Annotated in this window: 52 protein-coding genes and 1 pseudogene (2 of these 53 running past the window's edge); 27 read left to right on the top strand and 26 right to left on the bottom strand. The window is 71.9% G+C overall.

The features are described 5' to 3' along the window. Positions 1–1,511 carry the 5' portion of an ATP-binding protein gene (locus HD593_RS26860; protein WP_312903726.1) on the bottom strand. Its footprint begins 262 nt before the window's first position, so 1,511 of the gene's 1,773 nt are visible here — the first part of the coding sequence; its start codon is at positions 1,509–1,511; its stop codon lies beyond the left edge, outside the window. A 180-nt stretch (positions 1,512–1,691) separates the two neighbouring features. On the opposite strand from HD593_RS26860, the gene HD593_RS26855 reads away from it, so the two are divergent. Continuing rightward, the gene (locus tag HD593_RS26855; RefSeq protein ID WP_185104846.1) at positions 1,692–2,894 is read left to right on the top strand and encodes a cytochrome P450; all 1,203 of its coding nucleotides are present in this window, start codon (positions 1,692–1,694) and stop codon (positions 2,892–2,894) included. Between the two features lie 42 nt (positions 2,895–2,936). Next, positions 2,937–3,599, top strand: coding sequence for a TetR/AcrR family transcriptional regulator (locus HD593_RS26850; protein WP_312903724.1), 663 nt, complete (start codon positions 2,937–2,939; stop codon positions 3,597–3,599). Here HD593_RS26850 and HD593_RS26845 read toward each other — a convergent pair. Next, on the bottom strand, positions 3,590–4,774 hold the full coding sequence (locus HD593_RS26845) for a TetR/AcrR family transcriptional regulator (RefSeq protein WP_185104845.1): 1,185 nt from the start codon (positions 4,772–4,774) through the stop codon (positions 3,590–3,592). The genes HD593_RS26850 and HD593_RS26845 overlap by 10 nt on opposite strands. 174 nt (positions 4,775–4,948) lie before the next feature. Between HD593_RS26845 and HD593_RS26840 the strand changes: the two genes are divergently transcribed. Both HD593_RS26840 and HD593_RS26835 read left to right on the top strand, forming a co-directional pair. Further along, a complete protein-coding gene (locus HD593_RS26840; RefSeq protein ID WP_185104844.1) occupies positions 4,949–6,742 on the top strand; it encodes an AMP-dependent synthetase/ligase in 1,794 nt (597 codons plus the stop codon). Continuing rightward, complete coding sequence (locus HD593_RS26835; protein WP_312903722.1) at positions 6,739–7,887, top strand: acyl-CoA dehydrogenase family protein; 1,149 nt, start codon at positions 6,739–6,741, stop codon at positions 7,885–7,887. Before HD593_RS26840 ends, HD593_RS26835 begins: the two co-directional genes overlap by 4 nt. A 56-nt stretch (positions 7,888–7,943) precedes the next feature. Here the strand turns inward: HD593_RS26835 and HD593_RS64520 are convergent, their stop codons facing one another. Genes HD593_RS64520 through HD593_RS26815 form a run of 4 tightly spaced genes read right to left on the bottom strand, consistent with a single transcriptional unit; the run spans position 7,944 to position 13,178 of the window. Continuing rightward, on the bottom strand, positions 7,944–8,414 hold the full coding sequence (locus HD593_RS64520) for a (2Fe-2S)-binding protein (protein WP_185104843.1): 471 nt from the start codon (positions 8,412–8,414) through the stop codon (positions 7,944–7,946). Next, a complete protein-coding gene (locus HD593_RS26825; protein ID WP_185104842.1) occupies positions 8,407–10,722 on the bottom strand; it encodes a molybdopterin cofactor-binding domain-containing protein in 2,316 nt (771 codons plus the stop codon). Before HD593_RS26825 ends, HD593_RS64520 begins: the two co-directional genes overlap by 8 nt. Then, on the bottom strand, positions 10,719–11,927 hold the full coding sequence (locus HD593_RS26820) for an oxygenase MpaB family protein (RefSeq protein ID WP_185104841.1): 1,209 nt from the start codon (positions 11,925–11,927) through the stop codon (positions 10,719–10,721). The genes HD593_RS26825 and HD593_RS26820 overlap by 4 nt, the downstream gene beginning before the upstream one ends. 36 nt (positions 11,928–11,963) lie before the next feature. Beyond that, a complete protein-coding gene (locus HD593_RS26815; protein WP_185104840.1) occupies positions 11,964–13,178 on the bottom strand; it encodes an oxygenase MpaB family protein in 1,215 nt (404 codons plus the stop codon). Positions 13,179–13,358: 180 nt separating this feature from the next. Between HD593_RS26815 and HD593_RS26810 the strand changes: the two genes are divergently transcribed. Both HD593_RS26810 and HD593_RS26805 read left to right on the top strand, forming a co-directional pair. After that, entirely contained in the window at positions 13,359–14,006 is a 648-nt protein-coding gene (locus tag HD593_RS26810) for a TetR/AcrR family transcriptional regulator (protein ID WP_185112140.1), read from the top strand. A 40-nt stretch (positions 14,007–14,046) separates the two neighbouring features. Beyond that, on the top strand, positions 14,047–15,312 hold the full coding sequence (locus HD593_RS26805) for an MFS transporter (RefSeq protein WP_185104839.1): 1,266 nt from the start codon (positions 14,047–14,049) through the stop codon (positions 15,310–15,312). Positions 15,313–15,318: 6 nt separating this feature from the next. On the opposite strand, the gene HD593_RS26800 is transcribed toward HD593_RS26805, so the two are convergent. The 4 genes from HD593_RS26800 to HD593_RS26785 form a co-directional block, all read right to left on the bottom strand. Beyond that, positions 15,319–16,386 carry a Zn-dependent alcohol dehydrogenase gene (locus HD593_RS26800; RefSeq protein ID WP_185104838.1) on the bottom strand — a complete coding sequence of 356 codons (1,068 nt, stop codon included), beginning with the start codon at positions 16,384–16,386 and terminating at the stop codon, positions 15,319–15,321. A 19-nt stretch (positions 16,387–16,405) separates the two neighbouring features. Further along, positions 16,406–17,827: an aldehyde dehydrogenase family protein gene (locus HD593_RS26795; protein ID WP_185104837.1), complete on the bottom strand. Its 1,422-nt coding sequence runs from the start codon at positions 17,825–17,827 to the stop codon at positions 16,406–16,408. 115 nt (positions 17,828–17,942) lie between these two features. Further along, positions 17,943–19,214 (bottom strand): cytochrome P450, encoded by a 1,272-nt coding sequence (locus tag HD593_RS26790; RefSeq protein WP_185104836.1) that lies wholly within the window; start codon positions 19,212–19,214, stop codon positions 17,943–17,945. Beyond that, the gene (locus HD593_RS26785) at positions 19,211–19,417 is read right to left on the bottom strand and encodes a ferredoxin (protein ID WP_185104835.1); all 207 of its coding nucleotides are present in this window, start codon (positions 19,415–19,417) and stop codon (positions 19,211–19,213) included. The genes HD593_RS26790 and HD593_RS26785 overlap by 4 nt, the downstream gene beginning before the upstream one ends. Before the next feature lie 190 nt (positions 19,418–19,607). On the opposite strand from HD593_RS26785, the gene HD593_RS26780 reads away from it, so the two are divergent. Together HD593_RS26780 and HD593_RS26775 are read left to right on the top strand one after the other, a co-directional pair. Next, positions 19,608–19,871, top strand: a complete 264-nt coding sequence (locus HD593_RS26780) for a hypothetical protein (protein ID WP_185104834.1) — start codon at positions 19,608–19,610, stop codon at positions 19,869–19,871. Positions 19,872–19,940: 69 nt separating this feature from the next. Further along, positions 19,941–20,576 carry a hypothetical protein gene (locus tag HD593_RS26775; RefSeq protein WP_221524979.1) on the top strand — a complete coding sequence of 212 codons (636 nt, stop codon included), beginning with the start codon at positions 19,941–19,943 and terminating at the stop codon, positions 20,574–20,576. Here the strand turns inward: HD593_RS26775 and HD593_RS26770 are convergent, their stop codons facing one another. From HD593_RS26770 to HD593_RS26760, 3 genes are read right to left on the bottom strand one after another with little or no spacing between them, the layout of a single operon-like run. Then, complete coding sequence (locus HD593_RS26770) at positions 20,577–21,077, bottom strand: hypothetical protein (RefSeq protein WP_221524978.1); 501 nt, start codon at positions 21,075–21,077, stop codon at positions 20,577–20,579. Next, positions 21,074–22,495, bottom strand: a complete 1,422-nt coding sequence (locus tag HD593_RS26765; RefSeq protein ID WP_312903720.1) for a HAMP domain-containing sensor histidine kinase — start codon at positions 22,493–22,495, stop codon at positions 21,074–21,076. Before HD593_RS26765 ends, HD593_RS26770 begins: the two co-directional genes overlap by 4 nt. Positions 22,496–22,502: 7 nt before the next feature. Further along, positions 22,503–23,177: a response regulator transcription factor gene (locus HD593_RS26760; protein WP_185104833.1), complete on the bottom strand. Its 675-nt coding sequence runs from the start codon at positions 23,175–23,177 to the stop codon at positions 22,503–22,505. A 188-nt stretch (positions 23,178–23,365) separates the two neighbouring features. Here HD593_RS26760 and vanY-N point away from each other — a divergent pair, with 188 nt between their 5' ends. The 4 genes from vanY-N to HD593_RS26740 are packed head-to-tail and all read left to right on the top strand — an operon-like array spanning position 23,366 to position 26,846. Next, complete coding sequence (gene vanY-N, locus HD593_RS26755; protein WP_185104832.1) at positions 23,366–23,914, top strand: D,D-peptidase/D,D-carboxypeptidase VanY-N; 549 nt, start codon at positions 23,366–23,368, stop codon at positions 23,912–23,914. A gap of 21 nt (positions 23,915–23,935) precedes the next feature. Next, positions 23,936–25,417 carry an MFS transporter gene (locus tag HD593_RS26750; protein WP_185104831.1) on the top strand — a complete coding sequence of 494 codons (1,482 nt, stop codon included), beginning with the start codon at positions 23,936–23,938 and terminating at the stop codon, positions 25,415–25,417. After that, on the top strand, positions 25,414–25,845 hold the full coding sequence (locus HD593_RS26745; RefSeq protein ID WP_185104830.1) for a MarR family winged helix-turn-helix transcriptional regulator: 432 nt from the start codon (positions 25,414–25,416) through the stop codon (positions 25,843–25,845). The genes HD593_RS26750 and HD593_RS26745 overlap by 4 nt, the downstream gene beginning before the upstream one ends. 44 nt (positions 25,846–25,889) lie before the next feature. Next, positions 25,890–26,846, top strand: a complete 957-nt coding sequence (locus tag HD593_RS26740; protein WP_185104829.1) for a squalene cyclase — start codon at positions 25,890–25,892, stop codon at positions 26,844–26,846. A 10-nt stretch (positions 26,847–26,856) separates the two neighbouring features. On the opposite strand, the gene bla is transcribed toward HD593_RS26740, so the two are convergent. The 3 genes from bla to HD593_RS26725 all read right to left on the bottom strand — a co-directional run bounded on the left by bla (position 26,857) and on the right by HD593_RS26725 (position 28,807). Further along, positions 26,857–27,798, bottom strand: a complete 942-nt coding sequence (gene bla, locus HD593_RS26735; RefSeq protein WP_185104828.1) for a class A beta-lactamase — start codon at positions 27,796–27,798, stop codon at positions 26,857–26,859. Positions 27,799–27,911: 113 nt separating this feature from the next. After that, positions 27,912–28,322: a hypothetical protein gene (locus tag HD593_RS26730; protein ID WP_185104827.1), complete on the bottom strand. Its 411-nt coding sequence runs from the start codon at positions 28,320–28,322 to the stop codon at positions 27,912–27,914. Positions 28,323–28,351: 29 nt separating this feature from the next. Next, positions 28,352–28,807, bottom strand: coding sequence for a MarR family winged helix-turn-helix transcriptional regulator (locus HD593_RS26725; RefSeq protein ID WP_185104826.1), 456 nt, complete (start codon positions 28,805–28,807; stop codon positions 28,352–28,354). 126 nt (positions 28,808–28,933) lie between these two features. On the opposite strand from HD593_RS26725, the gene HD593_RS26720 reads away from it, so the two are divergent. Next, complete coding sequence (locus HD593_RS26720) at positions 28,934–30,376, top strand: MFS transporter (RefSeq protein ID WP_312903718.1); 1,443 nt, start codon at positions 28,934–28,936, stop codon at positions 30,374–30,376. Here the strand turns inward: HD593_RS26720 and HD593_RS64515 are convergent. From HD593_RS64515 to HD593_RS26705, 3 genes are all read right to left on the bottom strand, one after another. Next, a complete protein-coding gene (locus HD593_RS64515; protein ID WP_185104824.1) occupies positions 30,360–32,075 on the bottom strand; it encodes a heparinase II/III family protein in 1,716 nt (571 codons plus the stop codon). The two genes, HD593_RS26720 and HD593_RS64515, sit on opposite strands and share 17 nt — an antisense overlap. Before the next feature lie 219 nt (positions 32,076–32,294). Then, on the bottom strand, positions 32,295–33,374 hold the full coding sequence (locus tag HD593_RS26710) for a hydroxyacid dehydrogenase (RefSeq protein WP_246546739.1): 1,080 nt from the start codon (positions 33,372–33,374) through the stop codon (positions 32,295–32,297). Further along, on the bottom strand, positions 33,371–34,405 hold the full coding sequence (locus HD593_RS26705) for a LacI family DNA-binding transcriptional regulator (RefSeq protein WP_185104823.1): 1,035 nt from the start codon (positions 34,403–34,405) through the stop codon (positions 33,371–33,373). Before HD593_RS26705 ends, HD593_RS26710 begins: the two co-directional genes overlap by 4 nt. A gap of 232 nt (positions 34,406–34,637) precedes the next feature. Here HD593_RS26705 and HD593_RS26700 point away from each other — a divergent pair, with 232 nt between their 5' ends. The 7 genes from HD593_RS26700 to HD593_RS61810 all read left to right on the top strand — a co-directional run bounded on the left by HD593_RS26700 (position 34,638) and on the right by HD593_RS61810 (position 44,220). Further along, positions 34,638–35,924 (top strand): ABC transporter substrate-binding protein, encoded by a 1,287-nt coding sequence (locus HD593_RS26700; protein WP_185104822.1) that lies wholly within the window; start codon positions 34,638–34,640, stop codon positions 35,922–35,924. Beyond that, entirely contained in the window at positions 35,921–36,898 is a 978-nt protein-coding gene (locus HD593_RS26695; protein WP_221524977.1) for a carbohydrate ABC transporter permease, read from the top strand. Before HD593_RS26700 ends, HD593_RS26695 begins: the two co-directional genes overlap by 4 nt. Next, positions 36,898–37,719 carry a carbohydrate ABC transporter permease gene (locus HD593_RS26690; protein WP_185104821.1) on the top strand — a complete coding sequence of 274 codons (822 nt, stop codon included), beginning with the start codon at positions 36,898–36,900 and terminating at the stop codon, positions 37,717–37,719. The genes HD593_RS26695 and HD593_RS26690 overlap by 1 nt, the downstream gene beginning before the upstream one ends. Before the next feature lie 13 nt (positions 37,720–37,732). Further along, a complete protein-coding gene (locus tag HD593_RS26685) occupies positions 37,733–39,154 on the top strand; it encodes an RICIN domain-containing protein (RefSeq protein WP_185104820.1) in 1,422 nt (473 codons plus the stop codon). 496 nt (positions 39,155–39,650) lie between these two features. After that, positions 39,651–42,413, top strand: a complete 2,763-nt coding sequence (locus tag HD593_RS26680; RefSeq protein WP_185104819.1) for a helix-turn-helix transcriptional regulator — start codon at positions 39,651–39,653, stop codon at positions 42,411–42,413. Between the two features lie 40 nt (positions 42,414–42,453). Then, positions 42,454–43,794 carry a spinster family MFS transporter gene (locus HD593_RS26675; RefSeq protein WP_185104818.1) on the top strand — a complete coding sequence of 447 codons (1,341 nt, stop codon included), beginning with the start codon at positions 42,454–42,456 and terminating at the stop codon, positions 43,792–43,794. A gap of 123 nt (positions 43,795–43,917) precedes the next feature. Further along, a complete protein-coding gene (locus tag HD593_RS61810) occupies positions 43,918–44,220 on the top strand; it encodes a hypothetical protein (protein ID WP_246546738.1) in 303 nt (100 codons plus the stop codon). A gap of 133 nt (positions 44,221–44,353) precedes the next feature. On the opposite strand, the gene HD593_RS61805 is transcribed toward HD593_RS61810, so the two are convergent. Continuing rightward, on the bottom strand, positions 44,354–44,554 hold the full coding sequence (locus tag HD593_RS61805) for a hypothetical protein (RefSeq protein ID WP_246546737.1): 201 nt from the start codon (positions 44,552–44,554) through the stop codon (positions 44,354–44,356). 45 nt (positions 44,555–44,599) lie between these two features. On the opposite strand from HD593_RS61805, the gene HD593_RS26665 reads away from it, so the two are divergent. Then, a complete protein-coding gene (locus tag HD593_RS26665) occupies positions 44,600–44,782 on the top strand; it encodes a tyrosine-type recombinase/integrase (protein ID WP_185104817.1) in 183 nt (60 codons plus the stop codon). Positions 44,783–44,955: 173 nt separating this feature from the next. On the opposite strand, the gene HD593_RS26660 is transcribed toward HD593_RS26665, so the two are convergent. Together HD593_RS26660 and HD593_RS26655 are read right to left on the bottom strand one after the other, a co-directional pair. Further along, positions 44,956–45,627 (bottom strand): response regulator, encoded by a 672-nt coding sequence (locus HD593_RS26660; RefSeq protein ID WP_185104816.1) that lies wholly within the window; start codon positions 45,625–45,627, stop codon positions 44,956–44,958. Further along, a complete protein-coding gene (locus HD593_RS26655) occupies positions 45,624–46,799 on the bottom strand; it encodes a sensor histidine kinase (protein ID WP_185104815.1) in 1,176 nt (391 codons plus the stop codon). The genes HD593_RS26660 and HD593_RS26655 overlap by 4 nt, the downstream gene beginning before the upstream one ends. Positions 46,800–46,988: 189 nt before the next feature. On the opposite strand from HD593_RS26655, the gene HD593_RS26650 reads away from it, so the two are divergent. From HD593_RS26650 to HD593_RS63590, 4 genes and pseudogenes are all read left to right on the top strand, one after another. Next, complete coding sequence (locus HD593_RS26650; protein WP_185104814.1) at positions 46,989–48,545, top strand: alpha/beta hydrolase; 1,557 nt, start codon at positions 46,989–46,991, stop codon at positions 48,543–48,545. 347 nt (positions 48,546–48,892) lie between these two features. Next, positions 48,893–49,786: a TIGR03564 family F420-dependent LLM class oxidoreductase gene (locus HD593_RS26645; protein WP_185104813.1), complete on the top strand. Its 894-nt coding sequence runs from the start codon at positions 48,893–48,895 to the stop codon at positions 49,784–49,786. Between the two features lie 321 nt (positions 49,787–50,107). Next, a complete protein-coding gene (locus tag HD593_RS26640) occupies positions 50,108–51,004 on the top strand; it encodes a CPBP family intramembrane glutamic endopeptidase (protein ID WP_312903715.1) in 897 nt (298 codons plus the stop codon). Between the two features lie 33 nt (positions 51,005–51,037). Continuing rightward, positions 51,038–51,259 (top strand): annotated as a pseudogene (locus HD593_RS63590) (transposase); the annotation flags it as partial. Between the two features lie 412 nt (positions 51,260–51,671). Here the strand turns inward: HD593_RS63590 and HD593_RS60415 are convergent. From HD593_RS60415 to HD593_RS26615, 4 genes are read right to left on the bottom strand one after another with little or no spacing between them, the layout of a single operon-like run. Beyond that, entirely contained in the window at positions 51,672–52,328 is a 657-nt protein-coding gene (locus tag HD593_RS60415) for a molybdopterin-dependent oxidoreductase (protein WP_221524976.1), read from the bottom strand. Positions 52,329–52,377: 49 nt separating this feature from the next. Then, positions 52,378–52,848: a ribonuclease E activity regulator RraA gene (rraA, locus tag HD593_RS26625; RefSeq protein ID WP_185104811.1), complete on the bottom strand. Its 471-nt coding sequence runs from the start codon at positions 52,846–52,848 to the stop codon at positions 52,378–52,380. An 18-nt stretch (positions 52,849–52,866) separates the two neighbouring features. Continuing rightward, entirely contained in the window at positions 52,867–54,021 is a 1,155-nt protein-coding gene (locus tag HD593_RS26620; RefSeq protein ID WP_185104810.1) for an MFS transporter, read from the bottom strand. Then, complete coding sequence (locus tag HD593_RS26615; protein ID WP_185104809.1) at positions 54,014–54,727, bottom strand: GntR family transcriptional regulator; 714 nt, start codon at positions 54,725–54,727, stop codon at positions 54,014–54,016. Before HD593_RS26615 ends, HD593_RS26620 begins: the two co-directional genes overlap by 8 nt. Positions 54,728–54,963: 236 nt before the next feature. Between HD593_RS26615 and HD593_RS26610 the strand changes: the two genes are divergently transcribed. Beyond that, positions 54,964–56,109: an ABC transporter substrate-binding protein gene (locus HD593_RS26610; RefSeq protein ID WP_185104808.1), complete on the top strand. Its 1,146-nt coding sequence runs from the start codon at positions 54,964–54,966 to the stop codon at positions 56,107–56,109. A 10-nt stretch (positions 56,110–56,119) separates the two neighbouring features. Next, positions 56,120–56,312: the beginning of an ABC transporter permease gene (locus HD593_RS26605; protein WP_185104807.1), read on the top strand. 1,559 nt of this gene lie beyond the right edge of the window; 193 of the gene's 1,752 nt are visible here — the first part of the coding sequence; its start codon is at positions 56,120–56,122; its stop codon lies off the right edge, out of view.

Here is a 56,312-nt window from a genome sequence, read left to right as displayed (position 1 = left end):
GCGACGCGGACCGCGCAGTTGGCCACGATGCGCCGCTCGACCTCGGAGGCCGTCTGCTGGGCGCCGATGAGGATCACGCCCAGGGAGCGGCCGCGCTCGGCCACGTCGAGCAGGATCTCCTTGATGGGCGACTCGCCCTCGCGGGGCGCGTACTTGTTCAGCTCGTCCAGCACCACGAACAGCAGCGGCCTGGCCGTGCCGGCGCTCTCCTTGCGGGAGAACTCGCCGCGCAGCGTGACGCCGACGACGAACCGCTGGGCCCGCTCGGGCAGGTTGTGCAGGTCCACGATGGACACCTGGGCGTCGGAGGTGCCGATCGAGTGCGGCCGGCCGCGGGGCAGGTCGCCGCGAATGATCGGCGACAGCGGCCGCACGGCGCTGCGCAGCCGCCGCAGGAACGCGTTCACGGTGCCGAGCGGGGTCGGCGCGCCCGTCCAGGCGGCGCGGGTGCCCTCGTCGGACAGCTGCCCGGCAACGAAGTCGACCAGGTCGCCGAACGTGCGGCAGACCGGGCCCGCCTCGCCGTCGGGGCGGCGCACGCGGACCGCGCCCCCGTCGCCGGCCGGCTCGGCCCAGGACTGCAGGCGGGCCGCCACCTGGCCGACGAGCAGGGAGTACTGTGCCCGCTCGTCGTCGGCGTCGGTGAAGACGAAGCGCAGCAGCTCCTCGGCGCAGAACTCCGCCAGCGTCCAGTAGTAGGCGCTGACCGCCCGGGTCCTGGCCTGGACGTTCGGCACGCCGTTGGGGTCGCCGGGGCGGGGCGGGGCGAACACGTGGACGCTGCCGAAGGGCGCCGCGGGCAGGCCGAGGCGGTCGTACCGGGCGCGGGCGGCGGCGTCGAGGCGGGTGTTGGCGTGGTCGAGGAAAAGCAGGTCCTCGCCTTTCACCGAGAAGATCAGCGCCTTGGTGTTGGCGGCCTCCGCGCCGAGCACTCCCGAGGTGAAAATGGAATACAGCAGGAATGTGGCGAACGAGGTCTTCGTCGCCACTCCGGAAACGCCGGAGATCGACACGTGCGCGCCGCGGGTGCCGTCGAGGAAATCGAAATTCACGTACATCGGCCGGCCGTCGCGGCCCAGCCCCATGGGAATGCGCCGGTCCATGACGTCGAAGTAGAGCGCCTGGTCGCGGTCGCCTGCCTGCGCGCGGTAGGCGAGCGCGCCGGGCAGCGGCGGGACGAACACCTCGGGCTCGACCCTGGTGACGCGCACCTCCGCGCATTCGACGACGGCGGCGGGCAGCGCGCCGTCGGCGATGAGGAACACGTCGGAGTCGAACGCGGCCCCCTCGTGCCTGGCCTCGACGGCCGACACCACCCCCGCGACCAGCACCGGCCCGAAGCCGGGCGTGTCGCGCCTGGTCACCACCACGTCGTCGAGCTGGACGACGCGGCCGGGCTCGAGGCCGACCCAGAACGACAGAGGCGAGGCGGCCTGGGTGCCGAGGACCCGGCCGATCGCGTCTCCCGACGCGGCGGCCCCGTCAGCCACCACCTCCGCCTTTTCGATCACAAGTGCGCTCCCGCCCCAGGGGTGTCTTTTCGTCCTTCCGCTGAATCCTAGCTATCGGGGAAAAGTTCCTCGGCCGGTTCGACTGATCGTTTTCGCCCGCCGGGAACAGCCGATCAAGGGCGGTTGACTCGATTAAGCGGGCTGGCTTAGATGTGATCGATCTACTTCTCTGGAGGCCGCGTGACCGCCGAGCAGGTGCCGCACTACCCATTCCCCAGCCCCGCCGCCCTGGAGCCGCCGCAGGAGTGGGCCGGGTTGCGCGACGGGTGCCCGATCGCCCCCATCCGGCTGGCCAGCGGCGACCGGGCGCTGCTGCTGACCCGCTACGACGACGTCAAGCAGGTCCTGTCCGACCCGCGCTTCACCCGGCAGCTCGACGCGCCGGGCGCCGCCCGGGTGACCGCCAACGAGTCCGGCGGCGTGTTCGGCAGCGGCGGCAGCAGCATGAGCGGCGAGGAGCACCGGGCCTGGCGGCAGCTCGTGGGCAAGGCGTTCACCGCCAAGCGGGTCATGGCGATGCAGCCCAGGATCGAGGCCATGGCGGTGGAGCTGGTCGAGCGGATGGCGGCCGAGGGGGCGCCGGCCGACCTGGTGGGCGCGGTGGGCTTCCCGCTGCCGGTGCGGGCCATCTGCGACCTGCTCGGGGTGCCGGGCTCCGACCGGGAGAAGTTCGCGTACTGGTCGGACACCATGCTCAGCATGACCAGGTTCGGCCAGGAGGAGATCGACGCCGCCCAGGCCGAGTTCGACGGCTACCTGGTGGCGCTGGTGGCGGCCAAGCGGGCCGAGCCGGGCGACGACCTGATCAGCGAGCTGCTGGCGATGGTGGCGGGCCTGGACGGGCGGCTGACCGAGCAGCTCATGCTGGGCACCGCCAAGGGCCTGCTGGTGGCCGGGCACGAGACGACCGCCAACATGATCGGCAAGATGGTGGCGATGCTGCTCGCCGACCGTACGCGGTGGGAGGCGCTGCTGGCCGACCGCACGCTGGTCCGCCCGGCGGTGGAGGAGGCGCTGCGCTTCGACGCCAATCCCGGCTTCGGCATGCCCCGCTATCTCAGCGAGGAGGTGGAGGTGGCGGGCGAGAGGCTGCCGGGCGGCACCACGGTGATCTGCAGCATGGCCTCGGCCAACCGGGACGAGCGGCAGTTCGAGGGGGCGGGCGAGCTGCGCCTGGACCGGTCGCCGAACCCGCACGTGGCCTTCGGCGCGGGCCCGCACTCCTGCATCGGCCAGGCGCTGGCCCGTACCGAGCTGCAGACCGTGCTCAAGGTGCTGCTCGACCGGCTGCCCGCGCTGGAGCTGGCCGTCCCCGCCGGCGAGCTGCGGCGCCGCGAGGGCCTGATCGTGGGCGGGCTGGAGCGGGTCCCGGTGCGGTGGTGAGCAGGCGGTGAGCAGGGTGAGCAGGGTGAGCAGGGTGAGCAGGTGGTGAGCACGGCCGGGCGGGCTCGCGGGACCCGCGAGGCCATCCTGGACGCCGCCGAGCGCCTGTTCGCCGAGCACGGCGTCGGCGAGGTGTCCAACCGCCGGATCAGCGAGGCGGCGGGGCAGGGCAACCACTTCGCCGTCGGCTACCACTTCGGCACCAAGGCCGATCTGGTGCGGGCGATCGTCCACCGCTACACCGCGGCGCTGGAGGAGCGGCGGCTGCGGCTGCTGGAGGAGATCGGCGGCTCGGGCGACCTGCGCGACTGGGTGTCCTGCCTGGTCCGGCCGGCGACCGAGCACCTGGACGCGCTCGGCCCGGCGAGCCGGCGGGCCCAGTGCATGGCACAGATCACCACCGTGCCCGCCCTGCGGCAGATCGTCATCGACGAGTCCGCCGGCACCCCGTCCATGCGGGCCACCCTCGACGGCATGCTCCGCCTGCTGCCCGGCCTGCCCGAGCAGGTGCGCCAGGAGCGGGCCGGCCTGTGCCGCCTGCTGCTGGTGCACGCGCTGGCCGAGCGGGAGCGCGCGCTGAACGAGGGCGATCCAGCCGCGCGCACCACCTGGGACGCCACCGCGACCGGCCTCGTCGACGCCCTGACCGGCCTCTGGCTGGCCCCCTCCACCGCCTCCCCCGGCGGCGGGTCCCCTCAGGGCTGATCGGGCAGGCCCAGCAGCGGCCGGAGCAGGGCGGCGGTGCGCTCCTCGGTGGCCGACGGGCCGGCGGAGCGGGCGAGGTCGCTCACGACGTTCAGCGCGGCGTGCGTCCTGAAGCGGATCTCGGACGGCACCTCCCCCGGGCGGACCTGGGCGACCAGGCCGGTCCACGTGTCGACGTGCCGCCGCTGGGCGGCGCGTAGCCGCCGCAGGTCGGCGGGCGGCAGGCTCTCGCTCTCCGAGAGGTAGACGGCGGCCAGGTCGGCCTGGGCGAAGGTGGTCTCGACGTAGGCGTCGATCAGCCGGCCCAGGGCCTGGGCGGGCGTGCCCGCACCCGCGAGCGCGGCGGCCGTCGTGTGCTCCAGGCGGCTGGTGGCCCGGTAGTAGGCGGCGGCCAGCAGCTCGGCCTTGCTGGCGAAGTGCGAGTAGACGCTGGAGGCGTTGATCCCGGCGGCCTGGCCGATGTCGGAGATGCTCACCTGGTGGTAGCCGCGCTCGTGGAACAGCCGGATCGCCTCGGCGAGCAGCCGCTCGCGGCGGGGCAGCAGGGCGAACCGGTCCGGCTGGTGCTCGCGCGGGGACGCCTGCCGGGGTGGCGCGGGCAGGTCCGCGCCGACGAGGACGGCGACGCAGTCCAGGAGCGTGCCTTCGGCCCTGGTCCTGGACAGGCTCGCGCGGTGGGTGGCGGGGCTCGCGATCACGCTCAGCGCCGCGGAGATCAGCAGCGCGGCGTCCTGCCTGGCCAGCCCGGGGCGGGAGTCCAGCAGCAGCTCGCGCAGCGTGCGCACGGCGCCGTCGAACGGTGCGGCCAGCACCGCCCGCCGTCCGGGCTCCAGATGGCGGCCCTCCCACTGGTAGAGGCGCGCGACGGCGCGCCTGTCGAGGGTGTAGCGGACGAGCGCCAGCAGGGCGGCGCGCAGGCGGCCGGCGGGGGCGGCCTCGTCCGCGCCGGACCGCACGCACTCCGCGAAGCGGAGGCCCAGCTCCTGTACGGCGGCGGCGAGCACGGCCTGCTTGTTCGGGAAGTGCCGGTAGATCGCCGGGCCGGTGACGCCGATCTCCTGGGCAATGTCCTCGATGCCGACGTTGTGGTAGCCGCGGGCGCAGAACAGCTCGGCGGCGACGAGCGCGATGGTCTCCTTGCGATCCTTGGGCCTGCGGCGCTGGGTGATCGGCACCGTCCGAGTGTAACCGGCCGTCAGGTGACCGGAGAATCGGCCTCTATCAGATCGTGACAATGCTTCTAACTGGGTAAACAAGAAAATAAGTAAGTCGTGATTCGGATCCGTTGACAGTAGAACGATGTTCGGGTTCTGATGGACGCGCTCAAGGCCAGGCGAAGGGAGCGTTCGATGGTGACGGAGGAGGACGTGCGCGCGGCCCTCGGGGCGCACACGGTGCCGGAGCTGCTGCGGCGCAACGCCGACGAGTACGGCGGGCTGCCCGCGCTGACCGGAGCCGACGGGAGCACCTGGACCTGGCGCGAGCTGCACGAACGGGTGCGGGCCGCGGCGAACGGGCTGCGGGCGCTGGGGCTGCGGCGCGGCGAGCGCATGCTCATCGGCATGTCGAGCCGCCCTGAGCACTGGGTCGTCGACCTGGCCGCGGTCGAGCTGGGCGCGATCCCGTGCACGACGTACGCGACGCTGAGCCCCGAGCAGATCCGGCAGGTCGCCGTGCACAGCGGGGCGAGCGTGGTGGTGCTGGAAGGCCCGGCCGAGCTGGCGCGCTGGGAGCTCGCGCTGGCCGCGATGCCCGCGCTGAAGGGCGTCGTCGTGGTGCAGGATGCGGGCGGCGGCCACCAGAGCTACGCCGGGCTGCTCGCGGCGGGACCCGGCGAGGCCGCCGAGACCGAGCCCGAGGCCGGCCAGGACGACACGGTGGCGATGATCTACACCTCGGGCACGACCGGCGACCCCAAGGGCGTGGTGCTGACGCATCGCAACGTGCTCTACCAGTGCGCGCTGCAGGAGCTGGTCCAGCCGGCGCCCCCGCATCCCAGGACGGTCGCGTACCTGCCGCTCGCCCACATCGCCGAGCGGGTGCTCGGCATCTACCTGCCGCTCTACACCGCGGGACACGTGACGATCTGCGCCGACTCCACCCGGCTGCTCGCCACGCTGACCCGGGTGCGGCCACAGGCGTTCTTCGGCGTGCCGCGCGTGTGGGAGAAGTTCGCGGCCGGCTTACAGCAGGCACTGTCCGGCCTGGACGGCGCCGCCCGCGACGCGGTCGGCCGGGCCAGGGAGCTGGCCGCCGAGGCGTACCGGATCCGCGCCACCGGCGCGCCCCTGCCGGGCGAGCTCGCCACGGCGCTGGAGCGGGCCGACCAGGCGGTGCTGCGCCCGCTGCGGGAGCGGATCGGGCTGGCCGAGGCGGTCCGGCTGGGCAGCGGAGCCGCGCCCATCCCCGCCGAGGTGCTGGAGTTCTTCGGCAGCCTCGGGATGACGATCATGGAGGTGTGGGGCCTCAGCGAGACCACGGGCGCGGCCACCAGCACGTTCCCCGACCGCTACCGGGCCGGCACGGTCGGCCTGCCCATGCCGGGGATGGAGCTCCGGCTGGCCGAGGACGGCGAGGTCCTGGTACGCGGGCCGCTGGTGTTCCCCGGCTACCTCCAGCGGGACGGCCGGATCGAGCCGGTGGTGGACGCGGACGGCTGGCTGGCCACCGGCGACATCGGCCGGATCGGCGAGGACGGGCTGCTGCTGATCGTCGACCGCAAGAAGGAAATGATCATCACGTCGAGCGGCAAGAACATCGCGCCGAGCGCGGTCGAGTCGCTGCTGCGGGCGCACCCGCTGATCGGCTACGCGGTCGTGGTGGGCGATCGCCGCCCGTACCTGACGGCGTTGCTGATGCTGGACGAGGAGGCCGCGCATGCCTGGGCCGCCGCCCAGGGCCTGGCCGCCGTCGAGCTGAAGGAGCTGGCGGCGGAGCCGCGCGTGCTCGCGGAGGTGACGGCCGCCGTCGAGCGGGCGAACGCGGCTCTGTCGCGGCCCGAGCAGGTGAAGGCGTTCCGCGTGCTCGACCACGTATGGAGCCCGGCGAGCGGGGAGCTGACGCCGTCGCTGAAGCTGCGCCGGCGCGTGATCGAGCGGCGCTACGCCGAGGTGATCGAGGAACTCTACGCGGAAGGGTCGTGACCTTGACCTTGACCATGACCGACGAGCGGCGCGACTTCGTGGCCGCGATCGAGGACTTCTGCCGGCGCGAGGCGGGCACCCGCGAGCAGTGGCTGAAGCTGACCGACGGCGGCACCGAGCCGCACAACGCCGAGCTGTACGGCAAGATGGCCGAGCTGGGCTGGCTGGGCGTGGCCGTGCCCGAGCAGTACGGCGGCGCCGGCCAGAGCATGGTCGACCTGCTGCTCTTCCTGGAGACGACGGCCTACTGGCAGGTGCCGATCGGCGGGTTCGCCACGTCCGCGATCACCGCCGCCTCCTACGAGAAGTTCGGCACCGAGGAGCAGAAACGCCGCGTGCTCGGCGACTTCCTGCACGGGAAGGTGCTGGCGGTGTCGATGTCGGAGCCCGGCGCCGGCTCCGACGTGGCCGCGCTGGCGTGCAGGGCCGAGCGCGGGGACGGCGGCTGGGTGATCAACGGCCAGAAGACGTGGTGCTCCAACGCGCACCTCGCCGAGCACATCCTGCTCGTCGCGCGCACGTCCGCGTCCGGTGACAGGCACGACGGGCTCACCATGTTCTCGGTGCCGGCCGGGGCCGACGGGCTGGTGGTGCGCGGCATCGAGACGATGGGCGGCCGGGAGGTGAACGACCTCTACTTCACCGACTGCTTCCTGCCGGGCGACGCGGTGGTGGGCCAGGCCGGCCAGGCCTGGCGGCAGCTCATGGCGGGCCTGAACCTGGAGCGGATGATCCTGGCCGGGCTGATGCTGGGCACCGCGCGCCGGGTCTTCGACGACACGGTGGCCTACGTACGCGAGCGCAAGCAGTTCGGCCGCCCCGTCGGCAGCTTCCAGGCCCTGCGGCACCGGCTCGCCGACCACGCCACCGAGCTGGAGTGCACCCGGCTGCTGGTGCACGACGTGGCGCGGCGGATCGAGGCCGAGCCGGAGCGCATGTTGCCGCGCGAGGCGTCGATGGCCAAGCTGAAGGCCACGGAGCTGGCCAAGGCCCTGGCGCTGGACGGCATGCAGATGATGGGCGGCTACGGCTACGCCGTCGAGTACGGCATGGAGCGCCTGCTGCGTTCCACGGTGGTGTCCACCGTGTACGGCGGCACGAGCGAGATCCAGCGCGACATCATCGGCAAGTCCTACGGCCTCTGAGAGCAAGCCCTACGGCCTCTGAGAGGGAGTGCCCCCGGTCCAGGGGGCACTCCCTCTCACATGTTCGCGGCCCCCGCCCTGATGGCTTCGCGGATGCGGAAGTAGGTCCCGCAGCGGCAGATGTTGCGGATGCCGTCGAGGTCCTCGTCGGTGATCGCGCGGCCCTCTGCGGCGACCCGCTCGACCAGCGCCACGGCGGCCATGATCTGGCCGGGCTGGCAGTAGCCGCACTGGGCGACATCGTGGTCGAGCCAGGCCTGCTGCATGGGGTGCAGGTCCTCGCCGGTCGCGAGCCCTTCGATGGTGGTGACCTCGTCGGTGGGCCGCAGCTCCCCGACGGGGATCGCGCAGGGGTTGACGGCCTTGCCGTTGAGGTGGCTGGTGCACGCCTTGCAGACGTTGATGCCGCAGCCGTACTTCGGCCCGGTGATGCCGAGGACGTCGCGCAGCACCCACAGCAGGCGCACGTCGTCGGCGACGTTCACGGTGACCTGCTCGCCGTTGACGCGGAAGGTGTGCTCAGGCACTCGCCCCTCCTCCGTTCAGGCCGTCGGCGGGCGACGGCGGGATGGGCGGGACGGTGGGTTTGGGGGTGAAGGAGAGCGTGCCGTGGTTGATCGGGAAGCTGGTGGGCATCGTCCCGGTCGCCCGGCCGTACGCGCAGGCGACGGCGGCCATCGACGCGGCGACCCCCAGCTCCCCTGCGCCTCCCGGCTGGTCGGAGGTGCTGGGCATGACGATGATCCGCAGGTCGGGCGGGGCGTTCCACTGGCGGGTGTAGAAGTAGTTGTCCCAGCTCGCCTCGAGGAAGTACCCGTCGCGCAGGTGCAGGCTGGAGGTCAGGGCGAGCGCGATGCCGTCCATGATGCCGCCCATCATCTGCGCTTCCAGGCCGCGCGGGTTGACGGCCAGGCCGACGTCCACCGCGAAGACGGCCTTGGTGACGCGCGGCCCGCCCACGCCGTCGCGGATGGGCCGGTTGACGGTCTCGGGCCGGCAGTCGATCTCCACCAGGCAGGCGCTGACCGACTTGTACTCGGCGTGGAACGCGATGCCCTGCGCGGTGCCCGGCTGCATCGGCCGGCCCCAGCCGCCGGCCTCGGCCACCTTCGCCAGCACCGCCCTGGACCGCTCGTCGCCGAGGAAGTCGTGCCGGAACCGGTAGGAGTCCTTGCCCATCCGGGCGGCGAGCTGGTCGACGATGAGCTCGCGGGCGCAGGTCACGTCGGGCGAGTAGACGTTGCGCATGCTGCCGGTGTTGAAGCTCTTGTCCGTCTCGGCGAGCAGCCGGCTGGTGATGCCGAAGTCGTAGGACATGGCCTGGCTGAGGTGGAAGAACGTCTGCGAGAAGCCGATGTCGCCCACCGGGAGCCGGGCCGCGAGCGCGGTGAAGATCTCGCCGAGCCCGTGGCCGAGGTCGGTGGAGACGCTGGTGTGCCGCTGCTTGTAGCCGAGCACGGTGTCGCCGAGGTAGGAGACGCGGACCCGCGAGATGGCCATGGGGTGGGTGCGGCCCTGGCGGGAGTCGTCGGCGCGGTGCCACATGAGCTTGACCGGCTTGCCGAGCTTCTGGGACACCTCGGCGGCCTCCAGCGCGGCGTCGAAGAAGAGCCTGCGGCCGAACGAGCCGCCGCCCTCGGTGACGTGCACGGTGACCTTGCCGACGGGCAGGCCGAGCTTGGCGGCGATGGCCTGCTGGGCGACGATCGGCGACTTCAGCGACGACCAGATCTCGGCGCGGCCGTCCCGCACGTCGGCGATCGCGCAGTTGGGCTCCAGGGCGCTGTTGCTGCGGAAGTAGAACGTGAACGCGCCCTCGACGACCGGGGTCGGCGGCCTGAGCCCCATCGGCAGCTCGGCGGCGTGCAGCTCGCGCAGCACGCTCTCGTCGGACTTGCCGGCCGTGGTGCCGGGTCTCCAGGTGACCTTCAGCGCGCGTACGGCGTCGATGCACTGGCCGAACGTCTCCGCGCGCACCGCCACCCCGGTGGAGATCACCACGGCGTCGGTGACGCCCGGCATGGCCCGGACCTCGGCGAGGTTGGCCACCGAGCCGACCTTGCCGTTGATGGTCGGCGGGCGGCACACCATCGTCGGCCTGGCGTCCGGGATGTCGAGGTCCATGGTGAACTTCTTGCGCCCGGTCACCGCGTCCCGGGCGTCCACGCGGTTGTGCGGCCGGCCGATGACGGTGAAGCTCTCGCGCGGCGCCAGCCGTACCGACACCTGCTGGGTGCGGGTGCTCGCGGCCTTCTCGGCCAGCGCGCCGAGGTCGATGGTGCGGCCGGAGCGGTCGCTGATCATCCCGGCCTTCATTGTCAGGCCGGTGACGGGCGTGCCGAGCTCGGCCGCCGCGGCCGCCAGCAGCCGGTCGCGGGCGATGGCGGCGGCCACCCGGATCGGGACGTACGTCGAGATGGTGGTGTTCGAGCCGCCGGTGAGCTGGTTGAACAGCAGCTCGGGGCGGGCGTCGGCGAGCGTGACGCGTACCCGCTCCAGCGGCACGGCCAGCTCCTCGGCGATCAGCATGGCCGTCGAGGTGGTGATGCCCTGCCCCACCTCCGCCCGCGGCAGCGCGAACGCCACCGTGCCGTCGGGGCGGACCTCGACCGAGATCAGGGCCGAGGTCGGCAGCGCGGCGGCCGTCATGACGTCGTTGAGGTCGAGCAACTCCGTCAGCTCCGGCAGCCCCGCCGGCGCCGGCGCCGCGGCGGCGGGCGGCGCCGGAGGGACGAGCTCGGCGGCGGCCACCAGGGTCGGGGCCGCCACCACGTATCCGAGGAAGCGCCGCCGCCCGATCCCCTCGTCCGGCGCGCCGCCGTGGGGTCCGGTCATGAGCCCGGACGGTTGGCCGTCGGGATCTCGATCTTGGTCTCCTGTCCCTTGGTGAGGAAGAACAGGATGTACCGCCGCACGGCCTCGTCGATGATCCAGGCGGTCTCGGGGACCAGCGGCAGCGGGACGAGCCCTTCGCGGAACCTCACCAGCCTCGGCCAGAGGGACCTGATCAGCGGGTCCCAGATCGGCTCGCGGCGGATGCCGTCCCAGTCGGCCACCTGGTCACCGACCAGGTATCGGGCCAGGGCGTTGCAGAGGGGCCGGCTGACGCTCAGCGGGCTGGTCTGCTCGGCGAGCTGGCTCAGCAGGATGTCGGTCAGCTCCACGCCCTCGCGCGTCGGGCCCATGTTGCGGGGCAGGATCTGGTCCGACTGGGCGTTGGCCGCGTCCCACGTGGCCGGGATGTACTCGTCCCTGATGCCGAGCAGGTGCGCGGTCACCTGCCAGACGTGCAGGTACGCCGCCGACTCGGCGGCCCTGATCGGGACCTGCCATTCGAGCATCTTGCGCATGGCGAAGGTCGGCAGCGTGTGCCAGGTGACGAGCATGTCCTCCTGGCTGATCGGGATGTCGCCGCCCCAGTGGGGCGACTGCTGCAGCAGGTGCCGTACGGCGGCGTGCACCAGCCGCGTCTTGACGCACTCGACGACGCAGGTGCCGTCGGGCCGGTAGGCGTTCAGCGCCCCGACGGCGAACCCGAAGATGCTGGTCTTGGCGACGCGGTCCTCCATGTCCGCGCCGCCCTTGGAGTAGTAGACCGCCCGGGCCTCGTTGGGGATGGCGGTGGCCAGCATGCCGCCGCCCACGCCGTTGCACAGGTTGAGGTAGACGCCCCTGGCCTTGTTGAACTGGGCCGCGACCTCCAGCTTGCCCTGGTCGGCCCACGACGGGAGCTGCCGGGCGCGCTCCATGAAGTCGCGCAGGTCCGCCGGCAGGCCGTCGGGTAACGGCTGGTCGTTGCGGGTCCAGTCCCACAGCAGGCGGTTGACCTCGGGGATGGCACCGCGATCGAGCAGCGAGGCGAGGAGCTGATCGGCCTCCTCGTCCCACACCCACCGCGGGTCCGCTCCGGCGCCGGCGCCCGCGATCGAGCCCTGCGGTGACCAGGTCCACGCGTGTGCGGGGGACGCCATCGCCAGCGCTCCCATCGCCCCGAGGGCACCCCCCGAGATCAGCATCCTGCGCCTGCTCAGCTCCGCCATGAACGACCGTTCCTCTCTGTCTGTCGTGCGCCCGGCTCAGGACGGGCGGTTGGTCTCGGGGATCTCGATGCTGATCGGCCGCGCCTCGGAAAGGAAAAGCAGCGCCGCCTTGCGCAGGAACTCGTCGAAGAGCCAGTACGCCTCCGGCGCCAGCGGGAACGGCAGCAGCCCTTCACGGACCGCGATGAAGGGTCTCCAGGAGAGCCTGAGCAGCGGGTCCCAGACCGGCTCCCTGGGGATCTTCAGCCAGCCGGCGATCTCGTCGCCGAGCATGAAGCGGGTGAAGGCGCCGAGGATCGGCTTGCTGAGGATGCCCCCGTCGACGGAGGAGCCGAGGTTGAGCAGGATGTCGGCCAGCTTGATGCCCTCGGGCGTGGCGGCCAGGATCGGGGTCAGCACCTGCTCGGCCTGGCTGTTGGCCTCCGCCCACGAGGCGGGGATGTACTCGTCCTTGATGCCGAGCATGTGCGCGCCCACCTGCCAGGAGTGCAGGAACGCCGTGGACTCGGCGCTGGGGATGGGCACCTTCCAGGAGACCATCTTCTGCATGACGGTGGTGGGCAGGCTGTGCCAGGTGACCATCATGTCCCGCTGGCTGATCGGGATCTCCTCCTCGGCGACCTCCGACCAGTACGGCGACTGGGGCAGCAGGTGCCGTACCGCCGCGTGCACCAGCCGGGTCTTGACGCAGGTCACGATCATCTCGCCGTCGGGCCGGTAGGCGTTGGGCGAGCCGATGTCGTAGCCGAGTTTGGCGGTCTTGGAGATACGGTCCTTCATGTCCGCGCCGCCCTGGGAGTAGTAGACGGCGCGGGCCTCCTTGGGGATGACCGTGCTCATCATGCCGCTGGCCAGCCCGTACAGGACGCCCAGGTAGAGCCCGCGCTTCTTGTTGAACTCGACCGCGAGCTCCAGCTTGCCCTGGTCGGCCCAGGACGGGAGCTGCCGGGCGCGCTCCATGAAGTCCCGCAGGTCCGCGGGCAGGCCGGCGGGTAACGGCTGGCCGTTCTTGGTCCAGGTACGCAGCAGCTCGTTGACCCTGGGCACGTCGCCGCGGTCGAGCAGCGAGGCCACCAGGGGGTCGGCCTCCTCGTCCCACACCCAGCGCGGGTCGAGCCCGGCCCCGGTGCCCGCGACCGAGCCCTGGGGTGACCACGTCCACGCGTGCGCGGGGGTCGCCATGCTCAGCGCGCCGATCGCGCCGATCGCGCCACCCGCCTTCAACATGTTGCGCCTGCTGAGTTCACCCATGCTTCGCTCCTCCTTCGACGAGGCCGGGAACGTGCATTGATACGATGAAACGCCTTGCGCTTCTGCGTATCATGACAGCACAACGTGACCGCCATCACAAGACGCGACAACGGCCGTTAGGCGGTTGAGGCACAATGAAATCCACAGGAGGTGATCGTGGAATCTGCGCTGTCCGCACTCATGGCACCGCCGAATTCGGAGTCACTGCTGGAGCGCGCGTACCTTGACGCCGTCGAACGCGTCGGCGACACCGACGAGGTGCGCTCGCGCATTCTCGGCGCGGCGTACGAGCAGTTCTGCCGCATGGGCATCCGGCGCTCGACCATGGAGGACGTGGCCAAGCGTGCGAGGGTTTCACGGATCACCGTCTACCGGCGCTTCGCCACCAAGGATGTGCTCGTCGAGCATGTCGTACGCCGGGAGTTCCGCCGGTACTTCGACCAGTTCCTCGTCGACATCGAGCAGGCGGGCACCGCGGCCGACCGGGTGGTCCTGGGCTTCGTCAGCTCGCTGCGCGCCATCCGGTCCAACCCGCTGATCGGCGGCCTGATCGCCGCCGAGCCCGACCTGCTCGTGCCCTCGATGATCAATGACGGCGGCCAGACCCTCGCCACCGTGCGGCAGTTCGTCGCGGGCCAGCTCCGCCGCGAGCAGCGCGCCGGCCACGTGCCGGGCGATCTGGACACCGACCTGGTGGCCGAGCTGATGGTCCGGGTCTCCGCCTCGTTCCTGGCGATCCCCAGCCAGGTCGTCGACCTCGACGACGAGGCGCAGCTGGCCGCGGTGGCCAGGCGGTTCCTGGTGCCGATGTTGCGGGCCACCGGATAACGGACTGCACCAGGAGCCAGAACCAGGCACGATCTAGGGCATGAAGGACAACGAGCAGTCTGTTCCGTGGCGGCGCAACGTCACCCTGTTCCTGACCGGCCAGACCGTGTCCCTGTTCGGCTCCATGGTCGTGCAGTACGCGGTGATGTGGTGGGTGACGCTGGAGACCCGGTCGGGGCTGGCGGTGGCGCTCTACGCCGTGGCCGCGTTCCTCCCCCAGGGTCTGGTGTCGCTCTTCGGCGGGGTGCTGGCCGACCGGATGAACCGCCGGGTGCTGGTGATGATCGCGGACGCGTGCATCGCGGCCGCGACGCTGGTGCTGGCGATGCTGATGGCCAACGGGGTGACCGACCTGTGGATCGTGCTGCTGGCGGTGGCGGTGCGATCGGTCGGGGCCGGGGTGCAGACCCCGGCCGTGCAGGCGATCATCCCGCAGATCGTGCCGGCCGAACAGCTCATGCGCGTCAACGGCATCTTCCAGACCATCAGCTCGGCGATGGCGCTGCTCGCCCCCGCCGCCGCCGGCGCGATCTACGCGGCGGTCGGCATCGTCCCGGTCTTCTTCCTGGACGTGGTCACGGCGGTCGCCGGGATCGGGCTGCTCGCCCTGGTCGCGGTGCCCACGCTGGAGCGAGCCGCCGGGGCCGGCGCGTCCTCCTACCGGCAGGACCTGGTCGAAGGCATGCGGTACATCCGTGCGAATACGGTCGTGCGCTGGCTGCTCATCGTGTACACGATCATCTTCCTGCTCACCGTGGCGCCCTCGTTCGTCACGCCGCTGATGGTCGCGCGCACCTTCGGCAGCGAGGAGTGGATGCTGGCGGTGCTGGAGATCGCCTTCAGCCTCGGCATGCTGCTCGGCGGTGTCCTGATGTCCACATGGCTGGCGAACCGCGGCCGGGTGGGGCTGATCCTGGTCGCCGTCTACGGCTTCGGGGCCGTGACCGTGGGGCTCGGGCTGAGCACGAACCTGTGGGTGTTCTACGGCTTCATGTTCGTGCTCGGGCTGCTGGTGCCGCCGTTCTCGACCCCGTTCATGACGCTGATCCAGGAGACCGTCGAGGCCACCATGCACGGGCGCGTCTTCAGCTACGTTAGCATCGTGATGGCCCTGGCCACGCCGGTCGGCATGGTCGTCTTCGGCCCGCTGGCCGACGTCGTCAGCGTCGAGGCGCTGCTGATCGCCGCCGGCCTGGCCACCGTCGTGGTGATGGCGATCTCGACCCGCCTGCCGTCCGGCCGGGCCGCCGTCGCCGCCTCCCGGGCCCCGGCCCCGGAGCCCAGCGCTGCGGAAACGAGCTCGTGACCCCGGTCAGAACACGACCAGGGACCTGATCACGTCGCCCGACCCCATGGCCGCGAAGGCCTCGCCCACGCCGTCCAGGGTGATGCGCCGGCTGATCAGGCCCTCCAGGTCGAGCCGACCGGCCCGCCACAGCCGCAGCAGCCGGCCGAAGTCGGTGCGCACGTCGCCCGAGCCGTACAGGCAGCCGGCCAGCCGCCGCTCCGTGGCGAACAGCTCGGCCGCGCTGAAGGTGACCTGGTCGTCGCGGCTGCCCGCGCCCACCACGACGGTGGTGCCGCCGCGCCGGGTGGCCCGCCACGCCTGCCTGATCGTGGCCGAGCGGCCCACGACCTCGAAGGCGTAGTCGAAGCCGAGCCCGCCGGTCAGCTCCTTGACCGCGTCGCCCAGCTCGTCGGGCGTGGCCACGTGGGTGGCGCCGAACGCCCTGGCCGCCTCCAGCTTCTCCGGCAGCGGGTCCACGGCCAGGACGGGGGCGGCCGCGGCCAGCCTGGCGCCCTGGATCACGTTGATCCCGACGCCGCCGCAGCCGATCACGACGACCGACGAGCCGGGGCGTACCCGGGCGGTGTTGACCACGGCGCCGACACCCGTCAGCACCGCGCAGCCGACGACGGCGGCCACGTCGAACGGCACGTCGTCCGGGATCGGGACGGCGGCCCGCGCGTCGACCACGGTCTCCTCGGCGAAGCAGCCCACGCCGAGCCCGGCATGCGCGGGCTCGCCCTCGAACGTCACGGTGGACGGCGGCGGGGGGACGCTGACGCACAGGTTCGGCTGCCCGCCCAGGCACAGCGCGCAGCTCCCGCAGGGCGGGATCCACGACAGGATCACGTGCGTGCCGACCGGCGGGCCGCTCACGCCGGGGCCGAGCTCGACCACCTCCCCGGCCCCCTCGTGCCCGGGCACCAGCGGCAGCCGGGCGGGCAGGCGGCCCTCGCACATCGACAGGTCGGAGTGGCAGACGCCGGCGGCACGCAGCCGCACCCGTACCTCTCCCGGTCCCGGCCGCCGCAGGCTCAGCTCGCCGGTGACCTCGACGGGCTTGCCCGTCTCACGCAGGATGACGCCTCGCACGTGTGCTCTCCCCCGGGCTTCAGAGCTGGACGGACGTGGTGGTGAGGAACTCCTCCAGGCCGAAGCGGCCGTACTCGCGGCCGTATCCGGACTGCTTGAAGCCGCCGAACGGCGCCAGGCCGTTGTGGGCGCCGTCGTTGATCCGGATCTGCCCGGCACGCAGCCTCCTGGCCACCCTGCGGGCGCGCTCCTGGTCCGCGGCGCGCACGCCGGCCGCCAGCCCGTACGCGGTGCCGTTGGCGATGCGGACGGCCTCGTCCTCCCCGTCGTACGGGAGGATGACCAGGACCGGGCCGAAGATCTCCTCCTGGGCGATCCGCGACTCGGGCGCCACGCCGGTGATCACGGTGGGCCGCACGTAGTAGCCGCGCTCCAGCCCGTCGGGCGCGGCGGGACCGCCGGTGAGGATCGTCGCGCCGTCCCCGGCCGCCGAGCGCAGGTGCTCGCGTACGCGCTCCCGCTGCACGGCCGAGACCAGCGGGCCGAGCCGGGTGGCCGGGTCGCGCGGGTCGCCCGGCGTGTACGTGACCGCCTCGTCGGCCGCGAGCCGTTCGGCGTCCTGGAGTCGCTCGCGCGGCACCAGCAGCCTGGTCAGCGCCGAGCAGGTCTGGCCGGAGTTGAGGTAGCAGGCCGCCACGCCCTTGCGTACGGCGTCCTCGAACGCGGCGTCGTCGAGGTCGTCGAGCAGCACGTTCGCGGACTTGCCGCCCAGCTCCAGCGCGGTGCGCTTGACCCCGGCGGCGGCCAGCTCGGCCACCCGCCGCCCGGCGCGGGTGGAGCCGGTGAACGACACCATGTCCACCAGCGGGTGCGCGGCCAGCGCCTCCCCCGCCTCCGGCCCGGTGCCCGAGACCACGTTGAACACCCCGGCCGGGATCCCGACCTCGTGCATCACCTCGGCCAGCACGAACGCGTCGAGCGGCGTCACCTCGCTGGGCTTGAGCACCACCGTGCAGCCGGCGGTCAGCGCCGGAGCGACCTTGGCGGCGATCTGGTGCAGCGGGTAGTTCCACGGGGTGATCGCGCCGACGACGCCGACCGGGTCCCGGTGGACGACCGAGGAGCCCAGCTCCTCCTCGAACGCGACGCCCGCGGCGACCTCGGGCATCGACATGAACGTCCTGATCGGCGAGCCGACCTGGATGGCCCGGGTCAGCTTGATCGGCATGCCGAGCTCGTTCACGATCGTCTCGGTCAGCTCGTCGGCCCGCTCCCCGAGCGCGGCGGCCACGGCGGCGCAGAGCCCCGCGCGCTCGGTGACGGGCCTGGCCGACCAGGCGGGCAGCGCGGCGGCGGCCGCCTCCACAGCGCGCGCCACGTCCTTGGGGCCGCTGCGCGGCACCTCGTCGAAGGGCTGCTCGGTGGCGGGGTTCACCACCTGTATCGCGGCGCCGCCGCTCGCCTGCACCCACTCACCATCGACATAGATCCGCTGTGGCATGACCCACCCTCGGCTTGGAGGAGCTTTATTCTAGATTTTAATTCTAGAAGCCAGTCCGTGACGGCGTCCAGTCGAGGGCGCGCGCCAGGCTCGTCCGCCGGACGCGCGCTCCAGGTCAGCCGATGCGCAGAGGCAGCGTCCGCGGCCCGCGCACCTGGCTGGCCGCCCACGTCACCGCCGACGGATCCGCCAGCGAGAACACCGGAACCCGCTCCAGCCACACCTCCAGCGCCACCCGCAGCTCCATGCGCGCCAGGTGCGAGCCCACGCACCGGTGGATGCCCAGCCCGAACGCGGCGTGCCGGTTGACCTCCCGGTCGATGACCACCTCGTCGGCCCGCTCGAACTGCGCCGGATCCCGGTTCGCCGCCGGGAAGGACAGCAGCACCCAGTCCTCGGCCTTCATGTCCACGCCGTTCCACCGCATGTCCTGCTTGACCAGCCGCGCCATCGTGACCGGCGCGTACGCCCGCAGCAGCTCCTCCATCGCCGCCGGCAGCAGGCCCGGCTCGGCCACCAGCCGCTCCCGGTCGCGCGGCGTCCGGGCCAGGTGCCACAACGACGCGCCGATCGCGCTCCACGTGGTGTCGATGCCCGCGATGAGCAGCAGGATGATCGTGCCGAGCACGTGGTCGGGGCTGAGCTTGTGCCCGTAGAGCTCGGCGTCTACCAGGTACGTGATCAGGTCGTCGCGCGGGTGGTCGACGTGGTCGCGGATCTGGGCGAGCAGGTAGTCCGCCAGCTCGGCGAACCCGTCGGCCCGCTCCTCGGGCGGCCTGTTCACGCTCTCGAGCGAGGTCTCGATGAACCGCCGGAACAGCGGCCCGTCCTCGGGCGGCAGGCCGAGCAGGTTGGCGATCACCCGCACCGGGATGTGCTGGGCGTACTCGTGCGCGCCGTCCACCAGGTCCCGGCCCTCGAACGCGTCGATCAGCTCGTGGCAGTACGCCCGCGTCGCCTCCTCCTGCTTGCGCACCGCGCTCTTGGTGAACGCGGGCAGCAGCAGCTTGCGCGCGTCGTGGTGGAACGGCGGATCGGACGAGATCGGCGGCACGCTGCCCATCGGGGCCAGCTCGGCCGGCGGCCGGACGTTGCTCACGATGATCCCCCGCGAGGAGAACCGCTCGGTGTCGTAGGCCACCGCCACCACGTCCTCGTACCGCGTCGGCAGCCACACCCCGCCGAACCGCTCGGTGTGCGCGATCGGGCAGCGCTGCCGCAGGTCGTCCTGGATCGGGTACGGATCGGCCGCCCAGACCGGATCGACGTGGGAGAAGTCGCCGGCCCAGTCGGAGACCGGGTCGGTGACGATCTCGCTGATCGTGGGCAGCGGGCGGTTCTTGCGCGCCTCTTCGAGGTCGGGGCCGAAGCGGTCGTCCACGCTCATCGGGCGGCTCCGTTCTCCGCGTCGATCGCCCGCTCGGGGCAGTTGGCCGCCGCCAGCCGCGCCTCCGGCTCCTGGCCCGCGGCCACCTCGCCGCTGCCGAGCACCGTGCCGTAACCTTCGTCGTCCTCGCCGAACAGGTCAGGGGCAAGGTCGTAGCAGCGGCCGTGCCCTTGGCATCGCTCGGAGTCGATCCGTACCTTCATGGCCGTCGTTCCCGTCTGTGCTGGGGGTTCGGGATCCCGCCTTTGAAGGAATTAAAAAAGTGTTCATTTGTCTCGTCAAGAGCGAGCCGCCTGCCGCACCGGCACATTCCTGGTACACGAGCGAGGTATTCCGGCCGTGTACCACCGGCTGCTTGACTCTCGCGCAGCAACCTCGACAACGTGGAGTCACATGATGATGGTCATCAGCCGGTCCGGTGCGCGCCGCGCCGGAGTGATCGGTCTCGCGGTCGCGACGGCGGCGATCGGTGCGGTCACCCTGGCCGGCCCGGCACACGCGGACTTCTTCGTCGGCATGTTCAAGACGAAGGCCGCCTGCGAGCGGGAGCGCCCCAAGTACAAGTCGTCGTGGACGACGCCGGGGCCGTGCTACTACTACACGGCCAACCCTCCGCAGAAGGGATCCTGGGGCTTCTCCGTGGACGAGCGGTACTGAACGCGCCGCGGCCGAACCATCGATCGGGTGAGAGCGTCCAAGAGGATCACAGCGTCAGGAAGGACATCTGTGATCATCCGCAAGCGCACCGCCCGCCCTGCGCAGCACCTCGACGTGACCGGCCTTCCCGAAGACCTGGTGGCGCTCATCGACGCCCTCGAGCCCGGCGAGAGCCTGGACATCACGCGGGACGGCGCGTCGATCGCGACGATCTCCAGCACCGTGGACGTGATCCAGGGAGCCGTCGTCGATCGCGACGAGCCGGCCGGGGAGCCCGGGCAGGAGCCGGTGGACCACGAGAGCATGACGGTCGTGGCCACCGCGATGGACCTGTCGGCCGCGGCCCGGGTGGCGCTGTCCACCCAGCTCGGCGCGGACTACGTCGTGCTCGACATGCACGCGGCCCCGGCGACGGCGGATGTGCTGCTGGTGCCTCCGGCCAGCCCGCAGCTGATCGGGAGGCTCCGGATGTTGTTCCCGAAGGCGCGCGTCATCGTCACCGAGATCGAGGACGAGGAGCTGGGGGTCCAGTACCACGGGCCGGTCCGCCGGCTGCTCGACGCCGGCGCGGAGGCGTACCTGCCGCCGGCGTCCGTGCCGCAGCTGGCCCGGCAGCTGGAGTACACGCTGGGCCAGGGGCGCGAGCTGGCCGGCGGGCCGGCCGCGCCCCTGCCGATCGCCCCGGCCGGCCCGGGCGACGAATGATCAGCCGCCGGCGCCGCGGCTGCTCCGGGGGCAGGTCCTGGGCCCCGCGCTCTGCCCGGCGCCGACGACGGTGACCTGGGCGGGGCCGTCCGCCGTGGCGGCGGCCGTGCACACGATCTGATCGACGGCCAGCGCGGACAGGTCGCCGGCGGGCGTGGACAGGGTCACCACCAGGTGGCCGGCCGGCGCGGCGGTCACCTCGAACGGACCGGCTTCCGACGGGACCTCGGTGGTGAGCCCGCGCGACCGTTCCCGCGCGGAGGGCCCGTCGGCCAGCAGCGTGAGCGTGTCCGCCGGGGTCAGCGGGGGGCCGGAGCGTTTCACCGCGCTGAGCCGGCCGTTCTGCACCAGGTAGAGGGTGATCGGCCAGGTCGGTGCGACGCGCCCGCTCGGCGGGTCGCCGGCTTCGATGACGTCGCTGGGCCGCACGCCGCAGCCGGCCACGGCGGCGAGCGAGACGAGGCCCGCGGCGAGCACGCGGCGGGCGAGCCGGGTCCTCACTCGGCGCCTCCCTCCGGATCGTCCGCCCGGCGTGGCAGGCGCAGCGTGAAGAGGGCGCCGCCGTCCGGGGCGTTGGTGACGGTGAGGTCGCCCTGGTGCAGGCGCGCGTTCTCCCTCGCGATGGCCAGGCCCAGGCCGCTGCCCTCGGACCTGGCCCTGGCGGCGCTGGCCTTGTAGAAGCGGTCGAACACGTGCGGCAGCACCGCTTCGTCCAGCCCGGGCCCGTGGTCGCGGACCTCGAGGGTGATCCAGTGCGGGTCGGCGGACAGCCGCACCGACACCGGTGGCTCGCCATGCCGCAGGGCGTTGCCGACCAGGTTCGCCAGGATGACGTCCACCCGGCGCGGGTCGAGCCGGGCCGTCACCCCGGACGGCAGCTCGGCCCGCACCGATTCCGTCCAGCCCCGGGCCCGCAGGGTGGCGCGTACCAGCTCGGCCACGTCGATCTCGTTCAGCGCGAGGGCGGCGACGCCGGAGTCGAACCTGCTGATCTCGATGAGGTCGTTCACCAGCTCGGTGAGGTTGAGCGTCTCCTGGCTGACCAGCCTGGCGGCTCTGCCGGCGTGCTCGGGCAGCCCGGCCGCCTCCTCGTCGAGGACGTCGGCGACCGCGGCCAGCGCGGCCAGCGGGGTGCGCAGCTCGTGCGACACGTCGGCGACGAACCGGCGGGCGTCGGCCTCCATCGCGCGCAGCTGCTTGACGTGCCGCTCCAGCTCCGCGGCGGTGTCGTTGAACGTGCGCGCCACCTCGGCCAGCTCGTCGGAGCCGTGGACCGCGGTCCTGGCCCGCAGGTCGCCCTGGCCCAGCAGGCGCGCGGCCCGGCCGAGCTCGCGCACCGGGCGCAGCACGCCGCGGGTCGCCACCGACGCGAGGACGACCGCGAACGCCAGGGTCACCAGGCCGATGGACCAGGCCCATGCGGCGAGCCGGTCGATGCTGCGCTGTTCGGGATCCAGGCTGCGCGCGGTGTAGACCTCGATGCCGGACAACCGCGTCGTGTCGTCCGGCTCGACGATCAGCAACGGCGCGCCGATGATGAGGATGGGGACGCCCCGCCACATGATGCGCTGCCACACGAGCTGGCCCCCGGCCACCGCCCGCCGCAGCTCCTCCGAGATCGCCATGGGATCGAAGCCGGCCGGCGAGCGCTCCCCGAAGTAGAGGGCGACGGCGGAGACGTTCCGATCGGTCACGGCACTGGCGATCTCGCCGAGTTCGGCCGGGCCCGGCTCCGGGTTCCGCAGCGGGAAGACCGTCTCCAGGCGGCTCCTCATCGACTGGACCGCGGCGTCCTGGGTCCGCTGCAGGATGTCGTTTCGGGCCTGGACGTACATCCCGCCGGCCACCGCCGCCGCGGTGACGACGCACAGCAGCGCGAAGGTGAACAGCAGCCGGGCACGCAGCCCCAGAGGTGCCACCGGCGGCTCACACCGGCCCGAACCGGTACCCGAACCCACGCACCGTCTGCACGTAGACGGGCGCCGCCGAGTCGTCCTCGATCTTGGCGCGCAGCCGCTGCACGCACGCGTCCACGAGCCGGGAGTCGCCGAAGTACCCGTGCTCCCACACGGACTCCAGCAGCTGCTGGCGGCTGTGCACCCGGCCGGGCGTGCCGGACAGTTCGAGCAGCAGGCGCAGCTCGGTCGGGGCGAGGCTGACCGGCTCGCCGCTCTTGGAGACCACCAGCCCGGCCCGGTCGATGGTCAGGTCACCGTGCCGTTCCAGCTCCGCCTGGTCCCGGCCGATCCGCCTGAGCACGGCGCGGATGCGGGCCTCGAGCACCCTGGGCTGCACCGGCTTGACCACGTAGTCGTCGGCGCCCGCCTCCAGCCCGGCGACCACGTCCATGTCGTCGCCGCGCGCGGTCAGCATGATGATCGGCGTCTCTCCGGCGGCGCGGATGCGGCGGCAGACCTCGAACCCGTCCATGCCGGGCAACATCAGATCGAGCACGACCACGTCGGGCAGGTCTGCACGCATCCGGTCGAGCCCCTGCTCGCCGGACTCCACCGCGCGCACCCCGTGCCCGTGCCGGGTCAGGGCCAGCTCCAGGCCCTCCCGCACAGCCGGGTCGTCCTCGATCAGCAACACTCGTGACACGCCGCGTTTCACCGCACGCTCCGTAACTCGCCCGTCGGGTCGACGACAACCACTGTCGGCCGGTCGTGTCCCCGCTTCGTTCGCGCCATGTCATGGTTGTGTCACAGTCGCGCCGGCGCCGGCCGCCGTCGACAAACCATGACATGTGGCAGACAACGCACGCACATTCGGCGCCAATCGTATGCGGCATGAACGAGCCACGCACCATCCCACTCCGGCCCCGGGACCGGCTGTTCGCTGTGGTCACGCTGGTGCTCGCCGTGCTCCTGCTGCCGGTGGCGTTCGCCCGCCGTCCCGGCCGTGCCCGCGAGCTGGCCTGCGGCTGGGCGTTACGGCTGCGCTTCCCGGCCGAGGACCTGACCGGGCTGACCGGCGGCGCCCTGGCGGCGTTCACCGCGGCGCGCACCGAGGCGCTCTGGCGTCACGGCCAGCTCATCGGACTCACCTCGGGATACCGCGATCCCCAGCTCCAGCAGCGCATGTTCGACGAGGAGGTGCGCCGCGCCGGCTCCCCCGCCTCGGCGCGGATGCTGGTGCTCCCGCCGGCGGAGTCGCCCCACGTCAGGGGCGTCGCGCTGGACGTACGCCCGCACGAGGGCGCGCGCTGGCTGGAGGAGCACGGTGCCCGCTACGACCTCTACCGCATCTACGACAACGAGTGGTGGCACTTCGAGCACCGCCCGGAGTGCCGGGGTGTCCCACCACGACGACGGCCCCACCCTGGCGCCTATCATTAGTTATGCGAATATAATCGTTATATGTCTATAACCAGCCGGGTGACCCCCCCGCCCGCGGGCACCCCCGCGCTCAGCCCCCGCCGGCGGATGCTCATCCTGGCCATCTGCTGCATGAGCCTGTTCATCGTCGGGCTGGACAACACGATCGTGAACATCGCGCTGCCCGCCATCCGGCGGGACCTCAGCGCCTCCGTCTCCGGCCTGCAGTGGGTCATCGACGCCTACACGGTGGTGCTGGCGAGCCTGCTCATGCTGGCCGGCTCCACCGGCGACCGCGTCGGCCGCCGCCGCACGTTCCAGACCGGCCTGGCGCTGTTCACGCTCGGCTCGGTGCTGTGCTCGCTGGCCCCCAGCCTCCCCTGGCTGGTCGCGGCGCGGGCGCTGCAGGCCGTCGGCGGCTCCATGCTCAACCCCGTCGCCATGTCGATCATCACCAACACCTTCACCGAGCCGCGCGAGCGGGCCCGGGCCATCGGCGTGTGGGGCGGCGTGGTCGGCGTCAGCATGGCGCTCGGCCCGCTGGTCGGCGGGGCGCTGGTCGGGTCGGTCGGCTGGCAGGCCATCTTCTGGATCAACCTGCCGGTGGGGGTGGCCGCCTTCGTGCTGTGCGCGCTGTTCGTGCCGGAGTCGCGCGCGCCGCACCCCCGCCGGGTGGACCCCGTCGGGCAGGTGCTGGTCATCGTGCTGCTGGCCACCCTGACGTACGCCTTCATCGAGGCGCCGGCGGCCGGCTGGGGCTCGCCGGCGACACTGGGCTGCTTCGCGATCGCGGCGCTGGCGCTCGCCTTCCTGGTGCCGTACGAGCTGCGCCGCGCCGAACCCCTCATCGACCTGCGCTTCTTCCGCAGCACTCCGTTCACGGGGGCCACGGTCATCGCCGTGTGCGCCTTCGCGGCACTGGGCGGCTTCCTGTTCGTCAACACCCTCTACCTCCAGGACGTGCTCGGCCTGTCCGCCCTGCACGCCGGCCTCTACACGCTGCCCATGGCCGGGCTGACCGTGATCTGCGCTCCCCTGTCGGGCCGGATCGTCGGCAACGCCGGGACCCGCGTGCCGCTGCTCGTGGCCGGAGTCACGATGGCCGCCAGCGGCCTGATCATGACGGGGCTCTCCGCCGACACCCCGGTCTGGCAGCTCATGGCCGCGTACGTGCTGTTCGGGCTGGGCTTCGGCATGGTGAACGCGCCCATCACCAACACCGCCGTCTCCGGCATGCCGCGCGCCCAGGCCGGCGTGGCGGCGGCCGTGGCCTCCACCAGCCGCCAGATCGGCCAGTCGCTGGGCGTCGCGGTGATCGGCGCGCTGGTCACCTCGGCGGTGGCGGGGCCGTTCGCCACCGGGTTCCCGGCGGCCAGCCACGTCGGCTGGTGGATCATCGCCGGGTGCGGGCTGGCGATCGTCCTGCTCGCTATCCTGACCACGACCGGCTGGGCCCGCCGCAGCGCCGCCCGTACCGCCGAACGGCTCGCCCACGCTCCCGACAGAACGGCGGACGCCTCATGAGCGACACCTCCGGCCAGGAGGCGGTGGCCCGCGTCTGGGCCGCCATGTACGACCTCGTCCTGCGCCAGGAGGACCGCCGCAAGGAGGTCGCGGAGACGCTCGGCATGAGCTTCTTCCGGGTCAAGGCCCTGCGCAGGCTGCTGTCCGGGCCGATGACCATGCGGGAGCTGACCGCCGAGCTGTCGACCGACAAGCCGTACACCACGCTGATGGTGGACGACCTGGAGCAGCGCGGCTACGTCACCCGCAGCGTCTCCCCCGGCGACCGCCGCAGCAAGATCGTCACTCTCACCCCCGAGGGGACCGCGGTCGCCGAGGAGGCCGAGCGCATCCTGGCCCGCCCGCCGCGCTCCCTGCTCGCCCTGGATCCCGGCGACCTGGCCGCCCTCGACCGCATCATGGCCAGGCTGCGCACCCCGGAGTCGTGAACGGGGCATGCCAGGAGGCCGCTTCCCGTGCCAGACTGCACGGCATGGTGACCAGCGCCCTGATCCCGTGGCTGCGCGACAGCGATCCGGCCCTGCGCTGGCAGGTCGAGCGGGACCTGCTGCACGAGCCGCCCGAGGTCTGGGAGGCGACCAGGGCCAGGGTCGCGACCGAGGGCTTCGGCGCGCGGCTGCTCGCGCTGCAGGACCCTGACGGCCAGTGGGCGGGCGGCGCGTTCTTCCCCGCCGGCCACGACTTCGACGCGGCCGCGCGGGAGCAGCCCTGGACGGCGACCACGTGGACGCTCAACTCGCTGCGCGAGTGGGGCCTCGACGCCGCCGCGCTGCGCGGCACGGCCGAGCTGCTCGACCGGAACTGCCGCTGGGAGTACGACAACCTGCCGTACTGGGGTGGCGAGGTCGACTGCTGCATCAACGCCTGGACGGTGGAGAACGGCCTGTGGCTCGGCGCCGGCATCACCGGCATCGTCGACTGGCTGGTCGAGCACCGGCTGCCCGACGGCGGCTGGAACTGCGAGTGGGTCGAGGGCTCGACGCGCTCGTCGTTCCACTCCACGCTCAACTCGCTCAAGGGGCTGCTCGCCTACGACATCGCGACCGGAGGCACGGAGGCGACCCGGGCCGCCCGGCGCGGCGGCGAGGAGTACCTGCTGCGGCGCGGGCTCTTCCGCCGCCTGTCCACGGGCGAGCCGGTCGCGCCGTGGGTGGGCCGCTTCGCGTACCCGTTCCGCTGGTTCTACAGCGTGCTCAACGCTGCCGAGTACTTCCGCCGGGCGGCGCTGTTCGACGGCGTGCCGCCCGACCCGCGCATGGCCGAGGCGATCGAGCTCGTCCGGGCCGCCCGGCAGCCGGACGGCACCTGGTTGCAGGGCCGCACGCTGCCGGGGGCGGTGTGGTTCGAGGTGGACGTGCCGGAGGGGAAGCCGTCGAAGTGGCTGACCCTGTCGGGGACCCGGGTGCTCGACTGGTGGGACGCCCGGTGAGATCCGGAGGTCAGAGCCTGCCGAGGCCCTTGGCCAGGGCGGTCGCGGTCCTGGCGATGGTCTGGTTGTCGATGGGCAGGCCGGGGGTCCGGTTGGAGTAGACGGCCATGATGATCGGGGCGCCGCCCTTCTCCGGCCAGATGACGGCGATGTCGTTCCCGCCGCCGAAGCCGTCGGAGTTGGTGCCGGTCTTGTGGGCGATCGTCCAGGTCTTTGGCAGGCCGGCCGGGATGCGCTCCGCGCCGACCTTGGCGGCGAGCAGCCAGGCGACGAGCTGCTCGCGGTCCTTGGCGTGCAGCGCGGTGCCGGTCGCGAGCGCGCGCAGGTTGCCGGCCATGGCCGCGGGCGTGGTGGTGTCGCGCCGGTCCTTGGGCGTCCAGTCGTTGAGCCCGGGGTGCCAGCGGTCCATGCGGGAGATCGGGTCCTTCAGCGTACGGAAGTAGGCCGTCATCCCCGCGGGCCCGCCGATCAGCTTCATCAGCAGGTTGGACGCGGTCCCGTCGCTCTGGGTCACGGCCGCGACGCACAGCTCGGAGACGGTCAGGCCGTCCTTGACGTGCTTCTCGGTGACGGGCGAGTTGGGCTTCATGTCGGCGGCCGTCCACTTGATGTGCCTGCTCATCAGCCCGGGCTGCCGGGTGCGGGCCTGGTGCAGGACGGCCGCGCACAGGGGCGCCTTGAACGTGGACAGCATGGGGAAGCGCTCCCCCGCCCGGTACGTCAGGGTCTTGCCGGTGGCCGTGTCGAGGGCGTACGCGCCGATGCGCCCCTTGAAGGCGGTCTCCAGCGCGCGCAGCTCCTTCTTGACCCGGGCCTCGCTGGAGACGGCCACCCCCGACACTGGCATCGACACCGCTGCCGAGGCCGTGCCCGTCGTCAGGGTGCCGCCTCCCAGGAGGGAGATCGCCAGGGCGGTCGCGGGCAGCACGGTGGCGGCGCGCAGGTGTCGCATGTCACATCGTCCTTCGCTCGGTGATCCGTTCGGAGAGCCAAGCAGATGTGATCAGCGGATGTCTAATAGCGCTATGGGCGCGTTCGCGATATCGGTCCGCATATCGGACCTGGTCAGAGCGCTGGCGCAGGGCGGCCCGCCGGAGTGAGCAGGCCGATCAACCGGGCGGGGTCCTCGACCGTGACGGTCAGGGCGGGATGGCGGAGCAGTCCGAAGGGCTCGCTGCCGGACACCGAGCGGCGGAAGCAGATGCAGACCCCCTGCGTCGTGCTGCTGCCGAACGTCAGCCCGCCGTCGGCCAGCGACACGCGCACCCCGATCGCCTTCACCGGCGAGTACGGGCCGGACAGCTCCACGCCGGTGACGTTGCGCCGCGGCGACAGCACCAGCCACGGCCCGAAGCGCACCCGCAGCAGCTCGCCGGTGAGCGTCAGCCTGCACGTGGACGGGCGGATGCCGAGAACGGCGAGCAGCGGGCGGTAACGCTCCTCGAACGCGAAGCCGAACTCCTCTTCGTGACTCACCCGCCCACGGCTACCCGGAGCCCCAGCTCCTACACGCCCGCGCCGCTGCCCTGCTGGGCCTTGCGCTCCGGGTGGGGCCAGGAGCGGCCGCGGAGGCGTTCGATGTCGGTGTTGAAGCGCTTGAGGTAGGCGGCGAAGGCCGCGACCTCGTCGGCGGTCCAGCCGGCCAGCACCTTCTCCAGGCCGTTGATGTTCCTGGCACGCTCGGAGTCGAGGTAACGCTCGCCCTCCTCGGTGAGGCGGAACTTGCGGGCGACGCCGCCCTGCGGGTCCGGGATGCGCTCGGCCAGTCCCCGGCGCAGCAGCGCGGACGTGTGCCGGTTGAGCGTGGACACGTCGAGCCCGAACGCCTCGCTGAGCTGGCCGATGGACATCATGCCCTCCATCCGGATGCGGCTGAGCAGGATGTACGCGCTGCGGTCGAGGTGGCGGTGCTGGCCGAGCAGCATCGTCTCGTACTCGATCAGGTGCGTGGGCTTGTCCATGCCGGTCCTTCTATCCATCCGATGCGGGCCCAGCCTATCTGCCGAGAGCCTGCAAAATGTGCATGTAACACACTATGTGTAGAGTGCACATCGCTTCCCATGCCGAGAGTTTTGAGGGGGATCCGCGTGGAAGAGAGTGGTTCCGGCAGTCGCGGCAGCGGCATCGTCACCGTCATGGCCGTGGCCGGCATCGTGGCGGCGCTGTCCCAGACCCTGGTCGTGCCGCTGATCGGCGTGCTGCCGGCCCTGCTGGGCACCACGGCCTCCAACGCCTCCTGGGTGATCACGGTCACGCTGCTGGCCGGAGCCGTCACGACGCCCGTGATGGGCCGGCTGGGCGACCTGTACGGCAAGCGCCGCATGATGCTCGTCTGCTCGGTCCCGCTCGTCGTGGGCTGCGTCATCTGCGCGTTCGCCGGGTCGCTGGCGCCGATGGTCGTCGGGCGGGGGCTGCAGGGCATGGGCATGGGCATGATCCCGCTGGGCATCAGCGCCCTGCGCGACGTGCTGCCGCCGCACCGGCTGGGCCCCGCGATCGCGCTGATGAGCTCGTCCATGGGGATCGGCGGCGCGCTCGGGCTGCCGCTGTCCGCCGCGGTCGCCGAGTACGCGAGCTGGCGGGTGCTGTTCTGGGGCTCGGCCGCGCTGAGCCTGGTCGTGGCGGCGCTGATCTGGCTGCTGGTGCCGGTCACGCCCGCCAGGGCGCGCGGGCGCATCGACCTGCTCGGCGCGCTCGGCCTCGGCGCGGGCCTGGTGTGCCTGCTGCTCGGCGTCTCCAAGGGCGCCGACTGGGGCTGGACGAGCGGCATCACGCTCGGGCTGCTGGGCGCCGCCGTGGTCCTGCTGCTCGCGTGGGGCTGGTGGGAGCTGCGGGTCCGCGACCCGCTGGTGGACCTGCGCGTCACCGCCCGGCCCCAGGTGCTGCTGACGAACGTGGCCTCGATCGTCGTCGGCTTCTCCATGTACGCCCAGTCGCTGATCGTCATCCAGATCCTCCAGCTCCCGGCCGCCACCGGCTACGGCCTGGGCCAGTCGATGCTGGCGGCGGGCCTGTGGATGGCGCCGTCCGGCCTCATGATGATGATCATCTCGCCGATCGGAGCCCGGCTGTCGGCCGCGCGCGGCCCCAAGGTCACGCTGATCGTCGGCAGCCTCGTCATGGCGCTCGGGTACGGCCTGTCCATGCCGCTGCTCGGCTCCGCCTGGGGCATGCTGATCATCACCTGCGTCATCAGCATCGGCGTCGGCTTCGCCTACGGCTCGATGCCCGCCCTCATCATGAGCGCCGTGCCGCTGTCCGAGACCGGCGCGGCCAACAGCTTCAACACGCTGATGCGCTCCATCGGCACCACCGTGTCCGCCGCCGTGATCGGCGTCGTCCTGTCGCAGCTCACCATCGACTTCGGCGGGCACCAGCTGCCGTCCGAGGCCGGCTTCCGCACGGGCCTGCTCATCGGCTGCGGCGCCGCGCTGGTGGCCGCGGCGATCACCGTGACGCTGCCGGGCCGCCGCCGGGAGGCGGAGCCCGCCGGGGCTCCCGCGGAGCAGGTCGTCAAGTCCTCACGGTGAACAGGAAGCGGTACGCGCCCGGCGGGACGCGTGCCGCCAGCCGTACCCGGTGGACGGTCTCCACGGTGCCGTCGTGCCCGCGGACCTGCCGTTCCTCGGCTCGCGCCCGCCAGCCGGGCGGCACCCGCAGCTCGACCGGGCCCCACGTGATCACGCCGGGGCCCGCCACCGGGCGGACCCGCGAGACGAACAGCTCCTCCACCAGCACGTCCGCGGGGCCGAACTCGTCCACGAGCTCCAGCGTGCCGGGGCGCCAGTGGAAGGTGCGGGTGAAGCGGTGCTGGGTGGCGTAGGCGGCGGTGAGGTCCAGCGCGAACGTCACGGCACCGCCGGTCGCCGCGTACGCCAGCACCTCGGCCCGGCGCTCGCGGCCGGGGAGCTGGGCGGCGCCGTCGATCAGGGGGACCGAGTGCCATTCGGCCGAGGCCTGCGGCACCTGGTAGCGGCCCTCGCGGAAGTAGTCACGGGTGTACTCCGGCGCGCCCAGGTCGTCCAGGATCGTCCGGCCGTGCGCGTGCAGCACGAAGTGGCCGAGGTCGAGGTGGTTGTGCGGCTCGTCGTTGTGGCCGCCCTTGGCGGCGAACGCCGTCCCCGCCGCCCTGGCCACGACGATCGCGGCGTCCGGCAGGTACGAGCACGGCTCCGGGGCTGTGCGGGGTGTTTCCCGTGACCACCACAGGGTGCGGGTCAGGTGGGCCCAGCGGTGGCAGGGGTCGTCGTGGAACGACGGGACCGCCGGCTCCGGCACGCGGACGCCGAGGCGGGCGGCCAGGCGGGACAGGAGGCCGGTGGGGTACACGCCTCGGGCGTGCGAGTCGGCGAAGGCGGGTCTGGTGCCGTCGCCCAGGTCGATCCTCGCCGGGTAGGCGGCCATCTCGCGGACGTGCGGGTCGTCCAGGAGGTCCTCGCCGGTGTGCTCGCGCAGCGCCTCGGCGAAGTAGACGAAGTAGCCGAAACCGTAGGACCAGTAGTCCGGGCCCTCCAGGCAGGCACCGTCCGCGCCCGAGCCCGACAGGAACGCCGCCAGCGCGCGCCTGAGGCGGGGCAGGAGCGCGGGGAGGTGGGGCGCGGGCGGGCGTGACGAGTCCAGGGCGAGCGCGGGCGGGCGTGACGAGTCCAGGGCGAGCGCGGCCAGTCCTGTGGCGGCTGCGCAGACGGCCGCCCAGTTGTGCGGGGCCGACTCCCACCACATCGGGGGCTCGCCCGGCCGCAGGAGGCGCAGGACCCTGCGGTCCACCTCCGCCCGCACGCGGACCGCCGCCTCGGGGTCGAGGTGGCCGGCCAGGAGGGCCACGATCTCGGCCAGGGTGTGGGCGGTCTCGGCGGCGAACAGGTCCACGAACGTGTCGAGCGGGCGGTCGTGCGGCTCGTGCGCGGGCAGAACCCAGGTGCGCTCCTCGCACACCGACCACAGCAGGTCGCGCAGGGCCGGATCGGGGCAGGTGCCGGGAGGGGCATCAAGGCGGGTGTCGGAGCGGGCGTTGAGGTGGGCGTCGAGGGCGAGGGCAGCCAGGCGCCGGCGGCGGTCGAAGTAGGCCCGCTCGTAGGCCAGCCGGTCGCCGGTGTCCGCGAAGCGCCGCCACAGGGCGGGGGTCAGCTCGGGAGCGGGCGTGGTACGCGCCCGCTCCGCCTCCTCGCGAATCTCGCGCACCAGCCGCTCGGTGATCCCGCCACCGGCAGGCGCATCGGGCGGGAGCACGCCGGAGAACGACGCGTCCCGAGCAGGCGCATTCCGAACGCGTGCATCCCGAGCAGGTGCATCGCTTTCGCGCGTGTCCCGAGCAGGCGCGTCACTAGCACGCCCATCGTGAGCAGGCACATCGTGAGCAGGCGCGCTGGTGGACGGCGTGTCAGGGGCCGGTCTGCCGGAAGCGGGTGGGCCGGGGGGCGGGGTTGCGGGCATGGGTGGCTCCAGGCGTCAGGCGATGCGGTTGAGGTCGGCCACGCGGATCGCGCCGCGCAGTGGGCGCCCCCGGGCCAGCCGTTCCACCTCCCCCACCGCGAACTCCCCCAGCCGCCGCAACTCCCGCCCTCTGGCCCCGCTGATGTGCGGTGTCACCAGCACGTTGGGCAGCCCGAGCAGCGGATGCCCCGGCGGCAGCGGCTCGGGATCGGTCACGTCGAGCACGGCGGAGATCCGCCCACCCGAGCATTGCCGTACGAGGGCATCGGTGTCGATCAGCGCCCCGCGCGCGGTGTTGACCACCACGGCCCCGTCACGCAGCAGCGCCAGCCGCCGCCCGTCCAGCAGCCCCCGCGTCTCCGGCAGCTCGGGCGCGTGCACGGTGACCAGCTCGGCCGAACGGCACAGCTCGTCCAGCGGAACGGCCCGCGCGCCCAGCCGCGCCGCCTCCTCCGCCGGGACGTAGGGGTCGCTGAGCAGAACCCGCGCCCCGTGCGAGCGCAACCCGCCGATGACGAGCCGGCCTACCCGTGAAGCGCCGATCACCCCGACGGTCGCCCCCCTCAGCCCGCCGCGCTCGCCGGGGGTGGCCACGCCGGGCAGCGCGTCGCCCGACCAGCCTCCCGCCGAGTACGCCCGCGCCCTGGCGAACGCCTGTTTGGCCGCCAGGACCAGCATGGCGAGCGTGAACTCGGCCACCGGAACGGCGTTGGCCTGCGCCGCCGACGACACCGCGATGCCGCGATCGAAGACCGCCGCCGTCAGGTGTCCTTTGACGCTGCCGGCGGCGTGGACGACGGCCCGCAGCCGGGGCGCGGTGGCCAGGACGTCGGCGTCGATGCGCGGGCACCCCCACCCGGTGATCAGGATCTCCGCGTCGAGCGGCCCGTCGAAGACGTCGATCACGCGCTCGCGCACCCGCCCGACCAGCGACAACCGGCGGCGCAGATCCAGCGGGAACAGCTCGGGCAACAGCGGCGGCTGCATGGCAAAGGCGACCAGCGGGGCCACGGACGGCGTCACGGCCGGGTTCACGGGCGGGTCCACGGGCAGGTCTGCGGGCGGCGGCACGGCCGGGTTCACGGGCCGGGTCATCGGGGCCCGAGGGGCCTGACCGAGTCGCGGACCACGATGTGGGTGCCGAGCGTCATCGGGCTGGTGGTCACCCGGCCGAGCGCGAGCCGCACCGCGGCCCTGCCGAGCTCGTCGTGCGGCAGATGCACGGTGGTCAGGTGCAGGTCCTGGGCGGGCGGCACGTCGTCGTAGCCGACGATCGACAGGTCGTCGGGCACCCGCAGCCCGTGCTCGTGCAGCGATTGGATCGCTCCCGCGGCGACGAGGTCGTTGCCCGCGAAGATGGCGGTGAAGTCGGGCGGCCCTTCGGCCAGGCGGCGGTTCATCGCGGTGTAGCCGGCGTCGCGGTCGAACTCGGCCTCGATCTCCAGCCGCGGATCCAGGGCCACGCCGTGCTCGGCCAGGGCGCTGCGGTACCCGGCCACGCGGGTGTCGGAGGTGGTGTGGCCGGGCCGTACGCCGAGGTAGAGGATCCTGCGGTGACCGGCCGACAGCAGGTGGGCGGTGACGGCGTGCGCGCCGCCGGTGTTGTCGAAGCCGACCACGAGGGCGGGCACCCCGTCCCCCAGCGGCGGCCGGCCGCAGAGGACGAGGCGGGAGCCGGCGGCGGCCAGGGCGTGGGCGTACTCGGTCATGCGCTTGCGGTACTCCTCGTCCACGATCACGCTGCCGACCAGGATGACGGCCTCGGCGCGCTGCTCGCGCAGGAGCTGCACGATGGACAGCTCGCGGCCGTTGTCGCCGCCGGTGGTGCAGATGAGCGACAGCCTGCCCTCCTGCGCGGCCTGGTCCTCCACGCCCTGGGCGATGAGCGCGTAGTACGGCACCGCGATAGTGTTGACGACGATCGCGATGGCTCCGGGCCGGGCCGCCGACAGGGCTCTGGCGTGGGCGTTGGGGACGTAGTCGAGCTCTCGTACGGCACGCATGACCTTGTTGCGGGTGGCCGCGAGGACCGGGTAGTCGCCGCCCAGCACGCGCGAGACGGTGGCGACCGAGACCCCGGCCTTCCTGGCCACGTCCCTGATGGTGACGCGGCGGGGTGTGGTCATGCGATCTCCCAGGTGAGCGCCGGATCAGGTAATCGGTTACTTGAGCAATGCCCAGGACGCTAAGAGATGCCATCCCACGCGTCAAGCCCCGCCCCACCGCGTTTGTAACGAAAAGTTAACAGCACATTGACGGCACCGGAGATCCGAGTCTAGCGTCCGGCTCACGACGTCTGAAGTAACCGGTTACCTGGCATCGGCCCCGACTCTTTCCCCCCAACGAGAGGTGGCCCCGATGAACAGACCACTCACCCGGCGCGGACTACTGAAGGGGTCCGTGCTCTTCGTCGCCGGCGCCGCCGTCTCCGCGTGCTCCACCGGAGACCCGCTGGCCAAGGGCGGCGCCGCGCCGTCGGGAGGCGCGGCGAAGATCACCTTGACGCACTGGTACCACGAGTACGGCGAGGAGGGCACGCAGCAGGCGGCCATGAAGTACGCCGCCGACTTCACCAAGGCCAACCCCGACATCGCGGTCAAGGTCTCCTGGATCCCCGGCGACTACGCCACCAAGTGGACGGCCGCCGTGCTCACCCCCGACGGCCCCGACGTGTACGAGGTCAACGACGTCAGCCCGAACATGGTCAAGGCCGGCCAGGTCACCGCGCTGGACGACGTGCTCGGGGCGGAGAAGGCCGACTTCAACCCCAAGGTGCTGCAGCCGTACACGTGGGGCGGCCAGGTGTACGCGGTGCCCATGATCGTGGACCCGATGCTGGTGTTCTACCGCAAGTCCCTGTTCGCCAAGGCCGGTGTTAGCGTTCCCACCAGCTTCGCGGAGTTCGCGGCGGCGGCGAAGAAGCTCACGCAGGGCAAGCAGAAGGGCCTGTTCGTGGGCAACGACGGCGTCGGCCCGCTGGGCCAGATGGTGCCGTGGTCGAACGGCAACCTGCTGATCGACGACCGCGACATCACCTACGACGACCCGAAGGTGGTCGAGGCGCTGACCGCGGTCAAGGACCTGTACGACGCCAAGGCGACCCTGCAGGGCTACTCCACCGACTGGTGGGACCCGGGCGCGCTGATCAACGGCGCGGCGGCCATGCAGTGGGTCGGCCTGTGGGCCGTGCCGGGCCTGATCGAGGCGCTGGGCGACGACTTCGACGCGTTCGCGCTGCCGCCGTTCGGCCCCGGCGGGCAGGCCGTGGTCAACATGGGCGGCTGGGTTCAGGTCGTCAACGGCAAGAGCCGCAACCTGGAGGCGGCCAAGAAGTACGTGCGGTGGCTGTGGGTGGAGAACACCGCCGCGCAAACGGACTGGAGCCTGGCCTACGGCTTCCACATCCCGCCCCGCAACAGCGCCGCCGCCCAGGCGAGCAAGCTGAACACCGGCCCGGCCAAGACCGTCATGGACGCCGTCGCCGCCCACGGCATCAAGCAGCCGGCGTTGTGGACGGCCGAGGTGCGCCAGCCGTACACCGACGCGGTCACGGCGATCGTCAAGAAGGGCGCCGACGCGGAGAAGACGCTCGCCGACGCGGCCAAGCGGTCGCAGGACATCCTCGACAAGGTGCCGGTGCTGTGACGACGGCCGCTCCGCCCCGCCCCGCAACCGGGCGCCCCCGCCGCGCCGCGGGGCGGCGGGCCGCGCGGTGGCCGGCCTGGCGCGCGTTCCTGCTGCTCACGCTGCCGATGGTGGCCGGGCTGTTCCTGTTCAAGTACGTGGCCATCGGCTGGGGCTTCCTGCTCAGCTTCAACGACGCCCGCGGCACGATCGCCCTGGGCGACTGGAACGGCCTGGAGAACTACCGGCGCCTGCTGGGCGACCCCGCCTTCACCCGGTCGCTGGTCACGATCCTGCTGTTCACGCTGTTCATCGTGCCGGTGACGTTCGCTTTGTCGCTGGGCCTGGCGGTGCTGGTGAACCGGCTGCGCGGCGGCCGGGCGTTCTTCCGCACCACGTTCTTCATCCCGGCGGCGGTCTCGTACGTGGTGGGCGCGCTGGTGTGGAAGATGTCACTGTTCAGCGGCACCCCGTCGGGCGTGGCCAACAGCCTGGCCTACCTCCTCGGCTACGAGGAGTCGATCGGCTGGGTGGCGACCGTGGACCCGCCGCTGTACTGGATCGTGCTGGTCACGGTGCGGCTGTGGCTGCAGACCGGCTTCTACATGATCCTCTTCCTGGCCGGCATCCAGCAGATCCCCGCCCAGCTCTACGAGGCGGCCCGGGTGGACGGGGCGGAGTCGGAGGGCCGGCTGTTCCGGCACATCACCTGGCCGATGCTGCGCAACACGTCGGTGGCCGTGGTGCTGCTGCTGATCATCAACGCGTTCCAGGCGTTCGACGAGTTCTACAACATCCTGGCCTCCAACCTGTCGGGGCTGGGCGGCGCGGACGGCCGTACGCCGCTGATCTACCTGTTCCAGACGGCGCTCGGCGAGCAGAACTACGGCGCCGGGTCGGCGGGGGCGTTCGTCGTCACCGTGCTGATCGTGGTGTTCACGCTGCTGCAGGGCCGCTTCGCCGGGTTCGGCAGGACCGCCGAGGAGGAAGGCTGATGAGGAAGCGGCATCTGGGCTCGTACGCGGCGGTGATCGTCTTCGCGGTGCCGTTCCTGCTGCCGTTCTACCTGCTCGTCCGCAACGCGCTGATGAGCAAGCGGGAGCTGGGCTCGCTGGACTGGCACTGGTGGCCGGAGACGATCAGCTTCCAGGGGTTCGCGGACGCGTTCGGCAACGAGGCGGTGCCGCTGGCGCACGCGTTGTGGAACTCGACGCTGATCTCGGCGATCTCCGCGCCGCTGTCGACGCTGCTGGCCTCCATGGCCGGGTACGCGCTGGCCCGCATCCCCGTGGCCGCCTCGAAGCCCGCCTTCTTCTTCATCATCGCCACGATGATGGTGCCGGGCGCGGCCACGTTCATCCCGACGTTCGTGGTGGTCGGCTCGCTGGGCGGGGTGAACACCATGTGGGGGCTGATCGTGCCCGGCCTGTTCAGCGCGTTCGCTGTGCTGCTGTTCCGCGGCTTCTACCTGCGCTTCCCGCGCGAGCTGGAGGACGCGGGCCGGGTGGACGGCCTCGGCTACCTCGGCCTGTACGGGCGCCTGGCGCTGCCGAACTCCGGCGCCCTGTTCGCCTCGCTCGGCATCCTGTCCTTCATCGAGCACTGGAACGCGTTCCTGTGGCCGCTGGTCATCGGCCAGGACCCCGAGTTCTGGACGGTGCAGGTGGCGCTGTCCACCAACCTCAACCAGCAGGCGGTCAACATGCCGGCGCTGTTCGCCGGCGCGCTCGTGGCCATCCTGCCCCTGGTCGCCCTCTTCCTCATCGCGCAGCGATGGATCGTCAGGGGCGTCCTGCTCACCGGCATCAAAGGCTGAGAGGAGCACCTTCATGTCCCGCGTCCTGACCCTGCTCGCCGCGCTCGTCCTGACGCTGTTACCCGGGCTCCCCGCCCGGGCGGCCGCCGCTCCCGTGACGGTGCCGATCGGCGCCCAGTTCACCGACACCTCCGGCAACCTGCTGCACGCCCACGGCGGCGGCGTGGTCAAGGTCGGCTCGTACTACTACTGGTTCGGCGAGAACCGCAACGCCGACGGCACCTTCCGCTACGTCTCCGCCTACCGCTCGGCCGACCTGCGCACCTGGGAGTTCCGCAACCACGTGCTCACCCAGTCCAGCGCCGCCGAACTGCAGGTCGCCAACATCGAGCGGCCCAAGGTGATCCACAACCCGGCCACCGGCCAGTTCGTCATGTGGATGCACAAGGAGAACGGCCGCGACTACGGCGAGGCCCGCGCGGCCGTGGCCGTGTCGAACACCGTGGACGGCGCCTACACCTACCTGCGCAGCTTCCGGCCGCTCGGGCACATGTCGCGCGACATCACCGCGTTCGTCGACACCGACGGCACCGGCTACATGATCTCGGCCGCCGACGAGAACTACGACCTGCACGTCTACCGGCTGACCGCCGACTTCACCGACGTGGCCGCGCTCGTCCGCATGTGGGACGGCGACCACCGGGAGGCGCCCGCCCTGTTCAAACGGGGCGGCGTCTACTTCCTGCTCACCTCGGGCGCCACCGGCTGGCAGCCCAACCAGGCCAAGTACGCCACCGCCACCAGCATCACCGGCACGTGGAGCGCCTGGCAGAACGCCGGGGACGCGCTCACGTACGGCTCCCAGCCGGCGTTCGTGCTGCCGGTGCAGGGCACGTCCGGCACGTCGTACCTGTACCTCGGCGACCGCTGGGCCGGCGCGTGGGGCGGCCCCGTCAACGACTCACGCTACGTGTGGCTGCCCGTCCAGTTCCCCAGCAGCACCACCATGAGCCTGACGTACGCGCGCAACCTCACCATCGACGCCGCCGCCGGCACCATCACCTCGACCGGCTCCGGCTACGACCGCCTCACGGTGCGGCACTCGGGCAAGTGCGCCGACGTACGCAACGGCTCCGCCGCGAACCTGGCGCCCGTCATCCAGTACGACTGCAACGGCGGCACCAACCAGCAGTGGCGCATCCAGTCGATCAGCGGCGGCCACGTGCAGATCATCGCCCGCAACTCGGCCAAGTGCCTCGACGTCAACGGCGTCAGCACCGCCGACGGCGCCGCCCTGCAGCAGTACGGCTGCGGCACGGGCACCAACCAGCAGTGGACCGTGCAGGACGCGGGCGGCGGCTACGTGCGGCTGGTGGCCAGGCATTCGGGCAAGTGCGCGGACCTGCCGAGCTCGTCGACGGCCAACGACGTGCAGTTCAAGCAGTATCCGTGCAATGGCGGGCAGAACCAGCAGTTCACCAGGTCAGAGCTCTGACGGGAGATCCGCTCGCGGACGGACGGTGCCCGGATTTCCGCACGGAACCGGGCCTGTCCGTTCCTTCCGGCCTCCCCTCGGTCTCCCCCAGCGGCGTGTCAGCCCTGCTCGCTTCCCGCTCCCGCCCGAGTCCGTTCATATGGAGGTCCACACCCGTGACCGCCCCACCCCTGCCCTGACACCCCACGACTCCGTCCGCCCGCCCAACCGCAAGCACACCGGCCCGCCGCCCGCCGCACCCGGCCTCACACGCATCGCCACCCGCTACGACAAGCCGGCCGGCCGCTACCTGGCAGGCGTCACCATCGCCTCACTCATACTCTGGCTCCGGCAGGCCGAATTGTCAGACACTCTCTGGTGGGACACGGGACGCCCTGGGGAGGCACGGGCTGGGTCTTGATCGTGACCGGGCGGAGGTGTCATCCTGGCGGCGCCCGTTGGCCGCCGGCTCGACCATGCCGCCGGGTCCGGCGGCTGGATGGGGCGGAGAAAGAGCATGTCGGCATTAGTTGATCCGAGGCCGCCACTGCTGAACCGGCAGCGCGAGCGCGCGGTGCTCGACGACCTGCTGGCGGATCTGCGGGCCGGGCGCGGGCGGGCGCTCATGCTGCGGGGCGAGGCGGGGGTGGGCAAGTCGGCGCTGCTGCGGCACATCCTGGGGGCGGCGGCCGGCATGCGGGTGGTGCGGGCGGCGGGCGTGGAGTCGGAGATGGAGCTGGCCTACGCCGGGCTGCATCTGCTGGTCGCGCCGCTGCTGGACGGCCTGGAAGGCCTGCCGGGACCGCAGCGAGATGCGCTGGGGGTGGCGTTCGGGTTGCGGCAGGGGGACCCGCCGGACCGATTCATGGTCGGGCTGGCGGTGCTGACCCTGCTGGCGGAGGCGGCGGAGGAGCGTGCGCTGTTGTGCGTGGTCGATGACACGCAGTGGCTGGACCGCTCCTCGGCGCAGGTGCTGGCGTTCGTGGCGCGGCGGTTGCTGGCCGAGCCGGTGGGGATCGTCTTCGCCGCGCGCGAGCCGGGCAGGGAGTTCCAGGGCCTGGCGGAGCTGGAGGTGCGCGGCCTGGCGGGGCCGGACGCCCACACGCTGCTGCGCTCGGTGATCCGCTTTCCGCTGGACGACCGGATCAAGGAGCGGATCCTGGCCGAGACGAACGGCAACCCCCTGGCCCTGCTGGAGTTGCCGCGCGGGCTGAGCCCCACGCAGCTGGCGGGCGGGTTCGGGCTGGTCGAGGCGCAGGCGGTCCCGCAGCGGGTGGAGCAGGGCTTCCGGCACCGGCTGGCGGCGCTGCCCGCCGAGACGCAGTCGCTGATGCTGGTGGCGGCGGCCGAGCCGACCCTCGATGCGGTCCTGATCTGGCGGGCGGCCGGGCTGCTCGGGATCCCCGCCTCCGCCGCGAAGGACGCCCAGGCCGACGGGCTGCTCGAGGCCGGGGCGGGGGTGCGGTTCCGGCATCCGCTCGTACGGTCGGCGGTGTACTCGGCGGCGTCGCCGCCGCAACGGCGGGCGGCGCACCGGGCGCTGGCCGAGGCGACCGACCGCGACCGCGACCCCGATCGGCGAGCCTGGCACCTGGCCGCGGCCGCGCCGGGACCCGACGACGAGGTGGCCGCGGAACTCGAACGCTCGGCCGAGCGAGCCCAGGCCCGCGGCGGAATGGCCGCGGCGGCCGCGTTCCTGCGGCGCGCGGCCGAGCTGACCGCCGATCCCGGGCCGCGCTCGGAGCGGGCCCTGGCCGCCGCGCAGGCGAACGTGATGGCCGGCTCGTTCGAGGCGGCAGCCGACCTGCTCGCCATGGCGGCGGCGGGGCCGCTGGACGAGCTCCAGCGGGCCCGCGTGGACCTGGTGCACGGGCAGATCGCGTTTGTCTCCAGTATGAGCAGTGACGCGCCGCCGATCCTGGCGCGGGTGGCCAAGCAGCTGGAGCCGCTGGATCCCGGGCTCGCGCGCGAGACGTACCTGGAAGCCTGGTACGCCGCACTGTACGCCGGGCAGTTCGCCGGCGGCGACGACTTGCACGCCATCTCCCGGGCCGCCCGGTCGGCCCCGCGGCCCGCGGGCGCGCCCCGGCCGTCGGATCTGCTGCTGGACGGGCTGGCGGTCCTGACCACGGAGGGACGCGCGGCGGCGGCGCCGTTGTTGAGACGGCTGGCCGCGGTCTTCGCCGGGGACGAGGTCAGCCTGGCCGAGCGCCGGCGGTGGAGCCCTGTGGCGGTGGCCGCGACGTCCACCCTGTGGGACGAGGACGCCTGGTACGCGATCCAGGCCCGCGAGGTCCGGTACTGCCGCGAGGCGGGGTTGCTCGCCCTGTTGGTGACCTGGGTGAACTCGATGGCCGTCTACGAGATCTGGCACGGCGACTTCGCTGCGGCCGCCTCGCTGGTCGCCGAGGCGGAGGCGATCGCGGCGGCGACGGGCAGCCGCCGCTCCCCCAACGGGGCTGTGATGCTCGCCGCCTTCCGTGGCAGGGAGGACGAGAGCGTCCCGCTGATCGAGCGGGTGATCGCCAATGCCCGGGCCGCCGGCCAGGGGGTGGGGGAACAGTTCCCGCACTGGGTGGCGGCCGTCCTCTACAACGGGCTCGGCCGCTACGACGAGGCCCTCGTCATGGCGGAAGTCGCTCAGGTGGTGCCCGAGATGCACATTTCCACGTGGGCGCTGCCCGAGTTGATCGAGGCGGCCGGCAGGACCGGGCAGACCCGGCGGGCCAAGGAGGCGCTCGATCGGCTGGCCGCGGCGACCGACGTCGGCGACAGCGACTGGGGGCAGGGACTCTACGCGCGGTGCCGGGCGCTGCTCAGCGAGGGCGAGGAGGCCGAGCGCTGCTATCGCGAGGCGGTCGAACGGCTGGGCCGTACCCGCTTTCCCACCGAACTCGCCCGCGCGCACCTGCTCTACGGTGAGTGGCTGCGCCGGGAAGGCCGGCGGGCCGACGCGCGCACCCACCTGCGCACCGCCTACGACTCCTTCACCGCGATCGGCATGCAGGCGTTCGCCGGGCGGGCCCACAACGAGCTGCTGGCCACCGGCGAGACCGTGCGCAAGCGCGCCGCCGACACGCCAGACCAGCTCACCCCTCAGGAGAGCCAGATCGCCCGGATGGCACGTACGGGCCTGTCGAACTCGGAGATCGGCGCCCAGCTGTTCCTCAGCCCGCGCACCGTCGAGTACCACCTGGGCAAGGTGTTCGCCAAGCTCGCCATCACCTCTCGCCACCAGCTCACGCAGGCGCTGCCCGACCAGGGCCACGACCGTCCGTGAGCCCGGACGCCTTCCGCCCCCCATGATCTCTGGACGGCTCATGACCCCTGAATCCGGAACCAGCGCGGCGGCTCCTGTCCGCGGCGCGCCCGGCGCCTACCGCATCCTGGCGGTGCTGGCGCTGGCGAACCTGATGAACTACTACGACCGCACCGTCCCCTCCAGCGTCATCGAGCCGATCAAGGCGGAGTTCGCTCTCACCGACACCCAGATCGGCCTGCTCACCTCGTCCTTCACCGTGGTCTACGCGCTGGCCGGGATCGTGGTCGGGCGGATGGCCGACACCCATTCCCGGCGCCGGATCATGGCGGCCGGCATGGTCGCGTGGAGTCTGTTCACCGCAGCAAGCGGCGGGGCGTGGAGCTTCGCCTCGCTGCTGCTGTTCCGGCTCGGAGTGGGCATCGGCGAGGCGTCCTACCTCCCCGCCGCCAGCGCGATGATCTTCGACGCGTTCCCGGCGCGGCGCCGGGCCCGGGCCATCGGGATCTTCCAGCTCGGCGTCCCGGCGGGCCTGCTGGCAGCCTTCCTCAGCGTGGGCGCGATCGCGGAGGCGACCGGCTCCTGGCGAGTGCCCTTCCTCGTGGCGGCCGTACCGGGATTCGTCCTGGCGGCGCTGATCCTGTTCCTGCCCGAGCCGCCGCGCGGCGCCTCCGAGGAACGGGCCCCCGCCGGCGCCGGCGCGCGCTCCCGGCAACCGATCCGCGACATCCTGCGCATCCGGACCCTGCGCCGGCTGATCCTGGCCAGCATCGCCCTGCAGATCCCGGCCTACGCGGTGGCGGCCTTCCTGGTCCCGCTGCTGCAGCGCTACTTCGGTCTCACGATCGGGACGGCGTCGATGTCGGCCGGTGTCATCCTCGGCCTCACCGGGATCGCCGGGCTGCTCCTGGGAGGCGTCGTGGCCGACCTCGCGGGCAGGCGGTCGCTGCGCGCCCGGATGATGGTCGGCCCGGCGAGCCTCGCCTTGGGCGCGCCCTTCATCCTGGCCGCGCTCCTCCTCGGCCCCACCGCCGCCGGCGCCTTCGTGGCGTTGTTCGCGGTCGGCTGGTCCTTCCAGTTCTTCTTCGGCGCCGTCGCGCTGCCGGCCGTCGCCGACGTGGTGGAGCCGGGGCTGCGGGCCACCGCGGTGGCGGTCTACTTCGCCGTCATCTACCTGCTCGGCGGTGCCGTCGGCCCCTCGGTTGTGGGCCTGCTGTCGGACTGGTTCGCCGCCACGGCGACGGCCACGGCGGCGGTGAGCGCCGAGGCCGCCGGTCTGCGGCAGGCGCTGCTCGTGATCGTGCCGGCCTTCCTGATCCTCAGCAGCCTGGCGGCCTGGGCCGCGAGCCGCACCGTCCTGGCCGACCACGAACGCATGATCGCCCGGCAGAGCACGGCGTAATCGTCTCGCCGGACATGCGGCATGCTTGATTCCCGCTTTCAGCCGCTCACCGGCGCCCGGGGCTCGGGGCTCGGGCGACAGGAAACCCGCGCGGGCCGGGGGTCATGCCGATCACATACGTCAATGAGCGACACCGGGAACCGGCCCATGCCCAGCCAGCCGATCATGTGGCTCAGCCACCCCCTGAACCCGGAGACCGGCGTGGTGCCGAACATCGGCTCGCCCGACACCGGCGCGGCGGTCTTCTCGACGCCGCGGGGCTCCTCCCCGCACCACCCCAGCCAGATCCTGGCCGCGGTGCTCGCCGGCCACCTCGGCGCCTTCACCTCCGCCTCGGCGAACACGTCCGGAACGGCGTACGCGTCCGGCATGGCGAGCGCGACGCCGGCCGCCAGCGTGCCCGGCCTCAACCCGGAAGACGCATGAGCGCCACCATCCTGCCGCCGCGTGGCCCGGCGCACGCCGACACCGCCGCGGCGCTGGCCCGCCTGGAGGCCCACCCGGACCGGTGCGCCCTGGCCGCCAACACCGTCACCGCCTACCGCCGCCAGGCCCGCGCCTACCTGGCCTGGCTCGCCGAGCCCGCGCACGCCGCCGAGCAGGCCGACGCCTTCCTCGACCACCTCGGCGCCGAGGCCGCCGTGGCCGGCTGGCGCCGCTCGCTGCTGGAGCACGGCGCCTCGCCTGCCACCGTCAACCAGGCCCTGGCCGCGGTGAAGCCGCTGTACGAGCACGGCGCCGGCATGCGCATCAAGACCAAGACCGCCCGGGTACCGCCGGCCAGGCCGCACCCCCGGACACCGGATTGGCCGGCACCCGGCCCCACGAGCTGCGCCACACCTACGCCACCCGGCTGCGCCACGACGGCGCCGACCTGGACCAGATCCGCAAGCTGCTCGGACACGACTCCCTGGACACCGCCCGGCGGTACTTCCTGGCCTCGGACGAGGAGATCACCGCGCGCGTCGACCGCGCCCTCGGCTACTGATCACCGCCACAAAGGGGACGAAGGCTTCCGACCCGCACACCACCATTCGCAGCGTCCCCGCCCGCGCCCAGGCAGCCGCCTGCCATTCCGCCCATGAGCGCTCACGAGACCGTTCCCCTGAGCCCAGCCGAGCGTGCCGAACTGGACCAGTGTTCGGAAAGGCGCTTGCCGGTTCAGCGGTCGTCGTCGGCGAAGCCTGTGCGGTAGGCGAAGACCACGGCTTGGACGCGGTCGCGTAGGTCCAGCTTGGTGAGGATCCGGGAGACGTAGGTTCGGACGGTCTCGAAGCTGATGACCAGTTCCGCGGCTATCTCGACGTTGGAGAGGCCACGGGCGATCAGCCGCAGTACCTCGCGTTCGCGGGGAGCCAGGACGGCCAGCGGGTCCTCGTCGGGGGTGGGGACGGCCGGGCGGAGGCGGTCGGCGAAGCGACCTATCAGGGTACGGGTCACGGTGGGGGACAGCAGGGCCTCTCCGCGGGCGACGGTGCGGACGCCGTTCATCAGATCCAGTAGAGGGGCGTCCTTCAGAAGGAAGCCGCTGGCTCCGGCACGCAGCGCTTCGTAGACGTACTTGTCCACGTTGAACGTGGTCACCACCAGTACCTTCGGCGGTGCCACGACACCGGGGCCGGCGATGCGCCTCGTCACCTCGATGCCGTCCATCAGCGGCATGTGGATGTCCATGACCACCACGTCGGGCTTCAGGCTGGTGACCGCCTCGACCGCGGCCGGGCCATCGGCGGCCACACCGACCACCGCCATGTCCGGCTGCGCGTCGAACGCCGTCACGTAGCCGGTACGGACGATCTCCTGGTCCTCGCAGATCACAACACGGATGGTCATTCGGTACCGCCTACGGGGATCGACGCGGAGACTCGGAAACCGCCGTCCGGTTGCTCGCCCGCGGCCAGCGCGCCGCCCAGCGCACCTATCCGGTCGCGCAGTCCGGCCAGGCCGCGGCCGCCGGAGAGGCTGCTTCTCGCGCCGACGGGGACCGCGGCGGCGGCGTTCGTCACCTCGACCTCCACGCGGTCGTCCCGGTAGCCGATGCGAACGGTGGTGGGGCGGCCTTCGGCGTACTTGACGGCGTTCGTCAGGCCCTCCTGCACCACCCGGTACACGGCCAGCCCCATGCCGGCCGGGAGCGGGGGCTGGTCGCCGTCCTCCACCAGTTCGATCGGCTGGCCGCCGCTCCGGGTCTGCTCGACCAGGTCTCGCACGCTGCCCACGACGGGCGTGGCCGACTCTCCGGTCGCCTCCAGCACGTCCAGCAGATACCGCAGCTCGGCCAGGGCTCGGCGGCCGGCGCCGCCGATCGAGGACAGTGCCGTGACCACGCGTTCCGGCGACGTGGCCACGAACTGCGTGGCGTCCGCCTGCACGACGATGCCGGTGACGTGGTGGGTCACCACGTCGTGCAGCTCTCGCGCGATGCGCGCCCGCTCTGCGGCGGCCGCGGCCTCGGTGGCGAGCCGTCGCCGCTCGGCCTCCTGGAACTGCTGCCCGCGTACGAAGGCGCCGCACAGCCAGCACGCGGCGAAAAGCAGGTAGAAGATCAGGAAGTCGCTCTGCAGCAGCGGTGAGCCGAGCAGGACTATGGCCACGCACAGCACGACGTACGCGGCCGATGCCACGACGGCGATGACGCGCCGGAATCGCTCCTGGTGCGCGCCCACCGAGTACAGCGCGATGTACACCGTCACGGTGCCGAACTGCATCGGGTAGCCGAGCGTCTCGTGGAGCACGAAAGCCGTGCCAATGATCGCCAGACACGCGGCAGGCCATCGCGTGCGCACGGCCAGAGGCACCGTCTGGGCCAGGATCAGGACGATCTGGAACGCGTCGGCCGGGCGTCCTGACCGGTTTCCGAACTCGACGCTCATGATGGACAGCGCCGGCACGAACGCCAGCCCGGTGCACACGACGGCCAGCCACCGGTCCCATACCGTGGCGTCGTAGACGCGCCACACCTCCCGCAGCCTCCGGAAGCGGTCGCTGGCCCAGGTCCCCGACATGGCTCAGAGCCTATCGATCTCTGATTCCCGATGTTGCCGCGATTGTCCCTCATGTGAGCTACACGGAATGTCCGCAACGCAGTGATTCGGGACAGGGCCCTCCACTCCTACCTTTCTCATCAGCGGCTGACAACCACGGTCAACCACGAAGTCAGATCGCGGCACACCGGTAATTCGGAGGACAGCACCATGGGAAACACCATCCGCGTACGCGTCGCCGTCGCCGGCGCCCTGACCGCGGTCGCGGCAACGGGGGCAGTGATCGGCGGGCAGCCGGCCGACGCCAGGGCCGTGGCGACCGCCGGTCACGTCCAGACTTCGATCAAGTGGGGTGAGTGCCCGGAACTCGCACCGGGCGCCAAACGGAACCCCGGGCAAACCTGCGGCACGGTCAAGGTGCCTCTGGACTACCGCCGCCCCGGCGGAGAGACCATCACCGTCGCGGTCTCCAGGATCGCCACCGCCAAGCCCGGCAAGAAGCGCGGCGACCTGCTGTTCAACCCGGGCGGCCCGGGACTGGGGGGCCTGGACATGCCCGGCCAGATGGCACTCACGCTCCCGAAGGGGGTGCTGGACTCCTACGACCTGATCGGGTTCGACCCACGCGGCGTCGGCCACAGTACCCCGATGAGCTGCGGTCTGACTGACTCCAGCTTCCTCAGCGTGTTCCCCTACCCTGGCGCCGGCGGCTCGATCGAGGGCAGCGCCACCGCCGCGCGCGCCGTCGCCAAGCAGTGCGCCACGATCGGTGACAAGCTCCGCTTCTTCAACACCGCGAACACCGCCCGCGACATGGATCGCATCCGCCAGGCACTCGGCGCGCGGAAGATCTCCTACTGGGGCCAGTCCTTCGGCACCTACCTCGGCGCGGTCTACACCTCGCTGTTCCCCCGCAAGACCGACCGGATGGTGCTGGAGAGCAACGTCGACCCGGCCAAGGCGTGGGCGAAGATGCTGAACACCTGGAACCAGGGCATGAACGACCGGTTCCCGGACGCCGCCCGCGTCGCCGCCTCGAACGACACCGAGCTCGGGCTGGGCGGCACCGTCGACGAGGTCACCGACACCTTCCTCACGCTGGCCGACCGCCTCGACCGGAAACCGGCCGCGGTTCCGGGCACGCCGGCGGTCATCAACGGCGCGCTGCTGCGCGCCATCACCTACCAGATGCTGCTGCACAACGAAACGCTCGCCCCGCTCACCCAGTTCTGGAAGGCGGCGGCCGACCTGTCCGCCGGCAAGGCCCCGACGGACGCGGGCGTCGCCGTGCTCAAGCAGATCCTCGCCGACACTGCGGCCGAGCCGGGCGTGCCGGCGGACAACCAGGTCACCATGGCTCTGGCCCTGATGTGCGGGGACACCACCTGGTCGCACGACGTGGACTCCTACGCCGAGGCCACCTCGGCCGCCCGTGCGGAGTACCCGCTGAGCGCCGGCATGCCCAACAACATCCGGTCGTGCGCGTTCTGGTCCACGAAGCCGGTCGAGCCGCTGGTCAAGGTCACCTCGCACGGTCCGCGTAACGTCCTGATCCTGCAGAACCGCCGCGACAACGCCACACCATGGGCCGCGGGCCGGGGGATGCGCGAGGCGCTGGGGGGTCGCGCCGGCTTCGTCGGGGTCGACAACGGCGGTCACTACGTCTACGGCACCGGCTCGACCTGCGCCGACAAGGCCACCGTCGCGTTCCTGACGAAGGGAACCCTGCCGGGTAAGGACCTCTCCTGCGACGGCCCCCGCCCCTGACCGTCATGCCGTCAGCATGGTCATCAACCATCCAGGACCTGACCTCAAAGGTGATCTGGATAGGGAATCCTCGTGAGAGTCACGTCCGAGACGGACACTGTCCAGGGCGAGATCCCCGCTCAGACGGAACTGATCGCCCACCGCGCCTTCCCCAAAGGCCGGGCGGCGAGACTCAAGCGGCTCGGCCCGGACGGTTCGAGGTCGGTGCTGCCGCCGCCGCGTACGCTGTCCGCGCTGATCGGCGCGGGTGCCTTCGTCGCCGATGTCGCGGTGGGATGCCCGTCTGAGTGCTTCCTGGCTCATCGCAGTTCGAACGTACGCCCACTGTTGATCTTGAGGAGATTTCGATGCGCATCGGATTGTTCGTAGATGAGAAGGGGCCGTCCCTGGACGTGATCGTCGATCAGTCTCGCGCTGCGGCCACGGCGGGCTTCGCCGGCGTGTGGCTGGGCCAGCGCGACGGCAGGGACGCGCTGACCACACTGGCGGTGGCAGGGCGCCAGGTGTCCGGCATCGAGCTCGGTACGGCGGTGGTGCCGAGCTACCCCCGGCATCCGCTGGCCCTTGCGGCGCAGGCGCTGACGGTCCAGGAGGCGGTTGGCGGCCGGCTCAGCCTGGGGCTTGGTGTCAGCCACCGGCACATCATCGAAGAGCAGTACGGCCTCTCCTTCGACCGCCCTGTCCGTCACCTCCGCGAGTACCTGTCCGCGCTGGTTCCGCTGCTGAAGGGCGAGACCGTGACGTACAAGGGCGAGACACTCCAGGCCGCGGGCGCGGTCGACATCGCGGCAGCGGCGCGGCCGTCCGTGCTTGTCGGCGCACTCGGCCCGGCAATGTTGCGGGTGGCCGGAGAGTTGGCCGATGGAACCATCACGACGTGGGCCAATGCCGCGGCTCTCTCCGACCACGTCGTTCCTGCGATCACCCGGGCGGCGGGCCGGCGTACACCACGTGTGGTCGCTTCCACGGTCGTCTGCGTCACCTCGCACGAGGACGATCGCAGGCACTGGGTCGCTGAGAATTTCGGGATGGTCGCGCAGTTGCCCAGCTACCGCGCCGTGCTCGACCGAGGTCGCGCCGCAGGCCCTCAGGACACGGTCGTCATCGGTGATGAGATTGTCGTCGAGCGGCAGGTCCGCCGGCTGTTCGATGCCGGTGCCACGGAGCTCGTGGTGATGCTTCTCGGATCAGAGGACGAACAGACCCGGAGCACCGCACTCCTGGCCGACCTCGCGGGGTAGGACCGGCCTGACCAGAACGGTGCAGGTCCGAGCGGGAGTACGGTACACCCGAGCTGGACGCGGGTGGTACTCATCCACGGGGTGACAGTTCTTCATCACCATCAGGAACATCTCTTCCCCTGGGCCCCAGCATGCACGGCGGAGATCCCCAGGAAGGGCGATCGCGACGCCGAGGCCGGACGTCCCACTTCGCGCGAGATCATCCATCCCCCGTGAGAGCCATCGCGATGTCCGTTCCAGGGGGATGGCACGCCTGGCTCTGATCCCTCGTCTCCAAGCCGCGGAAAACACCGCGGAAACTCAATCGAAAGGATGACGATCGTGACGTCTCCGGAGCACCCGGAAAATATCCTCCCGCAAGCCGGCTCCACGACGGGCCGCGGCCGGTTGCGCAGGTTCCGGTTCCCCGTCCTGCTGATCGCGTTATTCGGTGTGATGGTGGTGGCGGGCGGGATCACCCAACTCGTCCTGCCCGTACCGATCCTTGCCCTGCCCGTGGGGGTCGGCCTGGCCATCGCCGCTCTGACCTGCTACCGCTGGTTGTGCCGGGCCGTCGAGCTCCGCCCGGACACCCCCGAACTCGGCGAGACGGGACGATGGTCCCAGCTGCGGCGCGGGACGCTGATCGGGCTCGGCATGTTCGCCGGGTTGATGGCGCTGATCGCGGTGTTCGGCGGCTGGCAGCAGGTCTCCTGGGGTTCCGTCGGCGGCTTCCTCGGCACCGCGGGCCTGATGGCGAGCGTCGCCGTCACCGAAGAACTGCTGTTCCGCGGAGTGGTGTTCCGCATCATGGAGGAACGTACCGGAACGGTGATCGCCCTGGTCGTATCCGGGCTGCTGTTCGGTGCGATGCACCTGGTCAACGCCAACGCCACCCTGTGGGGTGCGTTCGCGATCGCCTTGACGGCCGGAGTCATGCTGGCCGCCGCCTACATCGCGACCCGCTCGCTGTGGCTGCCCATCGGGCTGCACTTCGCCTGGAATTTCGCCCAAGCCGGGATCTTCGGTGTCACGGTCTCCGGATCGGCCGTACCGTCCGAGGGCCTGCTGAACGTCACGCTGTCCGGCCCATCCGCACTGACCGGCGGCGCCTTCGGCCCCGAGGCCAGCCTTTTCGCACTGCTGATCTGCATGGTGCCCACGATCCTCCTGCTGCGGCGGGCCGCCCGCACCGGCCAGATCCGGCCTCGCCCGCACCGCGCCAAGCTCTCCACCTGACCCCAACGATGCCGGCCGCCGGAGCCGACGCTGGGTGATGCGCAGCCGCATCGGGTGCAGCGGCGGCTGAACAACGTGCGGTGGGATCCTCGGGAAGCCCGCGTGGACCCGCGGGATCACGTGGTCGAGCAGCTGGGCGGTCCGGGCGGGGTGCTGATCGTGGACGAGACCGGATTTCATCAAGAGGGGAACCCCTCGACCGGGGTGCAGCGGCAGTACTCGGGCACGGCGGGGGCTGGTCCGAATGACTGTCAGAGTTGATCTGCGGAGCAGTCACCGGCGGACGCAATACGATCTTGCAGCTGTTCGAGCGTTCGTGCGGGTGAACCGGGGATCGGCGCGGCGGAGATCTTATGCAGGTCGAGGAACGTATCACACAGCGTTGACCCCGCGGTGAAGCAGCCGAGTTGCTGGGCGGCGGCGGACTGGCTGAGGCCGACACGCTCGGCGACCTGGTTGACCGACAGCTCGGCGCCTTGAGCAATGGCTGATCATCTACTTGACCACCCCGGTCACTCGCCGCTGCCAGCCGCGAGCTTTTCCTCCACCTGGATGCTGGCGATCACCTTTGGTGATTATCGGTTGCACGCCGTAGTCCTCAGCGAGCCAGTCCCATGGCACGAGAGCGAGCATGAGGACGTGACGAGCTCCACGCCAGACTGGCCCACTACGGCGAGTGCGGACAGGCGGCCGAGCCTGTCAGCCGTCTCTTCGTGATCACCGCCGTCATGCCCGCGCAGGTGGGGTGAGGCGCAGGGAGTGTCGTGCTCGCTGGGTGGCGTCCGGCGGATGTTCGGCGCACCAGGGCTCGCGGACGTGCACGATCCGCAGCGCAAGCCCTCTGCGGCCGGCGTACCCGGCCGCACGGTCGAGCGCGGACCACGCCGTCCGGGAGCCTGGCGCGCAGCCGCAGGAACTCCTCGTCGATCAGGCCCTCCGCGAGCAGCACCCGCTGGAGCAGGCGCGCGCCGACGATCGGGTGCGCCTCGACCGGGTTGGCGCCTACCACGAGCAGGCAGTCGGCCTGCTCCACGTCCTCCCAGCCGTCGGTGCCGCCCGCCAGGCCGAAGGCGGTGGTGAGCCCCGCGGCCGACGGCGAGTGGCACAGGCGCGAGCAGTTGTCGACGTTGTTGGTGCCGACGACGACTCTCATGAACTTCTGGATCAGGTGGTTCTCCCCGTTGGTGGCCCGGGCCGAGGAGATCGCCGCCACGCTGTCGGGACCTGCCTCGGCTATGGCGGCCCGGTGCTCGCGGCCGCCGCGGCCCCTCGACCGCGCCGTCCCCGGGCGCCTCGCCGTGGTCGGCGTCGACGACACCCCCATGGCGCCACAGTGCCTGACTCACGCATGACTCGTCGGCCGCGCCGGCCGGTCATCGCCGGGTGACGAGGATCCCGTCGTCGTCGGAGAACAGCTCGGCGCCCGGGTGGAAGGTGACGCCCCCGAAGGTCACCGGGACGTCGCGTTCGCCGGTGCCCTGCTTGCCGCTCTTGCGGGGGTTGGAGCCGAGCGCCTTGATACCCAGGTCCAGCTCGCGGAGGGCGGCGACGTCGCGGACCGCGCCGTTGATCACCACGCCGGCCCAGCCGTTCGAGACGGCCAGGCCGGCGATGACGTCGCCCATGAGCGCGGTGTGCAGGGAGCCGCCGCCGTCCACGACCAGCACCCGGCCCTCGCCCGGCTCGGCGAGGATCGACTTGAGCAGGGCGTTGTCCTCGTGGCACAGGACGGTCACGACGGGGCCGGCGAAGGCGTGGCGTCCGCCGTACTGGCGCAGTTGCAGGTCGCAGGAGTCAAGCTGGTCGCCGCGCTCGTCGTACAGGTCGGCAGTGACGATGGTCATGATGGTGGAGAACCCTTTCTAGGGATCGACGGGTAGCCTCCGGGCCGCAATGCCGGCCCAGCCAAGGGTGATCGCAGTCACGAACAGAACGCCGCCAGTGCCGAGCCCGGCCGCCATGAGGCCGGCCGCCCCCGGGATGAAAAGCTGGCCCGTGCGGTTGCCGACCAGGCGCAGTGACATGGCGCGGCCGCGCATGCCCTCGGGTGCCGATTCGGCCAGCCAGGACATCGTCAGCGGCTGCCCGACGCCGAGGCCGAAGCCCACGACGACGAGCAGTGCCGCCAGCAGCCACAGGGGCATGGGTACCGGTGTGAGCAGCATGCCGGCGGCCGCCCCCAGGGTGCTGACGACCAGCAGCCGGCGCCGGCCCACGGCGCGGGCGAGGCGACCGAGGAAGAAGCGCGAGGTCATGGAGGCGAGCCCGCGGAGTGTGAGCAGGAGACCCACGGCGCTCGCGGTCAGCCCGAGTTCGGCGCCGAGCGCGGGCAGGTAGGCCAGGGTGATGTCGACCGCGGCCAGCACCACGCAGCTCGTCAGCAGGGCGTGCGCGAGCCCGGGTAGCCGCAGCAGCGCCCGCAGGTCGCCGCCGTCGGCTTCGGCGCGGCCGGTCGGGTGGTTCGGGAGCAGGGCCGACAGCGCAAGGAGCAGCAGGGACAGGCCACAGGAGGCGGCAAAGATGCTGCCGGTGTCGGGGATGGCGGCCTGGCCGCCGAACGCGGCGATCAGCAGCGGGCCGGCGGCCTGGCCGAGGGAGGCGGCGAAGGTGTAGTGGCCGAAGGCGGTGTCATGGCGGCCGCGTTCGGTGGTGTTGGCGACCAGCGCCTGCTGCGCGATGACGCTGCCCAGATGCCCGGTGCCGAGCAGGATCCCTGCCGCGACCAGACCGGCGACGGTGTGGCCGATCGTGGTGAAGGCGATCGCGGCGGCGGTCAGGAAGAGCGCGCCCGCCACGGCCATGCGACGCTCGCCGTAGCGGTCGGCCGCGTGCCCGGCGGGCAGGGCCAGCAGCAGCGGCGCGAGGGCGAAACTGGCGCCGAGCACGCCGAGCCAGGCGGGCGGCACGTCCAGCTCGATCGCCCGGTAGGACATGGTGGGGCGCAGCACGAACGTGACGATCTGGGTGCCGGCGGCGTGAGCCAGCAGAACGGCATGCCGATGCCGGAATTCAGGCATCGGCCTCGCCCTCGACGGCGGAGTCCTCCGCGGGGTGATGCTTGCGCAGCCGCCAGGCGGCCTGGGCGCCGAGGCTGGTGTCGATGTGCTCGCGCATGACGGCGGCGGCCGAGTCGGCGTCGCCCGCGATGACGTACTCCAGCAGGGCCTCGTGCTCGGCGGCCTTGCGGTCGCGGGCCGCCTGGCCGCGCTCGACCTCCAGGGCCAGGCGGCGGTAGCGGTCGGCCTTGTCCCACAGGCCGTCGAGGGTCTGGATGAGCAGGTCGTTGTGCGAGGCGGTGTAGAGGGCCGTGTGGAACTTGCGGTGCGCGACCAGTTGCTCGTACGCGGGGTTGCCCGGCAGCGGTTTGAGGCCGTCGAGGGCGGACCGCATGGCGGCGATGTCGGCCTTGGTACGGCGCTCGGCGGCCAGCGCGACGGCGAGCGGGTCGAGGCTGCGGCGCAGCTCCAGCAGGTCGCGGGCCTCCTCGGCGGCCAGGGGCGCGACGCGGGCGTCGCGGTGGGCGTCCAGCTCGACCAGCCCCTCGCTCTTGAGCCGGCGCAGCGCCTCGCGCAGCGGGGTGGTGCTGATCCCGATCTCGCGGGCGAGCTGCGCCTGCGCGATGACCGAGCCGGGAAGCAGCGCGCCGGACAGGACGAGCTCCTTGACGCGGAGGTAGGCGAAATCCGCTTTGGTGGTGTAGATCTCGCCCGCTGATTCGCTCATCGCTGTCCTGTCTCATCGGTGACCGTTATAACGTACACCGCTATCCCGCCTTGTCCGCAAGTGCCGGACCTGCCAACCTTGTCGCCTATCTTTCCCTGAGCACGCTATAAGGCATCCAGCAGGCTAACAGCGTTACATTCCGGAAACGGGGGGTTGACGACATAGGTTATAACGAAGCAGAGTGTGCGACATCGCAGGCAGCGGCTGGTCGCCGTGCCTGGTCTAGGAGGAAGCACATGATCACCTTCCACCCCCCTCTCCGCGCCCTTGGCGCCGCCGTACTCGCTCTCGGCCTGCTCACGGCATGTGGCGGTGGTGGCGAGGCGGCGAAGGAACCGCCGCCGAACCAGATCGCGACGGGACAGGCCCCGTCGTACTACCCGGCCGACTACTCCCAGCTCATCGAGGCGTCCAAGAAGGAGGGCGGCACTCTCACCATCTACTCCAACACCGACCAGGAGAACTGGGCGCCGATCTTCCGCGACTTCAGCAAGAAGTACCCGTGGGTGACGAAGATCGCGGCCAACAACCTGGACAGCGACGAGGTGTTCCAGCGAGTGCTCAGCGAGCAGGCCACGGGTAGCTCGCCGGCCGACCTGGTGGTGTCGAACGCGGCCCAGGCGTGGGCCGACTTCGGGGCCAGGCAGGGCACGCTGATGGAGTACGCCTCGCCGGAGAAGGACAAGCTGCCCGGCTTCGGCGAGCTGATGCCCCACGTGTACGCCATGTCGATCGACCCGCTGTCGATCGCGTACAACACCTCGCTGCTGCCCGAGAAGCCGACCGGCCTGAAGAGCCTGGCCGCGATCCTGGCCAAGGACCCCGCCCAGTACAAGAGCAAGATCACCACGAGGGACGTGGGCGGCGCGTTCGGCTTCACCGTCTCGCACGCCTTCGCCGCCGCCCGCCCGGACTCCTGGACCTCGCTGCAGTCGGTGCTCCCCCTGGCCAGGCCGGAGACCTCGTCCGGCACCCAGCTGGAGAAGATCACCTCGGGTGAGTACGTGGCCGGCTTCTTCGTCAGCGCCGCCCCGGCGTACCCGGTGGTCGAGAAGAGCGGCGGCCTGCTGGCGATCTCCTTCCTCGACGACGGCACGGTCGCGCTGCCGCGCGGCATCGGCATCGCCGCCAAGGCGCCGCACCCGGCCACGTCGAAGCTGTTCGTGGACTTCGTCCTGTCGCAGGAGGGGCAGCGGGCGGTGGCCGAGGGCGGCCTGACCTCCTACCGGGACGACGTGCCGGCCGCCGAAGGGCTGCACACCTACCAGGAGCTGGTGAAGGCCGTGGGCCAGGACAACGTGATCCTGGCGAAGTACGAGAAGGTCCCCGACGCCGAGGTCAAGTCCTTCACCGACAAGTGGAACGGCCTGCTCGGCCGCTGAGAGGAACGCGATGACCACCCTGTCCCCGCCGCGCCGCCCGGTGCATCCGCCACCGCGCTACCGCAGGCCGCTGGGGCTGAGCCGGGAGAGCTGGCTGCAGTACACCGTGCTGCTCCTGCTGGCCGTCCTGGTGCTGGCGCCGGTCGTGCCGACGCTCTACCAGTCCTTCCTGGACCGCCCCCTCTACGAGGCCGGCGGCGTCC

It is taken from the genome of Nonomuraea rubra (assembly GCF_014207985.1).
Classification (GTDB): Bacteria; Actinomycetota; Actinomycetes; order Streptosporangiales; family Streptosporangiaceae; genus Nonomuraea; species Nonomuraea rubra.
The sequence above is the reverse complement of the archived record's forward strand: the minus strand, read 5'-3'. Positions and strand labels throughout refer to the sequence as shown.

What these genes read in the sequence shown, in the direction of transcription:
- HD593_RS26810 (WP_185112140.1), top strand. Translation starts at nt 13,359, where the DNA reads ATGGCACCGCCGAATTCGGAGTCACTGCTGGAGCGCGCGTACCTTGAC.
- HD593_RS26745 (WP_185104830.1), top strand. Translation starts at nt 25,414, where the DNA reads ATGAGCGACACCTCCGGCCAGGAGGCGGTGGCCCGCGTCTGGGCCGCC.
- bla (WP_185104828.1), bottom strand. Translation starts at nt 27,798, where the DNA reads ATGCGACACCTGCGCGCCGCCACCGTGCTGCCCGCGACCGCCCTGGCG.
- HD593_RS26620 (WP_185104810.1), bottom strand. Translation starts at nt 54,021, where the DNA reads ATGCCTGAATTCCGGCATCGGCATGCCGTTCTGCTGGCTCACGCCGCC.
- HD593_RS26785 (WP_185104835.1), bottom strand. Translation starts at nt 19,417, where the DNA reads ATGAAGGTACGGATCGACTCCGAGCGATGCCAAGGGCACGGCCGCTGC.
- HD593_RS26645 (WP_185104813.1), top strand. Translation starts at nt 48,893, where the DNA reads ATGCGCATCGGATTGTTCGTAGATGAGAAGGGGCCGTCCCTGGACGTG.
- HD593_RS26840 (WP_185104844.1), top strand. Translation starts at nt 4,949, where the DNA reads ATGGTGACGGAGGAGGACGTGCGCGCGGCCCTCGGGGCGCACACGGTG.
- HD593_RS26815 (WP_185104840.1), bottom strand. Translation starts at nt 13,178, where the DNA reads ATGGGTGAACTCAGCAGGCGCAACATGTTGAAGGCGGGTGGCGCGATC.
- HD593_RS26680 (WP_185104819.1), top strand. Translation starts at nt 39,651, where the DNA reads ATGTCGGCATTAGTTGATCCGAGGCCGCCACTGCTGAACCGGCAGCGC.
- HD593_RS26710 (WP_246546739.1), bottom strand. Translation starts at nt 33,374, where the DNA reads ATGACCCGGCCCGTGAACCCGGCCGTGCCGCCGCCCGCAGACCTGCCC.
- HD593_RS26780 (WP_185104834.1), top strand. Translation starts at nt 19,608, where the DNA reads ATGATGATGGTCATCAGCCGGTCCGGTGCGCGCCGCGCCGGAGTGATC.
- HD593_RS26795 (WP_185104837.1), bottom strand. Translation starts at nt 17,827, where the DNA reads ATGCCACAGCGGATCTATGTCGATGGTGAGTGGGTGCAGGCGAGCGGC.
- HD593_RS60415 (WP_221524976.1), bottom strand. Translation starts at nt 52,328, where the DNA reads ATGGGGGTGTCGTCGACGCCGACCACGGCGAGGCGCCCGGGGACGGCG.
- HD593_RS26615 (WP_185104809.1), bottom strand. Translation starts at nt 54,727, where the DNA reads ATGAGCGAATCAGCGGGCGAGATCTACACCACCAAAGCGGATTTCGCC.
- HD593_RS26820 (WP_185104841.1), bottom strand. Translation starts at nt 11,927, where the DNA reads ATGGCGGAGCTGAGCAGGCGCAGGATGCTGATCTCGGGGGGTGCCCTC.
- HD593_RS26790 (WP_185104836.1), bottom strand. Translation starts at nt 19,214, where the DNA reads ATGAGCGTGGACGACCGCTTCGGCCCCGACCTCGAAGAGGCGCGCAAG.
- HD593_RS26805 (WP_185104839.1), top strand. Translation starts at nt 14,047, where the DNA reads ATGAAGGACAACGAGCAGTCTGTTCCGTGGCGGCGCAACGTCACCCTG.
- HD593_RS26740 (WP_185104829.1), top strand. Translation starts at nt 25,890, where the DNA reads ATGGTGACCAGCGCCCTGATCCCGTGGCTGCGCGACAGCGATCCGGCC.
- HD593_RS26690 (WP_185104821.1), top strand. Translation starts at nt 36,898, where the DNA reads ATGAGGAAGCGGCATCTGGGCTCGTACGCGGCGGTGATCGTCTTCGCG.
- HD593_RS26685 (WP_185104820.1), top strand. Translation starts at nt 37,733, where the DNA reads ATGTCCCGCGTCCTGACCCTGCTCGCCGCGCTCGTCCTGACGCTGTTA.
- vanY-N (WP_185104832.1), top strand. Translation starts at nt 23,366, where the DNA reads ATGAACGAGCCACGCACCATCCCACTCCGGCCCCGGGACCGGCTGTTC.
- HD593_RS61810 (WP_246546738.1), top strand. Translation starts at nt 43,918, where the DNA reads ATGAGCGACACCGGGAACCGGCCCATGCCCAGCCAGCCGATCATGTGG.
- HD593_RS26750 (WP_185104831.1), top strand. Translation starts at nt 23,936, where the DNA reads ATGTCTATAACCAGCCGGGTGACCCCCCCGCCCGCGGGCACCCCCGCG.
- HD593_RS26675 (WP_185104818.1), top strand. Translation starts at nt 42,454, where the DNA reads ATGACCCCTGAATCCGGAACCAGCGCGGCGGCTCCTGTCCGCGGCGCG.
- HD593_RS26660 (WP_185104816.1), bottom strand. Translation starts at nt 45,627, where the DNA reads ATGACCATCCGTGTTGTGATCTGCGAGGACCAGGAGATCGTCCGTACC.
- HD593_RS26705 (WP_185104823.1), bottom strand. Translation starts at nt 34,405, where the DNA reads ATGACCACACCCCGCCGCGTCACCATCAGGGACGTGGCCAGGAAGGCC.
- HD593_RS26650 (WP_185104814.1), top strand. Translation starts at nt 46,989, where the DNA reads ATGGGAAACACCATCCGCGTACGCGTCGCCGTCGCCGGCGCCCTGACC.
- rraA (WP_185104811.1), bottom strand. Translation starts at nt 52,848, where the DNA reads ATGACCATCGTCACTGCCGACCTGTACGACGAGCGCGGCGACCAGCTT.
- HD593_RS26700 (WP_185104822.1), top strand. Translation starts at nt 34,638, where the DNA reads ATGAACAGACCACTCACCCGGCGCGGACTACTGAAGGGGTCCGTGCTC.
- HD593_RS26655 (WP_185104815.1), bottom strand. Translation starts at nt 46,799, where the DNA reads ATGTCGGGGACCTGGGCCAGCGACCGCTTCCGGAGGCTGCGGGAGGTG.
- HD593_RS26825 (WP_185104842.1), bottom strand. Translation starts at nt 10,722, where the DNA reads ATGACCGGACCCCACGGCGGCGCGCCGGACGAGGGGATCGGGCGGCGG.
- HD593_RS26610 (WP_185104808.1), top strand. Translation starts at nt 54,964, where the DNA reads ATGATCACCTTCCACCCCCCTCTCCGCGCCCTTGGCGCCGCCGTACTC.
- HD593_RS26725 (WP_185104826.1), bottom strand. Translation starts at nt 28,807, where the DNA reads ATGGACAAGCCCACGCACCTGATCGAGTACGAGACGATGCTGCTCGGC.